This window comes from Burkholderia sp. BCC1640 (assembly GCF_902833125.1).
GTDB classification, from domain to species: domain Bacteria; phylum Pseudomonadota; class Gammaproteobacteria; order Burkholderiales; family Burkholderiaceae; genus Burkholderia; species Burkholderia diffusa.
The window spans coordinates 1-57,263 of sequence record NZ_CADFEF010000020.1 but is presented as its reverse complement, the minus strand read 5'-3'; the positions used below and the strand labels follow the sequence as shown (position 1 = coordinate 57,263).

52 protein-coding genes and 1 pseudogene (1 of these 53 running past the window's edge) are annotated in these 57,263 nt (G+C 67.2%); 19 read left to right on the top strand and 34 right to left on the bottom strand.

The window, feature by feature from the left end; all coding sequences use genetic code 11:
* From HWX25_RS21575 to HWX25_RS21515, 13 genes are all read right to left on the bottom strand, one after another.
* A protein-coding gene (locus tag HWX25_RS21575; RefSeq protein ID WP_175910393.1) for a CpaF family protein crosses the window boundary here: on the bottom strand, positions 1–787 show its 5' portion. The gene continues 581 nt to the left of window position 1, outside the view; 787 of the gene's 1,368 nt are visible here — the first part of the coding sequence; it begins with the start codon at positions 785–787; its stop codon lies off the left edge, out of view.
* Positions 788–806: 19 nt separating this feature from the next.
* Complete coding sequence (locus tag HWX25_RS21570) at positions 807–2,015, bottom strand: AAA family ATPase (protein ID WP_175910391.1); 1,209 nt, start codon at positions 2,013–2,015, stop codon at positions 807–809.
* Positions 2,016–2,037: 22 nt separating this feature from the next.
* Positions 2,038–2,481, bottom strand: coding sequence for a TadE/TadG family type IV pilus assembly protein (locus tag HWX25_RS21565; protein ID WP_059536043.1), 444 nt, complete (start codon positions 2,479–2,481; stop codon positions 2,038–2,040).
* Positions 2,478–3,011: a TadE/TadG family type IV pilus assembly protein gene (locus tag HWX25_RS21560; RefSeq protein WP_175910389.1), complete on the bottom strand. Its 534-nt coding sequence runs from the start codon at positions 3,009–3,011 to the stop codon at positions 2,478–2,480. Before HWX25_RS21560 ends, HWX25_RS21565 begins: the two co-directional genes overlap by 4 nt.
* A 13-nt stretch (positions 3,012–3,024) precedes the next feature.
* Positions 3,025–4,296, bottom strand: a complete 1,272-nt coding sequence (locus HWX25_RS21555) for a TadE/TadG family type IV pilus assembly protein (RefSeq protein ID WP_175910387.1) — start codon at positions 4,294–4,296, stop codon at positions 3,025–3,027.
* A 25-nt stretch (positions 4,297–4,321) separates the two neighbouring features.
* Positions 4,322–4,621, bottom strand: coding sequence for a hypothetical protein (locus tag HWX25_RS21550; protein WP_059594593.1), 300 nt, complete (start codon positions 4,619–4,621; stop codon positions 4,322–4,324).
* A gap of 20 nt (positions 4,622–4,641) precedes the next feature.
* On the bottom strand, positions 4,642–6,597 hold the full coding sequence (locus tag HWX25_RS21545; RefSeq protein WP_175910385.1) for a type II and III secretion system protein family protein: 1,956 nt from the start codon (positions 6,595–6,597) through the stop codon (positions 4,642–4,644).
* 115 nt (positions 6,598–6,712) lie between these two features.
* On the bottom strand, positions 6,713–7,549 hold the full coding sequence (gene cpaB, locus HWX25_RS21540) for a Flp pilus assembly protein CpaB (protein ID WP_175910383.1): 837 nt from the start codon (positions 7,547–7,549) through the stop codon (positions 6,713–6,715).
* Between the two features lie 35 nt (positions 7,550–7,584).
* Entirely contained in the window at positions 7,585–8,985 is a 1,401-nt protein-coding gene (locus HWX25_RS21535) for an ATP-binding protein (RefSeq protein WP_175910381.1), read from the bottom strand.
* Between the two features lie 32 nt (positions 8,986–9,017).
* Positions 9,018–9,557 (bottom strand): prepilin peptidase, encoded by a 540-nt coding sequence (locus HWX25_RS21530; protein WP_175910379.1) that lies wholly within the window; start codon positions 9,555–9,557, stop codon positions 9,018–9,020.
* A 31-nt stretch (positions 9,558–9,588) separates the two neighbouring features.
* A complete protein-coding gene (locus tag HWX25_RS21525) occupies positions 9,589–9,795 on the bottom strand; it encodes a Flp family type IVb pilin (RefSeq protein ID WP_175910377.1) in 207 nt (68 codons plus the stop codon).
* A gap of 168 nt (positions 9,796–9,963) precedes the next feature.
* Positions 9,964–10,146 carry a Flp family type IVb pilin gene (locus HWX25_RS21520; protein ID WP_059451855.1) on the bottom strand — a complete coding sequence of 61 codons (183 nt, stop codon included), beginning with the start codon at positions 10,144–10,146 and terminating at the stop codon, positions 9,964–9,966.
* A 99-nt stretch (positions 10,147–10,245) separates the two neighbouring features.
* Positions 10,246–10,473 (bottom strand): hypothetical protein, encoded by a 228-nt coding sequence (locus tag HWX25_RS21515; protein WP_175910375.1) that lies wholly within the window; start codon positions 10,471–10,473, stop codon positions 10,246–10,248.
* Positions 10,474–11,183: 710 nt separating this feature from the next.
* On the opposite strand from HWX25_RS21515, the gene HWX25_RS21510 reads away from it, so the two are divergent.
* From HWX25_RS21510 to HWX25_RS21490, 5 genes are all read left to right on the top strand, one after another.
* A complete protein-coding gene (locus HWX25_RS21510) occupies positions 11,184–12,422 on the top strand; it encodes a glycosyltransferase family 87 protein (RefSeq protein WP_175910493.1) in 1,239 nt (412 codons plus the stop codon).
* Positions 12,419–13,798: a glycosyltransferase family 87 protein gene (locus tag HWX25_RS21505; RefSeq protein WP_175910373.1), complete on the top strand. Its 1,380-nt coding sequence runs from the start codon at positions 12,419–12,421 to the stop codon at positions 13,796–13,798. The genes HWX25_RS21510 and HWX25_RS21505 overlap by 4 nt, the downstream gene beginning before the upstream one ends.
* A gap of 28 nt (positions 13,799–13,826) precedes the next feature.
* The gene (locus HWX25_RS21500; protein ID WP_175910371.1) at positions 13,827–14,870 is read left to right on the top strand and encodes a glycosyltransferase family 2 protein; all 1,044 of its coding nucleotides are present in this window, start codon (positions 13,827–13,829) and stop codon (positions 14,868–14,870) included.
* 15 nt (positions 14,871–14,885) lie between these two features.
* A complete protein-coding gene (locus HWX25_RS21495) occupies positions 14,886–15,269 on the top strand; it encodes a GtrA family protein (RefSeq protein ID WP_175910369.1) in 384 nt (127 codons plus the stop codon).
* A gap of 291 nt (positions 15,270–15,560) precedes the next feature.
* Complete coding sequence (locus HWX25_RS21490; protein WP_175910368.1) at positions 15,561–16,640, top strand: PHB depolymerase family esterase; 1,080 nt, start codon at positions 15,561–15,563, stop codon at positions 16,638–16,640.
* A gap of 18 nt (positions 16,641–16,658) precedes the next feature.
* Here HWX25_RS21490 and HWX25_RS21485 read toward each other — a convergent pair whose 3' ends face one another.
* Complete coding sequence (locus HWX25_RS21485; protein ID WP_175910366.1) at positions 16,659–18,431, bottom strand: histidine kinase; 1,773 nt, start codon at positions 18,429–18,431, stop codon at positions 16,659–16,661.
* A gap of 82 nt (positions 18,432–18,513) precedes the next feature.
* Complete coding sequence (locus tag HWX25_RS21480; protein WP_175910364.1) at positions 18,514–19,920, bottom strand: HD domain-containing phosphohydrolase; 1,407 nt, start codon at positions 19,918–19,920, stop codon at positions 18,514–18,516.
* Positions 19,921–20,149: 229 nt separating this feature from the next.
* On the opposite strand from HWX25_RS21480, the gene HWX25_RS21475 reads away from it, so the two are divergent.
* Both HWX25_RS21475 and HWX25_RS21470 read left to right on the top strand, forming a co-directional pair.
* Entirely contained in the window at positions 20,150–20,443 is a 294-nt protein-coding gene (locus tag HWX25_RS21475; protein WP_175910362.1) for an antibiotic biosynthesis monooxygenase family protein, read from the top strand.
* A gap of 110 nt (positions 20,444–20,553) precedes the next feature.
* Positions 20,554–21,288, top strand: a complete 735-nt coding sequence (locus HWX25_RS21470) for an ABC transporter substrate-binding protein (RefSeq protein ID WP_175910360.1) — start codon at positions 20,554–20,556, stop codon at positions 21,286–21,288.
* A 172-nt stretch (positions 21,289–21,460) separates the two neighbouring features.
* Here the strand turns inward: HWX25_RS21470 and HWX25_RS21465 are convergent, their stop codons facing one another.
* The 14 genes from HWX25_RS21465 to HWX25_RS21400 all read right to left on the bottom strand — a co-directional run bounded on the left by HWX25_RS21465 (position 21,461) and on the right by HWX25_RS21400 (position 39,997).
* A complete protein-coding gene (locus HWX25_RS21465; protein WP_175910358.1) occupies positions 21,461–22,927 on the bottom strand; it encodes a hypothetical protein in 1,467 nt (488 codons plus the stop codon).
* 113 nt (positions 22,928–23,040) lie between these two features.
* On the bottom strand, positions 23,041–24,036 hold the full coding sequence (locus HWX25_RS21460) for a hypothetical protein (RefSeq protein WP_175910356.1): 996 nt from the start codon (positions 24,034–24,036) through the stop codon (positions 23,041–23,043).
* 3 nt (positions 24,037–24,039) lie between these two features.
* Positions 24,040–25,347 (bottom strand): hypothetical protein, encoded by a 1,308-nt coding sequence (locus tag HWX25_RS21455; RefSeq protein WP_175910354.1) that lies wholly within the window; start codon positions 25,345–25,347, stop codon positions 24,040–24,042.
* 3 nt (positions 25,348–25,350) lie between these two features.
* Positions 25,351–26,745, bottom strand: a complete 1,395-nt coding sequence (locus HWX25_RS21450; protein ID WP_175910352.1) for a hypothetical protein — start codon at positions 26,743–26,745, stop codon at positions 25,351–25,353.
* A gap of 33 nt (positions 26,746–26,778) precedes the next feature.
* The gene (locus HWX25_RS21445; RefSeq protein WP_244135248.1) at positions 26,779–27,825 is read right to left on the bottom strand and encodes a hypothetical protein; all 1,047 of its coding nucleotides are present in this window, start codon (positions 27,823–27,825) and stop codon (positions 26,779–26,781) included.
* Between the two features lie 56 nt (positions 27,826–27,881).
* The gene (locus HWX25_RS21440) at positions 27,882–29,684 is read right to left on the bottom strand and encodes a hypothetical protein (RefSeq protein WP_107938238.1); all 1,803 of its coding nucleotides are present in this window, start codon (positions 29,682–29,684) and stop codon (positions 27,882–27,884) included.
* A gap of 58 nt (positions 29,685–29,742) precedes the next feature.
* Complete coding sequence (locus HWX25_RS21435; protein ID WP_175910347.1) at positions 29,743–31,215, bottom strand: S8 family serine peptidase; 1,473 nt, start codon at positions 31,213–31,215, stop codon at positions 29,743–29,745.
* Positions 31,212–31,988 carry a hypothetical protein gene (locus HWX25_RS21430; RefSeq protein WP_244135247.1) on the bottom strand — a complete coding sequence of 259 codons (777 nt, stop codon included), beginning with the start codon at positions 31,986–31,988 and terminating at the stop codon, positions 31,212–31,214. Before HWX25_RS21430 ends, HWX25_RS21435 begins: the two co-directional genes overlap by 4 nt.
* 41 nt (positions 31,989–32,029) lie before the next feature.
* Positions 32,030–32,293 carry a hypothetical protein gene (locus HWX25_RS21425; protein WP_175910342.1) on the bottom strand — a complete coding sequence of 88 codons (264 nt, stop codon included), beginning with the start codon at positions 32,291–32,293 and terminating at the stop codon, positions 32,030–32,032.
* The gene (locus HWX25_RS21420) at positions 32,290–33,408 is read right to left on the bottom strand and encodes a hypothetical protein (RefSeq protein ID WP_175910340.1); all 1,119 of its coding nucleotides are present in this window, start codon (positions 33,406–33,408) and stop codon (positions 32,290–32,292) included. Before HWX25_RS21420 ends, HWX25_RS21425 begins: the two co-directional genes overlap by 4 nt.
* A gap of 70 nt (positions 33,409–33,478) precedes the next feature.
* Positions 33,479–37,249, bottom strand: a complete 3,771-nt coding sequence (locus HWX25_RS21415; RefSeq protein ID WP_244138787.1) for an N-acetylmuramoyl-L-alanine amidase — start codon at positions 37,247–37,249, stop codon at positions 33,479–33,481.
* A 9-nt stretch (positions 37,250–37,258) separates the two neighbouring features.
* Positions 37,259–37,657 carry a DUF3467 domain-containing protein gene (locus tag HWX25_RS21410; RefSeq protein WP_059820025.1) on the bottom strand — a complete coding sequence of 133 codons (399 nt, stop codon included), beginning with the start codon at positions 37,655–37,657 and terminating at the stop codon, positions 37,259–37,261.
* A gap of 161 nt (positions 37,658–37,818) precedes the next feature.
* Positions 37,819–38,781 (bottom strand): sigma-54 dependent transcriptional regulator, encoded by a 963-nt coding sequence (locus HWX25_RS21405; RefSeq protein WP_059535964.1) that lies wholly within the window; start codon positions 38,779–38,781, stop codon positions 37,819–37,821.
* Between the two features lie 478 nt (positions 38,782–39,259).
* On the bottom strand, positions 39,260–39,997 hold the full coding sequence (locus HWX25_RS21400; protein ID WP_175910338.1) for a LysR family transcriptional regulator: 738 nt from the start codon (positions 39,995–39,997) through the stop codon (positions 39,260–39,262).
* Between the two features lie 142 nt (positions 39,998–40,139).
* Between HWX25_RS21400 and HWX25_RS21395 the strand changes: the two genes are divergently transcribed.
* The 10 genes from HWX25_RS21395 to HWX25_RS21350 all read left to right on the top strand — a co-directional run bounded on the left by HWX25_RS21395 (position 40,140) and on the right by HWX25_RS21350 (position 49,518).
* Positions 40,140–40,985 carry a MaoC family dehydratase N-terminal domain-containing protein gene (locus tag HWX25_RS21395; RefSeq protein WP_244135245.1) on the top strand — a complete coding sequence of 282 codons (846 nt, stop codon included), beginning with the start codon at positions 40,140–40,142 and terminating at the stop codon, positions 40,983–40,985.
* Positions 40,986–41,003: 18 nt separating this feature from the next.
* Positions 41,004–42,161, top strand: coding sequence for an acyl-CoA dehydrogenase family protein (locus HWX25_RS21390; protein WP_059690462.1), 1,158 nt, complete (start codon positions 41,004–41,006; stop codon positions 42,159–42,161).
* A gap of 13 nt (positions 42,162–42,174) precedes the next feature.
* Positions 42,175–43,353 (top strand): CaiB/BaiF CoA-transferase family protein, encoded by a 1,179-nt coding sequence (locus HWX25_RS21385; protein ID WP_175910334.1) that lies wholly within the window; start codon positions 42,175–42,177, stop codon positions 43,351–43,353.
* A gap of 175 nt (positions 43,354–43,528) precedes the next feature.
* Entirely contained in the window at positions 43,529–44,038 is a 510-nt protein-coding gene (locus HWX25_RS21380; protein ID WP_059535954.1) for a hypothetical protein, read from the top strand.
* A 56-nt stretch (positions 44,039–44,094) separates the two neighbouring features.
* Positions 44,095–44,607, top strand: coding sequence for a hypothetical protein (locus HWX25_RS21375; protein ID WP_059535952.1), 513 nt, complete (start codon positions 44,095–44,097; stop codon positions 44,605–44,607).
* Positions 44,608–44,924: 317 nt separating this feature from the next.
* Entirely contained in the window at positions 44,925–46,079 is a 1,155-nt protein-coding gene (locus HWX25_RS21370) for a c-type cytochrome (RefSeq protein WP_175910332.1), read from the top strand.
* A 13-nt stretch (positions 46,080–46,092) separates the two neighbouring features.
* Positions 46,093–47,853, top strand: a complete 1,761-nt coding sequence (ctaD, locus tag HWX25_RS21365; protein ID WP_175910330.1) for a cytochrome c oxidase subunit I — start codon at positions 46,093–46,095, stop codon at positions 47,851–47,853.
* A complete protein-coding gene (locus tag HWX25_RS21360; RefSeq protein ID WP_175910328.1) occupies positions 47,850–48,464 on the top strand; it encodes a cytochrome c oxidase subunit 3 in 615 nt (204 codons plus the stop codon). Before ctaD ends, HWX25_RS21360 begins: the two co-directional genes overlap by 4 nt.
* On the top strand, positions 48,461–49,168 hold the full coding sequence (locus HWX25_RS21355) for a heme-copper oxidase subunit III family protein (RefSeq protein ID WP_059690457.1): 708 nt from the start codon (positions 48,461–48,463) through the stop codon (positions 49,166–49,168). Before HWX25_RS21360 ends, HWX25_RS21355 begins: the two co-directional genes overlap by 4 nt.
* Before the next feature lie 8 nt (positions 49,169–49,176).
* A complete protein-coding gene (locus HWX25_RS21350; RefSeq protein ID WP_059535940.1) occupies positions 49,177–49,518 on the top strand; it encodes a cytochrome C oxidase subunit IV family protein in 342 nt (113 codons plus the stop codon).
* Positions 49,519–49,678: 160 nt separating this feature from the next.
* Here the strand turns inward: HWX25_RS21350 and HWX25_RS21345 are convergent.
* Positions 49,679–50,470: pseudogene (locus HWX25_RS21345) on the bottom strand (SDR family oxidoreductase).
* 81 nt (positions 50,471–50,551) lie between these two features.
* On the bottom strand, positions 50,552–51,316 hold the full coding sequence (locus tag HWX25_RS21340; RefSeq protein ID WP_059820015.1) for an SDR family oxidoreductase: 765 nt from the start codon (positions 51,314–51,316) through the stop codon (positions 50,552–50,554).
* Between the two features lie 136 nt (positions 51,317–51,452).
* On the opposite strand from HWX25_RS21340, the gene HWX25_RS21335 reads away from it, so the two are divergent.
* The gene (locus HWX25_RS21335) at positions 51,453–52,370 is read left to right on the top strand and encodes a LysR family transcriptional regulator (RefSeq protein ID WP_175910326.1); all 918 of its coding nucleotides are present in this window, start codon (positions 51,453–51,455) and stop codon (positions 52,368–52,370) included.
* A gap of 135 nt (positions 52,371–52,505) precedes the next feature.
* On the opposite strand, the gene HWX25_RS21330 is transcribed toward HWX25_RS21335, so the two are convergent.
* From HWX25_RS21330 to HWX25_RS21320, 3 genes are all read right to left on the bottom strand, one after another.
* Positions 52,506–53,945: a DEAD/DEAH box helicase gene (locus tag HWX25_RS21330; protein WP_175910324.1), complete on the bottom strand. Its 1,440-nt coding sequence runs from the start codon at positions 53,943–53,945 to the stop codon at positions 52,506–52,508.
* Positions 53,946–54,074: 129 nt separating this feature from the next.
* Positions 54,075–55,130 carry an aldo/keto reductase gene (locus tag HWX25_RS21325; RefSeq protein WP_175910322.1) on the bottom strand — a complete coding sequence of 352 codons (1,056 nt, stop codon included), beginning with the start codon at positions 55,128–55,130 and terminating at the stop codon, positions 54,075–54,077.
* 71 nt (positions 55,131–55,201) lie between these two features.
* Entirely contained in the window at positions 55,202–55,792 is a 591-nt protein-coding gene (locus tag HWX25_RS21320) for a flavodoxin family protein (RefSeq protein ID WP_175910489.1), read from the bottom strand.
* Positions 55,793–55,910: 118 nt separating this feature from the next.
* Between HWX25_RS21320 and HWX25_RS21315 the strand changes: the two genes are divergently transcribed.
* Positions 55,911–56,816: a LysR family transcriptional regulator gene (locus HWX25_RS21315; protein WP_175910320.1), complete on the top strand. Its 906-nt coding sequence runs from the start codon at positions 55,911–55,913 to the stop codon at positions 56,814–56,816.
* Positions 56,817–57,263 lie beyond the last annotated feature (447 nt).

Sequence of the window (57,263 nt, the reverse complement as noted above, 5' to 3'; positions counted from 1 at the left end):
CGGCCGCATCCTCGATCGTCACGATCCGCTCCGATCGCGGGATGAAGCCCGACAGGATGTTGAGCAGCGTCGTCTTGCCGCTGCCCGTCCCCCCCGACACGAGCACGTTCACTTTCGCCCTGGCCAGCGCATCGAGCAGTTCCGCCATCGGCGGCGTGAGGCTCTGGTAACTCACGAGGTCGTCCATCTTCAGCGGGTTGACCGCGAAACGCCGGATCGACATCAGCGGCCCGTCGATCGCCGACGGCGGAATGATCGCGTTCACGCGCGAGCCGTCCGGCAAACGCGCATCGACCATCGGGGTCGATTCGTCGATGCGACGCCCGACCCGCGACACGATCTTCTCGATCACCTTCATCAGGTGCGCGTCGTCGTAGAACGTCACGTCGGTCAGCTCGAGCTGGCCGGCGCGCTCGACGTACACCTGGCGGTACGTGTTCACGAGGATGTCGGAGATGCCTGGGTCGCGCAGCAGCGCCTCCAGCGGGCCGAAACCGAACATCTCGTCGTACACGTCGATCGCAAGCTGGCGCCGCTCGATGTCGTTCGCGGGCATGCGCTCCTCGTCGAGGATGCGCGAGATCAGCGCCGAGATTTCCTGACGGACCTGTTCCTGCGGCAGGCGTGACAGACGCTCCAGCTCGACCCGTTCAAGAACCGCCAGGTGAATTTCACGGCGCAGCTTCTGGTACGCGTCGCGTACCGACGAATGCGTCGCACCTGCCGGTTCGGTGCCCGCCGCCTGCGGCTGCGTCCGATACAAGGACATCTGTTCGCGCAATGACATGATGGTTTCCCCGAAAGATTCACATGGACTTGAGCTTCGGCGTGGCCTTGCGGCCGAACAGCCGTGACATCAACGGTTCGCTGCTGGACGTGTCGTGCCGGGTGCGCACGTCCCCTTCGACGATCTGCTTCGCACAGGCCTGCAACGCACGCGTCACCGCGGCGCTGCGTGCGACGCGCGAGACCGGATGCCCCTGGTCGAGCGCCTCGCGCACGGTGTCGGCATCGTCGGGTATCGTGCTGCTCGCGTGCAGACCCAGCACTTCCTCGAGCGCGGTGCGGGACCGTTCGCTCGCGCGCGTCATCCGGTTCACCACCAGCCGCATCTGGTCGGTCGGGTAGCCGAGCGACACGAGAATCTCCAGCAGCCGGCGGCCCGCGCGCACGTGCGGCATCGCCGGCTGCAGCACGAGCTGGATCTGGTCGCTGCGATCCAGTGCGATCATCGACAGCGGATTGATGCTCACGCCGATGTCGAAGATCACGAAGTCGTAGCGCGGCGCCGCGACGCCGAGAATCCATTCGAGCGCATCCTCGCGTATCTCCGCGGCCTTGACCGGGTCGCCGGCACCAGCGAGCACGTGGAAGTTCTGCGTCACGTGCGCGACGCTCGCGTCGAGAAACGCGCCGTCGAGCCGCTCGATCTGCGCGCACAGCTGCGGCAGCGTCGACGGCGGCGTCTCGTCGCTGACGAGGAACGCGGCATCCGCGAACTGCTGGTTCAGATCGACCAGCAGCACGCGGCGCTTGTGGATTTCGGCGATCTCGTACGCGACGTTGCTCGCGGCGAAGCTCGTGCCCGCGCCACCCTTGCACGACATGAACGACACGAAGCGCGTATCGTCGCCGTCGCGCCGCGTGCTTTGCGCGGCGGCACGCTCGAGCGCACGGGCCAGCGCCGCGGGATCGAGCGGCCACTGCAGCACGTCGCGCGCGCCGGCGCGCATCGCGTCCAGCAGCACGTTCGGCGCCGCATCGGCCGTCACCAGGATGCAGGTCAGGCCCGGGTGCAGCCGGCAGATCCGTTCGAGCGCCGACAGCTCAGCCGCCTCGGTCGTCGCGCCGTCCATCAGCAGGATGTCGAATGAATCGAGCCCGTCCGTTCGATGCTCGATCTGGGACGGCCGACCGTGCGCGCGTGTCACGCGATAGTGTCCGCTGTCGGTGACCAGGCGCGCGGTCTGCGTGAGCCGGGCGGTATCGTCGGCAGCTACGAGGATATTGATCATGACTGTGCCTCGTCGGTTTCGATTATTGACAGGCGCTACCGCCCGTCGAGGAGTTCAGGCTTTCCCGCGACATCGTCGTGGTGAACGGCGGCATCGTGATCGCGACGTTCGCGATCGGAATCATCGTCCTGACCGTGACGTTGGTGATGCTGACGGTCACGAACGAGCAGGAGCTCACGTCGCAACCTGACGGCGTGTAGCTCACCGACACGTTCGCGTTCGACAACATCGGCATCAGCGACTTCACGCGCTTCACGACGCCGGCGGCGTTCACGTCGCAGACGATCGCCGTGCGTGCGCCGAGCCGGATGGCCTCGGTCGCGGTGTTCCAGTAAAACAGCACGCGCCCGAATTCGAAGATACCGATCAGCAGCATGATCAGGATCGATGCGATCAGCGCGAACTCGACGATCGTCGCGCCGCGTTGGCCGCGACGGCGCGACAGCGGGAAGGGGCGCGCGTTCATGACACTTGCCTCATCACGGTGACGATGTTGCCGAAGGTGATCGACGACAGCCCCGGGTAGGCCGGAATCGGCTGGTACTGGTAGCCCTTCACCTTCACCTCGACGACGTTGATGCTGCCGGTCGCCGTGCCGCTCGCCGCGTTGTTGGTCGAGTCGTACGTCGGCAGGTTCGCGAACTGCGGCGGGTCGGATGCGTCGGCGCAATCGGTCGAATGCGCGGCGTCGCACACGATCACCATCGATGTCGTGAGCCCCGGCACCAGCTCGGTGCCGGCAGACCCGCACGTCGTGTTGCCGTAGACGACCAGGCACTGCGCCGCCGCGAGCGGATACGCGCTGTCGGCCGGCAGATAGACCGACAGGTAGCGCGCCGCGTCGCGCGTCGCCTTGGTGAGCGTCTCGTACTGATAGATGGCGCGGCCGAACTCGGCCACACCGGTCGCGAGCACGATCATCGGCATCAGCACGAGCGCGAACTCGACCGCGGCGACACCGCGCATGCGCGACCGGCGAATCGGGGGCCTGTTCATGATCGTGTCTCCTCTATTGAACGAGCATCGGCACCTTGAGGCCGACTGAGCTGCCGCTGCCCGGCAAACCGTGCGTCGCGCAAGGCGTGCTGCCGGATGACGCCGAGCCGAGATATTCGAGATGCGCGACGACCCCGCCGGCGCCCGGGCTGAACGGCAGCGGATCGAGCATCAGCACGCAGTCCCACTGCGTGACGGTCAGCTGGTTGCTTGACCCCTTCAGCGTCGAGCAGTCGCCCTCGGGGGCAAGCGCGACGCGGCGGTCGCCGCCGAACGTCTGATAGTTGCTTGCCGTGGCGGTCCCTTTGGTCGCGATGCCGCTGCCGGCCGGCGGTGCACCGTCGCCCTGGTAGGACTTGAAGCTTGCGCGATCGAGCACGAACTGCGTGTACGCGTCGCCGACGATGCCGGCGGTTCCCGGCGGCCCGTAGTTGGGGCCGACGTATGCGTAGCCGGTGAAGTCCGGCTGGCCGCTCGAGCCGTTGGCGCCGTTCGTATAGATGCCGAAGCGGGTATTCCAGGCGCGCAGCGATGCGGACTTCAGGCCCGTCGAACCGAGGGTGGGCGGCGACGAGATGTTGCAGGTATTGCCGGACAGTTCACTGGCGATCGTCGTTTCGTTCGTCGATCCGTCGAGCGCGGCCCAGCCGAAGTTGCCCGGCCCGTACGTCGACGACGAGCCGGAAGGCGACGAAATCCAGTCACCCACCTTGTACGGCGCGGCGGCCGCCGCGCGGCACACGAACACCGGGATCGCACAGGTGGTCTGCCCGGCGCCGACGGTCGCGATCGCACTCGCCGAGACCTGCGCCGCGTTCGCCACCTGCACGCCGGGAATCGTGTTGAGCACCTCGATGAACCAGTGCGCGATGTTGGTCAGCTGCGCGGTGCACTTCACGTACTTGATGTTCGCGGGCGTGGCGACCGCCGTCTTCGTCAGGAACGGATTGGTCAGAGAATCGCTGAACGTGACGTTCGAATCCGTCTGCATCTGCACCGCGTTCTGCTGAAAGAACGCGAAATTCGAATGGCCGGCGGCGATGCCGTCCGCTTCCGCGACCTGCAGGCTGATGGCCGACGTGAGGTCGCGCGCAGCGGACAGCGCGCATGAGTCGGCGCTGTTCTGAAGTTCGCTGCGCGTGACGTACAGCTTGCCAAGGTCCAGCGCGAGACCGACGAACCCGATCATCACCGCCAGTGCGAGACCGACGATGATCGCGACGGCGCCTTGCTGGCGACGCATACCGCGACGCGTGAGTTTCGGATGACGAGCTGCGCTGGACATGGCGTTCTCCCTGAGCGTGCCTGTGTTATTGCCCCGACGACTTGCCGATCCCGATCACGAATGCATTGGCTTTCGGCTCGGGCTGCTTGAACGACTTGTCGTAGTTGTCGAGCGCGGACGCGGCGGCGCTGCCGTCGACCCCCTGCCGCGAGGCCGCGTGTTCGGCGGCATGCGGATCGATGATCTGGGCTTGCGTGACGGCGCGGACCGAGTCGCCGAAGCGGCTGTCCCACACCGGCGTGGATGACATGCAGCCGGCAAGCGCGAACGCGAGCGGGACGGCGAGCGCCGCACGGCGCACGAATACGAGGTAGGCGGATTTCATGAGCTTCCCCTTGGATGGCTTCAACGATCGTTGGACGCGGGTTCCGCATTCGCCCGCGCGATCTGCGCGTGGGCGGCGGCCGGCAGACTCTGCTTCGAACGCGGCGCCGGTTTTGCCGGCGTGTCGGAGCCGGCCGCCGCGAGACGCGCGGCAGCGGCTTCGATGCGCGCGATCCGCGCCGCGCTGGCCGCGTCGGCCTGCGGTTGCGGCCGCAACGGCACGGCAGGCACCGGTTCGACGTTCACCGCCCCCGCCGCGGCGGCCGCTGCAGCCGCCGGCTTCTCGGGCTGCGCCGGCACCGGTGCCGGTGCTTCGGCAGGTTGAGGCGCACGCGGTGCGGGCAGCGCGGCGGCCGGTGCGGCCGGTGCGGCCGATTGCGGCGCGGGAGCCGGTGCCGGCGTCTGCGGTGCATTCATCGCGCCGCTCGCCGGTTGCGCGCCCGCCTTGCGGACACCCTTGCGGCCTTCCATGTTGCCGGTCGCATACACGTCGGCTTCGTTGGGCTTCGAGAAGCTGTCGGTCGGCAGCGGCAGGTCGGCGGTCTGCAGCGGCCTCACCAGGTGCGGCGTGATCACGAAGATCAGCTCGGTGCGGTCCTGCTGGAACGACGTGCTGCGGAACAGCGCACCGAGCACCGGCACCTCGCCGACGCCGGGAATCGCCTTCAGCGCGCCGCTCGCGTTGTCCTTGATCAGCCCGCCGATCGCGAACGATTCGCCGTCGCCCATCTGGACCGTCGTCGACGCGCGCCGGGTCGTGATCAGCGGCAGGATCGACGTGCCGCCGATGTTGGTCGCGCTCAGCGTGACGCCCGTCTGCGACAGTTCCGACACTTCCGGCGCGACCTTCAGGCTGATCCGGCCGTTGCCCAGCACCGTCGGCGTGAACTTCAGCGCGACGCCGAACTCCTCTTCCTGCAGCGTGATCGACGACGTGCCCGTCCCGCTGCTCTGCGGTACCGGGATGAAGATCTTGCCGCCGGCGAGGAACGTCGCCTCCTGGCCGCTGATCGTCACGAGGTTCGGCTCCGCGAGGATCTTGACGAGGTTGTCGGTGTTCTGCGCATCGGCCGCGATGCTGAACGGCTTGTTGTTCGCCTTGTTGAAGACCGCGGCGCTTGCGACACCCGCGAGCAGCTGGCTGACGAGCGCGCCGCTCCAGGAGCCGAAGCCGCCCTGGATGTTGAATGCGCTGCCCATCTGGTTGATCAGCGTCTTCGACACTTCGGCGACCTTCACCTCGAGCATCACCTGCTGCGGCGACGTGACGGCCAGCATGTTCAGCACGCCGGCGCCCTTGCCGCTGCCGTCACCGGCGCTTTCGCTGTACGCGCGGGCGATCTGCACCGCCTGCTGCGCGGCTTGCGAGTTCGACACGTTGCCCGCCAGCACGATCGTGCCGGCGGCGGTCGAGACGTGAATGTCGCGCTCGTTCGGCATCAGCTGCATCAGCGACGCCTGCAGGCCGCCGGCGTCCGCGCCGACCGCCACGTCGATCACGCGGCATGCACCGCTGCGGCCCTGCACGATCATGTTGGTCGTGCCGACCGTCAGCCCGAGGATGTACAGCGTCTGCGGCGACACCATCGTCGCCTGCGCGACGGCCGGGTTGCCGATGGTCCGGTTGCGGACCGGCTCCGGCATCGGCACCAGCAGCGACTTGCCGAGCGGCACGCTGACGCTGGTCGACTCGCGCACCGCGCCCACGCAATTCGGTCCGCGCAGCGGGCCTGCCGACGCGGCCGGCGCGGCGGCAACCGCCGGCGCCATGCTGATCGTCATCTGCATCGGCCCCTTGGCGACGGCAGCCGGCGCGCTCGCGCCGCCCTTCATCAGCGCAGCCGATTCCGCGCCTTCCTGGGCCAGCGCGCTGTATACCGTCAGCCACCCCGTACACAGGATCGCGGCCATCATCGTGCCCCGTGCGATGCGTGTGCGCACCGGGCCGGTACCTGAATGTTGCGGATTGATCTTCATTTCGTCTGATCCCCCGAGTGACCGGCGAGCCGCCGGTTGTCGACTTCCAAGGCCGCCGTGCCCTGACGGCGGCCGATCTGGTTAATCTGTTTATCTGGATGTGTGTTCTATGGCTTCAGAAACATTCGACGCTGCCCCGTACCCCGGTCAGCACGCCGACACAATCGCGGCGTGCTGCCGGTGCCGCGTGCGATGCGACACGCACGCGCACGGTCTTCACCTGTACGGGCGCGGGCGCGTCGGGCACCGGGGCCTTGCCGAGCAGCGTCAGCTTGGTCGCGCCGTCGGTCGTCAGCGTCTTCTGGTCGACCTGGTTGCGCAGCACGAGCGACAACGTGCCGACGCTGCGCGCGAGGTCGAGGCGTTCGGCCTGGTCGGGCGTGACTTCGAGCGTCACCGCATTGACCACCTTCGGTGCGGTGTCGTCGCGGCTGACCTGCTGCGCGACGGCCAGCACCAGGATGTGCTCGAGCACGATCTTGGAGATGCTCTGCCCGTCGGTCTTGCCCTGCTGTTCCTGCGTGTTGACGATCACGTCGACGTAGTTGCCCGGCAGCGCGAAGCCCGCGACGCCGACCACGTCGTTCACGCGCACGGTGATCGCGCGGCTGCCGTCGGCGATCACGGCGGAAAGCCCGCCCTTCGTGCCGACCGGCGCGAGCTTCGACTCGATCACCGGCTCGCCGCGCGCGAGGCTCGTGCGCACGACGCGCCCTTCGAGTTCCTTCGTGTCGGTGAACGCGCCGGTCGGCACGCTGCCCGACGGCCAGCTCACCATGCGGATCTGGTTCGGCCCGAGCGGCTCGCCCAGGTTCAGGTCCGTGGTCGCCACCGCGACCGACGTGACCGAGCTGCTGGATGTATTCATCAACCAGCGGGACGCGAACACGACCGCGGCAAGCCCCGCGACCATCGCGACAATCAGCATCATGAGCGCTCGACTGTTTTTCATGGCAATGCTCCTCAACGAATCGTGAAAGAAACGGCTCAACCGGTTATGACTGTGTGACCGCCGTGCTCGGCAGGCGGCAGATATACGCCGTCGCGCTCGGGCGCCGTGCCGAAATAGCTGGCCCATGCGTCGTGCAACGCGTCGTGCGTCACTTCGAGCGGATCGCCGCGATACCGCGCGCCGGCGGCAACCAGGCGCAGCAGATCCATCGGGAAGCATGCGAGATATGCCTTGCCGGTCGGCAGGTGCAGCCGGTGCAGCAGATAGTCGAAGGCGTCCTGCGTCGACACCAGTCCGAGCGACTCGCATGCGGCGTCGAACACCGCGCGGTAGTGGTCGATCGACAGCGCGCCGACGTGAAGCTTGGAACCGAGCCGGCGCAGGAATGCGTCGTCGGCGAACTGCTCCGGCGCCAGGTTGCTCGAGAACACCGGCCAGACGTCGAACGGCAGCACGAATCGATTGCCGGACTCGAGCGTCAGGAAGTCGACGCCGCGATCGAGCGGACGCAGCCAGCGGTTGAGCAGGTCACGCGGCTCGACACGCTGGCGGCCGAGATCGTCGATGATGTACATGCCCATGTTCGCCTTCATGTGCGGCGGCGCCTGGTAGAAGCCCGCCGCTTCGTCGCGGCGCAGGTCGAGCTCGTCGAGCGTCAATTCGCCGCCGGACATCACGACCGGCCGCTCGCACAGGCGCCAGCGGCGATCGACCGACTGGCCCTCCGTTTGCGACGGCGCGTCGACATGCACGAGCGGATCGTAGATCTGGATCACTTCCCCGGCCGCATAGATCGCATACGGCACCGGTACATGGCCGCCCATCAACGCGCCGAGCCGCTCGGCGAGGAAGGTCTTGCCGCTGCCGGCGGGGCCGTAGATCAGCAGCGGACGGCCGGAGTTCAGCGCGGCGGCCGCCGAGTCGAGTACCGACGTGTCCATCACGATGCCTTCGAACACGGCCCACACGTCGTTCTGGGCCACACGCAGCTTGCGCACCGAATGGGTGGACACGCAGTCGAGATACGCGTCGAGCGTCACCGGCGCCGGCCCGCTGTACGTGCTGCGCGCGCACTCTTCGAGCGCGGCCACGCGGCCCGCGTCGGTCAGGCGGAACGTCACGTCGAGATCGGTCTTGCCGCGATGGGTGAGTTCGACCAGATGCTCGCGTACCAGGAACGCGAAGACGTCGTCGAGCACCGCGAGCGGCAGGCAATGGCGTTCGATCAGGTCGCCGTAGGACGGGCGGCCGAGCACCAGCGTCGACTTCAGCACGAGCCCTGCGACGAACGCCTGGCTCAGTCCGGTTTCCTCGAGTGAGCGCGGCGCGGCGGGCAACTGCGTGCCGGGCCTCGCATGTGCCTCCCGCAACGGCGACGGTTGCGGCAGGTGTGCAACCTGCGCGTCGCGCTTCGGTTCGGTGGGGATCGTGTTCATGTGCGTTTCATCCTCGTTGCGGGTTCGTCGCGCTAGACGCACGAAACGAACAGCATGCCCAGCGTGCCGGCGGCAATCGCCACGCCATACGGCAACGCGCCGACCGACGCGACTTCCACGGGGTCGTCGGTTGCCCCTGCATACGCGCGGATCGAGCGATGCGCGATCAGCGCCCGGACGTTCGCCCACATCTGGCGCATCCGCCCGCGCACCAGCACCAGGCCGATCGCGCCGATCCCGCCGGCCAGAAAGGTGGCCAGCACGATGTAGAACGTCATCTGCGCGCCGACCCATGCGCCGATCGCCAGCATCAGCTTCACGTCGCCTGCAGCCATCCCGCGCAGCAGATAGAACGGCAGCAGCATGCCGAAGCCGGTCGCCGCGCCGCCGAGCCACGCGAGTGCGCCGGCCTGGACCCCGTGCAGCGCGCACTGGGCGATCAGCGCACCGGCCAGCCCGATCGCGACGAGCCGGTTCGGGATGCGTCGGCTCGTGATGTCCGTGCTGGCCGCGACGACGACAAGCACCGTCACGCACAACGGAACCGGGTAAGGCAGTGCGGCAGGCAACATGGCGAACCTCGATTGGCTGTAATAGTCGGAATCACTGACCCAGTGCGGTATTGACCGCCGAGGTCACGATCGACGCGATCATGTTGTACGCGTCTTCAACCGAACCTTTCAGTACGACCACGCTTCCCAGCACGATGGTGGCGAACACTGCCGCGATCAACGCGTACTCGATCGACGTCACCCCCTGCTCGTCGCCGATCCATCGCGATACCGCTACCGCACGTCCGCTGGTCCGCATGACAGCCTCCGATTCGGTTGATCAAGAGAGCGGAGGAGACTCGAGCAGTGCACCGGCCGAGTCATCCGCCGTTCGGTCAATTCGACATCTGTTGGTGAAGTGTCCGGCCCTGCTCGCGCGGGGGGATGGCGACGAACGGGCCGGACCCGCCGTTCGCCGCCCCGCCATTCAGATCGCCGCGTTGAGATCGTCTGCAATCGTGTTGAAGACGGTCTTGAGATCGTTGCCGACCAGCGTCAGTGCTGCAACGAGGCCGACTGCGATCAGTGCGGCAATCAGGCCGTATTCGATGGCCGTCACGCCTTGTTCGTCTTGAACGAAACCGCGGATTTTCTGGATGAACGTGGACATGGCTATTCTCCTTACGCACTACTATGAAAATCCCGTTGTCGGGGATCGACGCGGGGAGCGGGGTACTACCGGAACAACACAAGGATTCGGATGCTGTGCTCAGCGACGCACACGGCAGGGTACGAGCCGTGCCTGGCGAACGATGGTCGGTGAGCTGATGCGTGCGATATCCATGCGCGCTGCGATCTGGCGAATGACGCGATCGAGCAGAACGGCGAAACGACCGTTCCGGGCATGAATACGGATTGAGCGGATGACGCTAATGCGTCGATGCGACTGCGGGTCTTCTTCGCGGCATGCGAGCCGCGGCGTGCTCTGGTCTTTCATTTTTATTCCCCAATGCTGTCATGTGATTCTTTTTGCGCGGACGATGCCGTCGCCTATTCGCCCAGTCGACGTTTCCGGCGGTTTTCAAGGCCTGGGCGGCGTATTCCCCGACGCGCCCTGGATCCGTTGCTTTCCGCAGGTGATTGAATCCGGTCTTGTCAGCCTGTTGCTTCAACCGGTCGTTCATCACGTCGTCGACTGTCGTGCGGACCTTGACGCAAAGAGCAGGCCAGCCGGAGGGAAAACGAGGTGCATCAAGGGTTCCGGCGATTCACCCGTCGACCGGGTTTCGGCGCACTGCACAAAATGTTTCAGATTTGATATACGCATGCCGGCCGGCGCCGCGTGCCGGCAGCGCGCCGCCGCGCTGTGCAAGGGCGCCAAAAAATTTTCTCGGGATTTTCCCGAATCCGGATCACCCGTCGCCCAACGCGCATTCCGCATACCGCCGGACCGGTGAAAAACACGGAATGTTTCAAGCGAGAAACATCATTTGCGCCGGTACGGTTTTCTCAGACATGAAAACCCGCTTTTCAGCCATGTCGCCGTCGAATCGCGATTTCACGATTCAGCCCGCGGTTTGCGTCACACGATTTTTTCTCCAACAATGCATTCACCGGACAGCGCCATCGAGCGCGATTCGATCCGGATACACGACAACACAAAAAGGCTGCGGAAGATCAGGCAGCCTTCACTGCAAACGGGGCATCATGTACACAGCCAATCGTGGAGTGCGCTATCGCGCCAAACGCTGTGCTCAATGGTTGACGGCTGACCGGATCGTTCCGTACAGCTGCGTCATGCTGCTGCTGTGCGTGACCTTTCTGATCGTCTGGGGCGTCGTAACGGACGCCTTCACGTCGCAGTCGACTGCCCGACCGGGTGTCGACTTCTCCGTCTTCTGGACCGCGTCGCAACTCGTGCTGCAAGGCCACGCCGCAGCGATCTACGATCCGGTCTTCTTCTCTCATGCCGAGGTCGCGCGGTTCGGTGCCTATATCGGTCACCAATCGCTGCCCTGGCTCTATCCGCCGACGATGCTGCTGTTCATCGCGCCGGTTGCCCTCGTGCCTTTCCTGCCCGCGTATTTCCTCTTTTTTGCGGGCAGTCTTTTATGCTATGCGTATGCCGCCCTGAGACTGTCGGGCCTGCGTGCGCACCTGCCCGTTCCGCGCGCCGCGGCGCTCGTGGTGCTCGCCTATTCGGGCGTGTTCGCGTCCATCCTGTACGGGCAGAACAGCATCCTGACCGCCGGCATCGCCGCGCTCGCGCTGCATTTCCTCGGCCGACGCCCGATCGTCGCCGGCATGCTGATCGGGTTGCTCGCCATCAAGCCGCAGATGGCGATGGTGTTTCCGTTCGTGCTGATCGCGACGCGCTCGTGGCGAGCCTTCATGTCGGCGGCGATCACGACCGTGCTGTTCACCGTGGCCGGCATTGCACTGACCGGCACGGGCTCCCTGAGCGGCCTGGCCCATGCGATGTCGATCGTACGCGGCATGCACTTCACCCTTCCCGCCTACTGGTTCGTTTCGCCGACGACGTTCTCGGCGCTCCGCCTCGCGGGTGCATCGATTCCGGTCTCGCTCGCCGCGCAAGCCGCCGTGGGATTGCTCGCCATCACCGCCGCCGTTCAGGTCTGGCGTCGCACGGACGACATGCGGCTGCGCGGCGCGGCGCTGGTGGTCGCCACGCTGTTGTCGACGCCCTATCTGTGGCATTACGAACTGGCCTGGCTGGGCATCGCGGTCTTCTGCCTGATCGCCCACGGGCTCGATGAAGGCTGGTTGCCGGGAGATCAGATCGTGATCGTGCTCGCGTGGCTGTTGCCGGTATTCGAGGTGTTCAACCGGATCACGCGGCTGCCGCAGATCGGCCCGGTCGTGCTGCTCGCCGTCCTGTTCGTCGTCGTGCGTCGCTCGACCCTCGCGTCGCGGAATGCGCAATGAAAACGCCACTCTCCCTTCTGCACGTCGATTCGGCCCTCGACGCCCATCCGGAACTGCCGATCGCCGGCCCGCGCCGTTTCCCGCATTGGCTCAATCGCAATCGGGTGCGCCTCTATGCGGCGGCGGTACTGTTCACCGAGTTGCTGTTCATCTGCATCTATCTCGCACGCGTGCATGGGTCGCATACCGCCGTTCCCGAACCGCTCGCGCAGGATTTCGCACCGATCTGGAGCGCCGCGCGGCTCGCGGCGCTCGGGCGCGCGGTGGACGCATGGCAGTTCTCCTCGCTCTTCGCGATCGAGAAACTCGCGATCCCGACGCTGAACGCCGCGGACGGATCGCTGCCGTGGCTCTATCCGCCGACCATGCTGCTGTTGGTGCTGCCGCTCGGCTGGATGCCGTACCTGCTCGCGCTGGTGCTGTGGCTCGGCGGGACCTACATGCTGTTCGCGGTGACGATCCGCGCCACCGTGCAGCGCGATGCCGCGCTGCTCTGCGCGCTCGCGTTCCCCGGCGCGTTCCTCACGGTGATCGTCGGGCAGACGAGCCTGCTGACCGCGACGCTCGCCGGCCTCGGGCTGCTGACGCTGAATCGCCGCCCCGTCATCGCCGGCATCTGCTTCGGTCTGCTGACGATGAAGCCGCAGATGGCGGTCCTGTTTCCGCTCGCGCTGCTTTGCGCCGGACAATGGCGCGCACTGGCCGCATGGGCCGCGACGATCGCCGCCGGCGTCGTACTGACGACACTCGCGTTCGGGATCGGGTCGTGGATCGCGTTCGCGCACGGCATCAACGACGCGTATCAGACGGTCAACGCGGGCCACGTCAAGCTCGCGCGCATGCCGACCGTGTTCGCGCTCGCCACCCTCGCCGGCTGGCCCGCCTACATCGCGCGCGGCCTGCAGCTGCTGTCGGCCGCGGCCGCCGCGATCGCCGTCGTGTACGCGTGGCGCGGCGCGTGTTCGTACGCGCTGCGCGCCGCCACGCTCGCCTGCGCATGCCTGATCGTCAGCCCGTACCTGTACGACTACGACCTGACCTGGTACGGGCTCGTGATCGCGTGGTATGCGCGCTATGCGTGGACGCACGGCTGGCGCCGCTTCGATCGCGAATGGCTGATGCTGATGTGGGCGACGCCGCTCGCCGGTCTCGCGATCGTCACGCATCTGCCGTTCCAGTTCATGCCGCTCGTCACGCTGGCATCGCTGGCGCTGCTCGTCAGCCGGATTGCACAAGAAAGGCACGACGTGCCGTCGATGCCCGACGCACGCGACAACTCGACCGAGACCGGCTTCCCGCATCCGGTCCGCTCACACCACCGCCCGGCGCACGGACTGCGCCGCACCGGCCGCCCGACATTCGGTGCCGGCCGCTGACACGCACGTCATTACAGGGGAACCCATCATGCGCGAACCACTCTACACACCGCTCGTCTCGCTGGTCGTACCGTTCTACAACGAAGGCGAGGCCGTCGAACGCTTCTTCGACGTCGTGATTCCGCTGATGGCCGAACTCGATTCGATCCGCTTCGAAATCGTCTGCGTAAACGACGGCAGCCGCGACGACACCCTCGAACGCCTGATCCGGGTCAGCATGACCGACCGTCGCGTGCGCGTCATCGATCTCACCCGCAACTTCGGCAAGGAAGCGGCGCTGACGGCCGGCCTCGACGAAGCGGCCGGCGACGCGGTGATTCCGCTCGACGCCGACCTGCAGGATCCGCCGAGCCTGATTCCCGTGATGCTCGAACACTGGCGCGACGGCGCGGAAGTCGTCGCCGCGAAGCGCAGCAGCCGCGCATGCGATTCGTTCGCGAAGCGCACCGCCGCCGCGATCTACTACCGCGTGCACAACATGCTGTCGGACGTGAAGCTGCCCGAGAACGTCGGCGACTTCCGGCTGATGGACCGCAAGGTCGTGAACGCGCTGCGCAACCTGCCCGAGCGCCATCGCTTCATGAAGGGGCTGTTCGCGTGGGTCGGCTACCAGACCGTGATCATCGAATATCAGCGTGAAGCGCGCAGCGCCGGGCACTCGAAATTCTCCGGCTGGAAGCTGTGGAACTTCGCGCTCGAGGGAATCACGAGCTTCAGCACCGTGCCGCTGCGCAGCTGGACCTACATCGGCCTCAGCATCGCCGCACTCGCATTCCTGTACGGCGCGTTCATCGTGGGCCGCACGCTGCTGTTCGGCAATCCGGTGCTCGGCTATGCGTCGCTGCTGTCGGTGACGCTGTTCATCGGCGGGATCGAGCTCGTCGGCATCGGCGTGGTCGGCGAGTACATCGGACGCATCTACGACGAGTCGAAGCAACGCCCGGTCTATCTGATTCGCCGCCGCTACCAGACGCACGCCAAGGTGATCGAACTGCCGGTCGCGCGCGATACGCGGCGCCCGAACGCACGCCGCCGCGCGCAGCCGGCCCGCGTGCGGGTGGGCGAGCGCTGAGCAGCGGAGGCAACGATGTTCGACCTGCTTTATGCCGAGCGCGTGCGGCTGGCGCGCTTCGGCCTGTCCGGACTCGGCTCGACCGCGCTCCACTTGCTGGTCGCATCCGCGATGTATGCGCTGTTCGACGCGACTCAGGTGACCGCCAACGCCGTCGCGTTCGTCTGCGCGACGGCGTTCTCGTATCTCGCGAATACGCTGTGGAGCTTCTCGTCGACCGTGCATTCGCGCAGCTTGCTGCGCTATCTGACCGTCGCGCTGGCCGGCTTCGCCGAAACGATGCTGCTCGCGCGCACCGCCGAGCTGTTCGATGTACCGCGCGGCTGGGCAATCGTCGCGATCGCGCTGCTGATCCCGCCGACGATGTTCGTGACGCACCGGTTGTGGACGTATCGATAACCGCAGGCAGTGGGGTCGAAGCATTCACCGATTGGTCACGGAACCATCGCACCCGAGGCGAGCGACGCCTGCTAGCATGATGCGTGGCCAGCCCGAATCGGGGCGCTGCCGGATGGATGTCGCGGGGCGTCGTGTTCCGTCGATCGTCGCTCGCCGTATCGGCCGTGCCGGAGCACCTCGACGCGGATGCGTCCCGCGGCACGCATTGTGCGCTGCCCCCGCATTCGCCCTCCATCCGGCGGCCGGCTTCGCCGCATGCTGTCGCACGCCCCGCCGGCACGAGATCCGTCCATGCCCAGGAAAAAATCCAGCCTCTGGCTACGCCCGTTCGATCTGTTTTCCGCCGCGACGAGCACGCGCCCCAAAAGGAAGACGACCAAACCGGCGGCAACGGCCAAGCGCACCGCCAACATACGGCCCCCGCGTCGCCCGGGGTCGACGACCGCCGCGCGGACATCGCCGCACCAGGCACCCGGCACGTGGCTGCGCTCGTTTCATTCCGCACGCCCGGCCGCCGGCCGCCTCGTCAACCATCTCGCCTACGCGCTGTACCTGCCCGCCGCCTCGGCGCCGAGCGACGGCATGCCCGTCGTCGTGATGCTGCACGGCTGCAAGCAGACGGCCGAGTCGTTCGCCGCCGGCACGCGCATCTGCCGCATCGCCGAGCGCGCCGGGTTTGCCGTGCTGTTTCCCGAACAGGCGAAGACCGCCCATTCGCATCGCTGCTGGAACTGGCATGGCGATGCGTCGCAGTCGGAGGCCCCGGCGATCGCGTCGCTGATCGATGCGATCGTGCAGGCGCGCGGGTTTGACCGCGACCGAATCTACCTGGCCGGCATGTCGGCCGGCGCAGGGCTCGCGGCACGGCTGGCGATCGAATCTCCCGACCTGTTCGCGGCCGTCGGCCTGCACTCCGGTCCGGCCATCGCGCCACCGTTGTCGACGATGGCCGCGATGAGCCTGATGCGCCGCGGCCTGCATGACGATCCGATAGGCGTCGTCGACGCCTGCGTCGACGTACGCGCTTATCCGGGCATGCCCGCGCTCGTCGTGCATGGCGGACTCGATACGGTCGTCGCCGAGCAAAACGCGCGGCAGCTCGGCGTCGCGTTCGCGCGGATCAATCGGCTCGTCGACGAGCACGGTGAACTGCGTGTCGGCGAGCAACATACGTACGCGCACGACGACGCGGATTACACCGACTATCTGCGCGGCGGCCGGCTGATCGTCCGCGTCTGCATCGTGCGCCGTCTGGCGCACGCGTGGAGCGGCGGCGACCCGCGCGAAGCGTTCCACTCCGCGACGGGGCCGGACGCGACCGCGATGTTCTGGAATTTCTTTCGCAGGCGGCGGCGCAAGCGGGCGCGGTGACGACGCGTCACCTGTCGCTCACGCCCGTTGCTCGACGGCTGCCGCCGCATCCGCGCGGACATCCGCGCGCCGGATCGGCAGTCGAACGCAGAACGTTGTGCCGCGCCCCGGCTCGCTCGTCACGTCGATCGTTCCGCGATGGCGCTCGACGATGCCGTGCGACACCGACAATCCCAGCCCCGTACCCTGCCCGACCGGCTTCGTCGTGAAGAACGGATCGAAGATCCGCCGAACGACGTCGGGCGTCATGCCGGTTCCGGTATCGCTGATCGCGATCGACACCTGCTCGCCGTCGCTCGACGTGCGGATCGTGATCACGCCGCGCGTCGGAATCGCATGTGCGGCGTTGACGAGCAGGTTCATGAATACCTGGTTCAACTGCGACGGAAGGCATTCGACATGCGGCACGTCGCCGTACTCGCGGACGATGTCGGCCTTGTACTTGAGTTCGTTGTGGACGACGTTGAGCGTGCTCTCGAGGCCCGCGTGAATATCCACCACGCTCCACTCGCCGCTGCCCGGCCGCGAGAAATCGCGCAGGTCCTGCACGATGCGCCGCACCCGCACCGCACCGTCGATCGATTCATCGATCAGCGTCACGATCTCGTCGCGCACGTAGTCCAGATCGGCCGCGACGCGCATCGACGTCAGCGTCTCGCGCGTCGCCGGTTCCAACTGCATCAGCGCGGCGTCATGCGCGGCAACGACGTCGAGCAGGCTTCGCACCCACGTCCTCAGCGTATTGAGGTTCGCGCTGATGAAGCCGATCGGATTGTTGATCTCGTGCGCGACGCCGGCCGCGAGCTGGCCGATCGACGCGAGTTTTTCCGATTGCAGCAACTGCACGTGGGTTTCCTCGAGCGCCCGCAGCAGGCGCCGCTGTTCGTCCTTCTCCTGTTCGAGCCGACTCTGCGCCGCCCGGCGTTCGTCGATCTCGGTCGCCATGTTCTCGCGCGTGCGCTGCAGCATCGCCGTCGTCTGCTCGTAACGCTGCAACGCCGCTTCGAGTTCCGCGGTCCGCAATCGCACCAGCCGTTCGAGCGTGTCCGTCATGCCGCGCAGAAAGGTCGTGCGCGCATCGAAGCGGCAGACGAGCAGCGTGACGATCAGCGTCGCCATCGTGAACAGCGCGATGGTCGTCGCGAGCCACGGCGCGTCGATGCCGTTCGCGGCGCCGCAGCGTGCGTCCGGCGCGAAATGCGCGGCCGCCATCGCCGTGTAGTGCATGCCCGTGATCGCGATGCCCATGATCAGCGCGGCGCCGATGCGTTGCGCGGTCGCATGGCGAGCCTGTTGCGCACGCAACGTCTGCGCCATCCAAAGCGCGACGGTCGACGCGATCACCGCGACGCCGATCGACGCCGCGAACAGCGCGGGATCGTAGCGAATGCCCGGCGCCATGTGCATCGCGGCCATGCCCGTGTAATGCATTCCGACGATCCCGGCGCCCATCAGCATGCCGCCCGCCAGCAAGCGCCGCCGGCCCAACCGCGCGCGCGTGACGACATTCAGAGCGAAATACGACACGAGCACCGCGATCGCCAGCGACGCGCCGGTATCCGGCAGCGCATAGCCGAGCGGAATCGGCAGCGACAGCGCCAGCATGCCGACGAAATGCATCGACCAGATTCCGGTGCCCATCGCGGCCGCGCCGCCGGCCAGCCACGCGCGCTTGAGCGTCGGGTTGTCGAGCAGCGAAATGAATGCGGCCAGATCGAGCGCCGTATAGGAGGCCAGCGTCGCGATGACGAGCGACAGCAGGACAAGCAGCAGGTCGTAGGTGCCATGCATGATCGAGCGCCCCGGTCGAAATGAACGCGTTGCCGCGACGCACGGCCGATCGCGCGCCACGGCCGAGCCGTCCCGCGCAACGTCAGGCAGGCGGCGTGCCGGCCGGTGCCTGCGTCGACGCGGCGGCGCCGGTCAGCACGAGAATGTCGAACGTCGTGCCTTCGCGTGCCTCGAAACGGCGCACGAGCTCGATCTGATGCGCCGACATCACGCTGCCCTTCGTCATCAACAGCACCCCGCGATGCGTGCGCAGATCGTCGGCGAGCTGCATTCCCTCGCGCAGCTGCTCGGAGCGGATCTCCGCGACGGACGCCGCGATGCGCAGGCTCGCCGGATCCCGCATCAGGTCGATGAAGCGCGCGACGAGCAGCGGGTCGTAACGCACGCCGGCCTGCGAGTGCAGTACGTCGATCGCCTGCTCGACCGAATGCGGCGAACCGATCTCGCCGTTGCGCAACCCTTCGAAATCGCGCGCGATCGCGACGATCCGCGAGCCGAGCGGAATCGCGTCGCCCGCGAGCCCGTCCGGCGTGCCGCGTCCATTGAATCGCTCGTACTGGTGCAGCACGATCGACGCGACCTTGTGCAGTTGCGCGACCGGCGTGAGCACCATCTGCGCGCGCAGCGGGTGTTGCTGGAACAGGCTGTGTTCGTCCGTGGTCATCTTCACGAGCGGCTTGTGCAACAGCTCGTCGGGCAGCGACAGCTTGCCGATGCCGTGCAGCAATCCCGCGAAATACACGTCCTGCGCGTGCAGGCTGCTCATCCCCGCCGACAGCGCGAGACGGCGCGCGATCTCGCCGACGCGCATCGCATGCCCGCTCGCCGACCCGCAGCGCATCTCGATCATGCTCGCGCAGACCTGCACCATCGCGGTGAAACTGCTTTTCAGGTCATGCTGCGCCGCTTCGAGAAACATCACGGTTTGCCCGAGTTCCTCGGTGCGCGCGCGAACCTGCGTTTCGAGTTCCGTATTGAAGCGGCGCAGCGTTTCGTTCTGCGCTTCGGTCAGCGCGGCCAGCCGCGCGGCCTCGCCCCGCAGGCGCCGCTGTTCGAGCGCCTGCTCGATGGTCATCAGCAGGTCGTGATCGTCCCACGGCTTGTTCAGGTAGCGATACACGCCGCCTTCGTTGACGGCCTCCACGATCGACGCGATGTCGGAATAGCCGGTCAGCAGGATGCGCATCGTGTCCGGGTACAGCGACCGTGCGCGGGCGAGAAACGCCGCGCCGCTCAGGTTCGGCATGCGCATGTCCGACACGATCAGGTCGACTTCGGTCGCAGCCAGAATGTCGAGCGCGGCTTCCCCGCTTTCGGCGGTCAGGATGTCGTAGCGCGCGGGCCGCAACACCCGCTTGAGCGCGGACAGCACGCTCGGTTCATCGTCGACCAGCAGGATCGACGGAGCAGTGACGGGGTTGTCGGATACGGCTTCGGCGATCGTTTCGGGTGGTGCATCATTCGTTCCGTTTATCGCGGATGTGGTCATGGCTGTCCTCGGATTGTTTATCTTCACCACCTCTGTAACATCGGCGCGTGGCGCGTATTCCATATTGGGGAAAACGCTAATTCGTATGAGCCGTTCGGCGGCATCCCTCGCGCGATCGGCCGCGCGCGAGCCGGTCATCCGGAACGCGTGACGCCGACTTCCGGTATCGTTGCGGGACGCGTCGATCATGGCGCGCCCCGTCGCATCATTCACCCCGCATGGAGCATTCATGATTCTGGAAATGGCATCGCTCGAAATCGATCCGTCGCACGCCGAGCAATTCGAAGCGGCGGTCCGCCAGGCACTTCCGCTGTTTGCCCGCGCGCGCGGCTGCGGCGGCGCCGAACTGCACCGCGTGATCGAGCGCAGCGGCGGCTATCTGCTCGTCGTCAAATGGGAGACCGTCGACGATCACATGGTCCATTTCCGGCAATCGGACGACTTCCAGGCGTGGCGGCAACTGGCCGGGCCGTTCTTCAAGAGCCCGCCGCAAGTCGTGCATACGGAAGTCGCAGTGAAGTAATCGCGGCGAAGCCACCGCCGCGACGCGCCACCCGATCCGTCGCGGATGACGCCGCCTCGGCGCCCAGGCCGTTCACCGTTCCGGCCCATCCGATTCCTTACGAGCCTTTCATGACCGTCGATCCCTCCGTCCGCTCCGCATTCATCCCGACCGGCAAGCTGCGCGCGTCGATCAATCTCGGCAATCCGATCCTCGCGAACCGCGACCCGGCCACGGGCGAGCCGTTCGGCGTATCGGTCGACCTGGCGCGCGCGTTTGCCGAGCGGTTGTCGGCCGAGCTCGAACTCGTCGTGTTCGACACCGCCGGCAAGTCGGTGCAGGCGCTGACCGAAGAACGCGCCGATTTCGGCTTCTTCGCGGTCGATCCGCTGCGCGGCGAAACGGTCGCGTTCACCGAGCCGTACGTGCTGATCGAAGGCTTCTATCTGGTGCGCGACGATTCGCCGATCCGCGGCAATGCCGACGTCGACCAGCCGCACAACCGCGTGACCGTCGGCAAGGGCAGCGCGTACGACCTGTTCCTCACGCGCGAGTTGAAAGCCGCGCAGATCGTGCGCGCGCCGTCGTCGCAGGCCGTCGTGTCGACCTTCGTCGAGCAGCAGCTCGAAGTCGCGGCGGGCGTGAAGCAGCAACTCGAGGCCGACGCGGCGAAAACGACGGGCCTGCGGCTGCTCGACGAGCGCTTCATGGTGATCCGCCAGGCGATGGGCGTGCCGAAGAGCCGCGGCGAAGCGGCCGCCGCGTTGCTCGGCGCGTTCGTCGAGGAGATGAAGGCGTCGGGCTTCGTCGCGGATTCGCTGCGGCGGCATGGCATCGTCGGTGCGTCCGTTGCACCGCGCGCCTGATCGACGCATACGTCAAGTCATCCTCACGATGTCGTCGCGCCAGATCGGCGCTGCCCGTCGACGCCCCAGCGCCACCTCGTACCCGACACGTCGCTCGCGCGGCTGAACGTCGTCATCGACGCGCTTCGGCACGGCACGGGATGTCGCCATCGGCTGCCGGCGTGCACGTTCATCACGCTGCGCGATGTCCCGCCGCCGTTGCGCCGGCCGGCGATCGAGGCGCGGCCGTCGCGGGGTGCGCGGGCGACGGGGACGCTGCGGCGCCCGGCCTGGCCGGCGGCTGCGGCGCGGGCGCGGAAGCAGACGCCGAATTCGGCGACGAAGCCGAAGAGGAGGAAGAGCCCGAAGGGGCCGACGAGCCCGGCTGGCTCGCATGCGCGCCCCCTGCGGAACCCGACGCCGCGGGGCCGACGGGCGGCGGCGCGCGCAGTCCGCTGTCCAGCGAAGTCCGGCGAGCGGCCATGTCGGCCTGTTCGGCGCTGCGCTGCGCGGTGCGATCGGCGGACAGGCGGGCAGCTTCGGCATCCGGATTGATCGTGTTGACACGGATGCGTTCGATGTCGCCCACGCCCGCCAGCCGGTTCAACGGCACGTAGTCGGTGCGAAACACCAGTTCGACGCCGCTGCTCAGGTTGACGTCGGCGTGCGAACTCTCGGTCGTCTGGGTTCGGTCGGTCGACACGTAGCCGATCGTGCTCTGCACGTTGGCCTCCGCGCCCCAAGGCCCGAAGCGTGCGCCCCCGCTCACCCCCACCGTGTTGCGCGTGTCGAATTGCGAGCCGCGGTCGTTGGCGGCGGCGCTGCTCGCGTCGATATGAAAATTCATCGCGGCGTTGAGGCGCCCGCTCTCGATGACGATGCGCTGCAGACCCATCTGCACCATCGTCGCGAGCAACTGCTGGCGGTTGCGGGCCAGCACCTGCTGGGCCAGCGGCACCAGACGCTCGGGATCGGAGGCCGGAACCGCATCGCCCGGCCCCAATCCGAGCGCGCTGCGCAGCGCGGCTTCGGCCGGCGGAGTCGCGCCCGGGCGCAACGCCAAACGGGTCGCGGCATCGCGCTCGGCCTGCAGCTCCTGCTGGCGCTGGCGGCGCTCGTCCGGCGGCAGGCCCGCCAGTTCGTCGGCGTCGTCCGCGGCCTCGTCGTCGCCGGTGACCTCGTAGGCGGTGGGGAAATGCTCGGCCAGCCATTGCCGCGCGCCGGCGATGCCCACGTTGCTGTCCGCAAAGCCTTCGGTGGTCTGCGCGACATTGCGGATCAGGTCGACGAACGCAGTCAGCTGTTGCTGGTTCGAATCGTTCATCGCCTTGAAGACACCCGTGATCAGCTCGGTCACGAAGCGCGGGAACGACACCGCGTTGAGCACCGCCCGGGTGGTGCCGGCCATCCGGTCGATGGCGGTGCCCGAATACTCCGAACCCGCGTTCTGCGCAACGGCCAGTGCCGTGCCGGGGCGCGCCGCGAGTTCGTGGTGGTCGAGCGCGATCGAACCGATCCGTGCCAGTCCTGACGCGAGATCGCGGCGCATGGCCGGATCGAGCGCGCCGAAACCCTGCTGCGCGGACAGCAGTTCGCGGACATGGTGTCGAACGTCGGGCCGCGGCACCGGCGAACGCGCAAGAGGTGCGCTTGCCGCCATTTCAACCGCTCCGCCGCATGGCGTGCGGCCGCGATGGCGACGGCACGCCTGCCGCCGTCGGTTCCCGGATTGCGCCGCCCGTGTCACGACGGCCTGAGCAGCGCGGTTTCATGTCAGGTTCCGAGTGCCGCCCACGAGTTTGCCGGCGCCGCCGGGCGCGCAGTCTGCGGCACGGCGCGGCCGTCGTCTGGAGCGGAACGCGCCGGGCCGTCGGGCTTCTCGCCGAGACTGAGCGTCGCCTCGATCCAGTCGGCGGCGGAGGCGATCACCGGATTGTCCGTGCTCAGCAGCGGCGACGCGGCGCCCAGCTCATCCGCGACGTCCGCCAGCCACGCGATCACGGTCATCCCCGCCTTGCCGCGCCGCACATAGGCGGCGGGCGAGCGCGACGGCTGGCGCGAGAGCCGGTCGATGCCGGCGACCACGCCCCAGATGTCGCGCGCGGCGAAGCCTTGACGCAGATCGGCATGGCCGAGGATCGCGAACGCGTCCCTGAGCATGCCGACGATCTCGCCGGCCATGAATGCGGTCACGCCGGTGCAGGCGGCGCCGAGGTTCTGCGCGAGGGCGCGGGCGGCATTGCGGACCCGCGCCTGCTGCCCGAGATCCCCGCGCGGGTCGGCGCCTGGCGTCTCGTCGAGCTTGTAGAGCGCCTCGCAAAGCTCGAGCATGCACTCCTCGAACGGGACGTTGCGTTCGGCATCCGCCGCGGCCGGGCCGTACGCAGTGCCAAACAATCGCGAATAGAACGCCGCGCGTTCGCCGGCCGCCAGCTTCTCGGCGCGGTGGCGCCACCAGTTGACGACCAGCGGCGCCGCGCCGCCAAGGTCGACGCCGACGGCACCGCTCGCGGACAAACCGGCGAGCGCCTCGACTGCGGGGATCACTCCCGCTGACTCGAGGTCGGCCGCCAGATAGAGCGACGCGAGCGCCCGCAGCTGCGCCTTGTCCACGCGTGCGGCGACGGGATCGGGGATCGCGATGTCGCCGAGTTCGTCGAGCGCGAACGCGAGGCCGTGCGCGGTCGCACGCTCGACGAGCCGCTCCCCCGACCGGATGGCCGCCGCGAGTCCGGCATCCGCCGGCGGGGCGATGAGCATGCGCGCCATGATTCAGTGCTGCCCGGCGGGCAAACCGGCGGCGGGGGCCGGCTTGTTGGGGTTGTACGGCGTCGAGTTGCCCTGGATCACCGACATCATCTCGGGCGTCGCCATCTTCTCGAGCGGCAGGTAGTCGCTCTTGAAGTTGACGCGCACCTCGCCCGAGAGCTTCGCTTTCACCTCGGCCTTCGATTCGCTCGTGTCGTCGAGCGCCGACCCGACGGTCGCCACGTGTTCCTGCTGCCCCTCGAACGCGGCGTCGGCCGAATACGGCGTGTACCAGCTGCCGTAATGGGCGTTGAGCGATTCCTTGTATTTCTGGCTTTCGCGGTCGTGCATCGACGCGGTGTAGGTGCGTTTCGCGGTGTCGCTCGCGCGCATGTCGAATACCACCTTGGCGTTGATCGACCCGTCGGTGACGACGATGCGATTGATGCCGAGCATGACCATCGACGACAGCAGCTGCTGCCGCTGCTTCGCCATCTGCAGGCGCGCCGCCGTGACGAGGCGCAGCTCGGATTTGTCGTCGGACAGGTCGGTCACCGGCGGATCGAGGTTGTAGTTCCGGCTGATCTCGGCAAGCCGCTGCTGCGCGTTGTCGCCCTGCGCCACCAGCCGCGTCGGGGCCGCCGCCGCGGCCGCGCCGGCGCTGTCCGCGTCGAACGCGTCGGCGCCTTCCTGCGCCTGCACCGACAGCACGTCCGGGAACGAATCGGCGAGATAGTCGCGGCCGGCGCCCTCGCTGATGTTGTCGCTCATGAACTGCGCGGTGGTCTTGGCGACGTTGGCGATCAACTCGCCATACGCGCGCATCTGCTCGATCGAGCTTTCGACGATCGCCTGGAACACGTTCTTGATCAGACCTCCTACGAATTTCGGGAAATCGACCTTCTGCACCATCTGGCCGAACTGCTCGACGCCCTGCTTCACCGCACCGGCCTGGAAGTCCTTGCCGGCGAAGCCGGGATCCTGCGCGAGCTGGCGCTTGGTCGCGGTGACGGGATCGTCGGCCAGCGTCGCGGCGGCCGGCGCCGGCTGCGGGTGCGGCTGCGCGATCGGGTGCGCGAGGCCGGTGGGCGGCAGTTCGCCGTTCGCCTCGCGCTCGGCGATCTCGGCATGCACGCCGTTCGGATCCGCCAGGTAAGCGAGCACCCGCACCGTATCCGCGGCGATGCGGCGGCGCTCGTCGTCGGGCAGGTCGAGGAACGACGGAATCGCGGTCAGCAGCCGGCGTACCTCGGGCCGCGTCGCGTCGAACGCGGCGGCGCTCGTGGGCGGCCGCACCGGGTGAAGCGCGTCGGGGGAAGCGGGCGGGCGCATGGCTCAGTTTCCCTTGGCCGGCGCCGGCGCCTGAGCCGCCGCCGCTGCCGGGGCAGGAGCCGCAGCGGGTGCGGCCGCGGCCGGCGGCGTTTTCGGACTGGGCAGCACGTTGGGATCGGCCGGCGTCGCGTTGCCGGTGATGGTGGCGATCATCTGCGGCGTCGCCATCTTGTCGAGCGGCAGGTAGTCGCTCTTGAAGTTGACGTCGACCGCGCCGGACATCTGGATCTTGGTCTGCATCGCCGCGTTGCTGGTTTCGGACGCGGCAGTCGACGCGGTGACGATCGGCTTGTTCTCGTATTCGTAGTCGCCCTTCGCGTAGTAGTCGGCGCTGTACTGGCGGCCGTTGTCCTTGTCGTTGCTGGAGTCGTACTTGCCGCCGCGATCGTAAGTGCCCTTGCCCGCGTAGGTCGACTGGACGTTGCCGTCCTTGTCGCGGGCGAGGTCGACCGCGCTGGCGCTGCGCTGCTTGGTGAGCGTGTCCTGCGCGCGCACGTCGTAGATGATCTTCGCCGAGATCTTGCCGTCGGTGACGACGATGCGGTTGATGCCCATCAGCACGATCGAGGCCAGCATCTGCTGGCGCTGCTTGGCGAGCTGCATCTTGAAGCGGTTGACGATGGCCAGCTCGGAGGCCTCGTCCGACAGGTCGAAGGTGTCGCCGTCACCCATCTGCAGGCGGGCACGCACCGTCTTCGACGCCTCGTCGGGGTCGACCCCGTCGCGCACCTGCACGCGCGGGCTCGGCGTATCGCCGCTGTCGTCCATGCCGATCTCGAACAGGTCGGGAAACTGACCGACCATATGATCGCGCGCCTGGTTCTCGGTCACATGTTCATCGGCGAACTGGCCGAGCGATTTCGCCACCTGCGCGATCATTTCCTGATACGCCTTCATCTGCTCGATCGAGCTGTGCGTGATCGACTGGAACACGCCGCTGATCAGGCTGGCGACGAAGGTCGGAAACTTGACCTGGTTCAGCAGCTCGCCCGCGACCGCCGCGCCCTCGCGCGCGGCCGACGCGGTGAACTTGGACTTGCCGATGTCCTCGACGGCCTTGTTGTGGACGTTGAAATCCTGCTCGTGCGCCGAATGATCCGTGTTGTCGTCGAGCGCGCGCGCCGTGGCGGTGCCCAGCCCGCCCGGGATTTCATTGCCGGCGAACCCCTCGGGCCGGGCCAGATAGTCGGCGATCAATGCGGTGTTGCGCGCGATGTCGCGGCGATCGGCGTCGGGCATCGCGTTGAATGCCTGCGACCGGGTCAGCATCTGCGCGACGCCGTGGCGCACTTCGTCGGCCGGCACCGGTGCCGGCGCCGGCGGCATATGGCGCGGGGTGGCCGCGGCGGCGCTGGGCGGTGGCGCGATCGGCGTGGAACGGGCGGCTTGCGGGAACATGGCGACCTCGCGGGAAACGCGTGACGAAGCGATTCAGTTGGCCTGGGCAGGCGCGTCCACAGGCAGTTCGAACTCGATGGGGCGCAGGTAGAGACTCACCCGTGCCGGGCAGGCCGCGTCCGTGCGCAAGCTGATGATCGAGAAGCGGCCCGGCCAGTGCGCGTCCTCCGGCGTGAACGCGCCCATCCATCGCTCGAGCGCCTGCAGCCCGCGCGGACGCTCGGCGAGCCCCATCGTCAGCAGGCTGAGGAACGCCGGCGGCACGTCGGGGATCGCCGAGAGCAGCACGTAGAGCTCGAAATCCGGCCCGTCCGGTCCGAGCCCGAACGCGAGCAGCGCGCCATGCGGCGGCAGGTCGAACCGCCCGCCGAGCACCAGCCCCAGAAGCTGCATGATGCCGGGAAGCCGATGGCCGATGCCGAGCGCGTCCATGACCGGCTGCAGATCGGCGAGCCGCAGCGCCCGGGTGCACGCGAACGTGAGCCGCTGGCCGCCGAGATCGCGCTGGGCCGCCATCGTGGTAAAGAGCGGCTTGAGCCCGGGCACCATCCGCAGCGCGGCCTGGACGATGCCGGCCAGGTCGCGGGGCAGGTTCTCGATCGTGCCGGCGTCGCCGGGCAGCTCGTAGTACACCTTGGACGCATAGAGCCCGTCGCGGTCGTAGCTGGAGCCGAAGAACGCGCCGTAGTCGAGGTTGCCGCCCGGCCGCGCGAAGCCGCGGAACGGCTCGCTCGCCTGGTCGAACCAGTGCAGCGCTTCGCGGCCGATGAAGTCCCGGATCAGCTTGCGCATTTCGCGGGTCGACTCGTCGCGCCGGTCGATCGCGGACGCCTCCGGCGGCAGCGGCTCGATCGTGAAGCGCAGCTTGCCCGGCTGGCTTTCCGAGAAACTGGGCTCGAACGGTACCGCCATCGGCATCAGCGCGTTGTCGCGAAACCGCAGATCGTCGGCGCCGTCGCCGAACGTGCGCAGGAACAGGTCGCGCGACGGCGCGAATGGATCGGCGGTGCCAAGGCTTCGCGCGGCGCTTTTCAGGCGTCGCTCGACCCGGGCGACGACCGGTTCGCGGGATGTGGTCATGGGCATGGCTCGGCTCCGGCAGGGTTCGGGAATGGCGCAGCGCACGCAACGCCGGTTCAGTGCGGACGGTTCGCGTAATAGCTCGCCCCGTTGTGCGTGCCGACGCCGTAGCCCGCCTTCACCGGCACGCCCGCCCCCAGGCCGATGCCGGCGCCGATATCGCCGACGCCGTCCAGCATCTCGCGCGCCATCGCCGGGATCGGCACGGGCTTCGACGTCATCTGCGGCGCCTCGCGCGGCTGCGAGAACTGCTCGATCTGCGTATCGGTGGTCGCGGTATCGGCCAGCCACAGCTCGCACGCGTTGACCAGGTCGTAATCGGTCGGGTCGACGGTCGACTTGTGGTTCGACGAGACGTCGGGGTTGGCGATCTGGTCGATGCTGAGCAGCGGGCCGGTCGCCTTGTTGACGCGATCGACGTTGTTGGCCAGCCACGCGGTGATGATCGTGCCGCAGGTCGCCAGCGTGCGATAGCGCGAGCTGGTGCGCGCGCCACCCAGATCGTAGGTCGCGACCTGGTCGATCACCTGCCACATGTCCTTGGCGCCGTAGCAGCCGCGGATCTCGGGGTCCTGCAGCAGGTCGATCATGAACTTGACCTGCGACTGGATCTCGCGCGCGGCGTAATGCGCCATGCCGTAGCCGTGCAGCGACAGGTTGCCGGCGAGATCGCGGGCGGCCTTGCGCACCTGCTGGTGGTTGATCGGGTTCGGCACGCTCGCGCGCAGCAGCGAGTCGACTTCGGTCTGGCGCACGAACGATGAAACCGACGACACGAAGCGGATCCACAAGTCGTTGAATTCGCGGTTGCCGGCTGTATTCGGATCGCCGCCCGGCACGCCGAGCGTGATGGCCGCGAAGTTCTTGCGCTCCTGCTCGGAGATGCGGTTCGGCGTTTCGCGCCAGTAGCGATAGAGCAGCTTGCCGGCATTGCCCGGGCCGATCGGCAGCGTGCCGTGCTGGAACTGCTCGACGATGCGGTCGACCACCTGGAACACCTTGAGTTCGTCGAACATCGCGGCGACGATCATCGGGCCCATCACGCGCACGTTGTCGGCGACGATGTTCGCGTCCTCCAGATCCTCGAGGTTCGGCAGGTCGATGCCGAGATCGGCGATCGCGTCCTCGCCGCCGATGTTCTGGACGGTGTTCAGCTCCTCGTTGATGCGGCGACGCAACTGCGGCTCGTCGGCCTGGATCTTGCGCGCCTGCAGGCCGCGCATCACGCGCGCGAATTCGGTGGTGACCACCCCCGGCTGCTCGCCGCCGCGGCCGTCGGGATCGCCCTCGATGCACAGCAGCGCCAGCACCCGCTGCGCCAGCGCGCCATACGAATTGGCCTCGCCCACCGCCGCGAAAAACTGGCGGGTAAAGGTGTTCATCAGCACGTTGTCGTCGTCCGGCACGGTCTTGCCGCCGTCGACCTTCACGGGCGGCGGCGTGGCTCCGTCCACCGAGAGGATGCCCAGCACCAGTGCGACGAGCGTGATCGACACGGCCTCCGGGTCCGAGCCGTTCGCGCCATTGGCGCCATTGGCGCCGCTCACGTCGCCCGCGTCGAACACCAGCTGGCCGTTGACCTCGGAGAGCAGCGGCGGGTTGACCAGCGACTTGCTGGCCAGCAGTTCGCGGGTGGCGACGAACAGCGGATCGCACACTTCCGGAACGCCGTCGGACGGCTTCGTGTCGTAGACGACCGCGAGGATGGCCTTGCACAGCGCGAGCTGCTCCCGCTCGGCGGCGACCGGCGGCCGCTTCAGCGACTCGAGCCGGTTGACGATATCGACCAGCCCGTCGCGTGCCCGGGTCTCGAGGTCGACGAGGTCGAGGAAGCGGACTTGATTGTTGACATGAAACATTTAACTTCTCCTTGAAATCCGGTCGGTTCGGGGGAGTGAACGGGATCCGGCGCGCAAGTCAGCCGTCGTCGGCACGGCCCTCCTTGCCCGTGCAACCGTCGTCGCCCGCCGCGTCATAGGCGTCGATGCGGCCGGACAGCCCCTGCAGCGCCGCCGCCGCGTCGAGAATGCCGGCGCCGCAGCCGTCGGCCGCGCCGGGCGCGAACGGGCGCGCGGCGGCAACGAGCAGATCGCGCACCGTCGCGCCGTCGAGCGGATAGGCGCGACGCTGCGCGTATGCGACGAGCAGCGCCGCGGCGCCCGCGACGAACGGCGCGGCGAAACTGGTGCCGGTCGCAAGCTGATAAGCCTCGATCGCGGTCGTCAGCACCTGTTCGCCGGGTGCGCACAGCGCGACGTGCGGGCCGCGCGTCGAGAACGGGGCCGGCCGGCCGTCGTCGCCCACGGCGCCGACCGCGATCACCTGCGGGTAGGCGGCGGGCCAGTAGCGGCTCACGCTGCCGTTGTTGCCGCTCGCGGCAACGAGGATGCAGCCGCGCGCGGCGGCGTACGCGATCGTGTCGGCGTGCGGTTTCGGGCGGTTGGCGGCGATCGTCGCATCGTCGGTGCCGAAGCTCATGTTGATGATCTTCGCGCCGAGGTCGACCGCGAGCTTGAGCGCGCGATCGAGATCGGCGATCGCGCCGAGCCCGATCGCGTGCGCCTTGCCCGGCAAACGGGCAGCGGCCAGCGCGCGCATCGGCAGGATGCGGCAGTCGCCGCCGAGCCCGCGCGGCATCGCCACGCCCTCCGCCGCGATGATGCCCGCGCAGCCCATGCCGTGACCGACGAAGCGGTCTTCGGGAAAATCGCCGCGATGGCCGTGACCGCTCAGCAGTTGCACGCCCGGCGACAGATCGCCAGGCTCCAGCCGCACGGTATCGGCGCCGGCGCGGAATGCGTGGGCGAATTCGGGATGCTGGCGGGCGATGCCGCTGTCGATGAGACCGACCGTGACGCCGCTGTCGCCTGGCTCGATCGCGTGCGCGTCGGCCATGCGCACCAGCGCGCGCGCATCCTGCGCCACCCGCGCGGCCGGCGGCACGGGCGCCAGGCGGCCGGGCGCGTCCATCGGGACCGTCGCCACGTAGTTGGGCGTCACGCTTTCCACGGTCGCGAGCTGGGCGAGCGCGTCGCAGAGTTCGCTGATCGGCGTGCCGGCCGGCACGCGCAACAGCAGCGTGCGGGCCATGCCTGTCATCTGTTCGATCGCGTCATATCCGAGGTGCGCGTGCCCGGGCACCCAGCGTCCGGCTGCCGCGCTGAACGGGCGCACCGCGAGAAAGCGGCCGGCGAACGCGGCCACGATGCGGTCGACCGGGCCGCCGTCGATGCATTGCGCGGCGGCCAGCGCGCCGCGCGTCACGTCGCGGATCGATGGCACGTGCTCGGGCGCTTCGCCGAGCGCCAGCTTGACGAGCAGGCTGGTCGGCAGGCTGAACTGACGCTCGCCGGGCGATGCCCACGGCGTGCCAAGTGCATGGATCGTCATGGCCGCGCCTCCTCCTGACCGGGAACGGCCGCCAGCGTCATGGGCCTGGCCGCGGGCGTCGGCGGCGGCGCGAATGCGCTCAGGTCGAACGCCAGCGCGGCCGCATGCCGGCTCGTCGGCGAGACGGCGAGTTCGCCCGCCCACTGGTCGCGACCGGGCGCGAGCAGCAGCTCGTCGTCCGTCGATTGCAACACCGCGACCGGGCGATTGCCGATCCGCACCAGCGGCGCGTGCGTGCCGTTGACGAGGTTGCGCCCGATCACGCGCAGCAGCGGCGACGCGTCGGGCTGCGCATCGGTGGCGGGCGCCACGGGCTCGACCCGCTCGACGCTCGGCGCGGACGCCCGGTCGAGCGCCCGGCGCAGCCGGTCCACGGACAGGTTGGTGACGCGGCCGATCGCATGCACCATGTCGCGCTGTTCGGCCTGCCGGAATTGCCGGACCGTGCGCACGCCGGCCCATTCCAGCCGTTTGCGGTCCTCGGCCGAGAGCTCGTCGCCCAGCGCGTCGAGCGGCTGGTCCTTGCTGTCCTCGGACAGCGCGATCGCGTTCTCCTCGATCGCCGGCCGCGTGATAGTCGTGAAGACGAGATGGAACGTGCTGCTGTCGGTGTCGCCCGGTCCGGCGGGGCGAATCCAGACCTCGCTTTCGACGAATTCGACATGGGCGCGCAAGTCGAGGTTGACGTCCTTGATCGCGAAGGTCAGCGGCAGGTTGAGGTTGCGCGCCTTGATCGCCATCGCCGCCTGCGCGTTGTCGAGCTGGCTCTGCACGGCCTGGATGAAATCCTCGAGGCGCAGGCTGGCGTTGCTGTTCATTTCCCCGCTCCGTCGATCGGCACGGCTTCGAGAACGATCGCGAGCCGCGCCGGCTCCGGATCGAAGGCCGTGCGGGTCAGGAACTGCGGCAGGTCGCCGACCAGCTCGATGCCGTCGGCGCTGTGCGCGACGCGCAGGTCGAGCGGCAGCTCCATGGCCACCGAGCACACCCGCAACCCCTGCGCCGCGCCCGCGGTCAGCTGTTCGGCAACGTCGGCGAACGCGCCCAGCGTCTCGCCCAGCGGCCGCGGCGAAATCATGTCGGTTCTCCCCGGGCGGATGCGGGCCGCATGGCGGGAGCGGCCGGTGCGCCAGGCACGGCGGGCGTCGCGGACGCGGCCGGCAATGCCGGCGCGGCGGCCGGCGCCGGTGTCACCGCAGGCGCGAGTGCGGGCGCCGCCGCCGGTGCCGCAGGCGGGGTGCCCGTCGCCGCCGGCGGCGCGATCCGCGCCGCGGGCCGGCTGTGGCGCTCCAGCAGATTGCGCGACGCCTCATCGACGAAACGGTCGAGCGGCAGCGTCTCCGAGGCGAAATTGATGCTCACCTTCCCGGTCAGCGTCGCCTTGAGATCGGTGTCGGTCTGCGCATTGACCGCGACGGTCGAGACCGTGGTGACGACATCGCCCGACGTGCCGCGTCCGCCCCAGGTCGTCTGGCCCGACGAAGGGTCGTTCGACGTCGCGTACTGCACGGCGGCCCGGTCGCGCGCCTTGGCCTGGAAATTGAGGCTGGCCGCGATCGTGCCGTCCTTGACCACGACCCGCTGCATGCCCAGCAGCACCATCGTCGACAGCGTCGACAGCCGATGCTGCGCGACGCGCTCGCGGGCGTGAGGCAGCACCACCGATTCGAGCGTCTGGGTGTCGAACGCGCCGTCGGCCGCGCCGAAATCGGCGAGCCACGCGGGCGCGGGCGTCGTGTCGTCGTCGCCGGGCCGGGCCACCGGCGCGAGGCGGTATTCGCCGCCGTCCTGCACCAGCGTCACGTCGTGCGGATACTGCTCGACCAGCCATGCGCGCGCCTGTCCGTCGGTCACGTTCTCCTGCGTGAACTGGTCCAGCGGCTTGGCCACCGCGCCGACCAGGTCGGCGAAACTCTCCACTTGCTTGATCGAGCTGTCGACGATCGCGTCGTACGTGCCATGCACCAGGCTCGCGACGAAGGTCGGAAAGTCGATCGCATCGGCCAGTGCCGCCGCACGCCGGCCGATGGCGTCCGTCGCCTTCTCCTTGGGCGGCGCCGACGCGCCCGGCGCGCCGGACACCCCGCCGCCGGCCGGCGCCGCTTGCGGCAGCACGCCGTCCTGCCTGCCCGGGTCGCTCGATCCGGAGCCGTCGACGATCTCGCGGCCGAATGCGTCGCGAGCAAGTGCCACCGCGGGCGTTACCGCGCCGCGTGGTGGCGGAGGGGGGATGAGGCGGGCCATCGCGCATGTCCCTCGAGGGTCAGGCAGGTTGCGGTTCGCGCGGCGCGGGCTGCGTGCCGCTTACCGGAAGCGGCGGCGCGCCGTCGGCGCCGTGCACGGTCTGGAAGCGGCCGTCGCCGTTCAGCACCACCTCCGTCACCCCGACCTGCTCCTCCTCGCCGGCATGCCGGAACGTGGTGGTGATGCGCAGCGTGACACTCGCCCGCTCGGGGGTTCCCGACCCACGGCCGATATCAGCGCGCACGAACGCGGTCCAGCCGTCGAGCATCTGCCCTTGGGCTGCGGCAATCGTCACGTCGCCGACCGCTCCGCCCTGCCACGCCCAGTCGATCGACACCGGCGCCGACGTGCGGCCGCTCGGCCCGTCGATGTATGGCCAGTCGTCGAGCGTGATGCGCTGACCCGGCATGCGCGGCTGCCCCGCGCCGCCCGCCAGCGCGTTGGCGGGCTGGACCAGTCCCGCCAGCTGCGCGAGATCGTAGCTGCGCCCGTCGCGGCTCTCGGTGCGCCGGGTCGGGGTCACGCCGAGGCCGAATTCGCCGCCTGCGGACGGCGGCTCGATGCCGAGTGCGTAACCCGCGCCCGCCGCGCTGCCGCGATTGATCGTGTGGCCGAACGCGCCGCCCGAATGCATGAGCTGGATCACGCCGATGCCGGCCGCCGCCTCGAATTCCGACACGAAATCCTCGTAGGTCATGATGTAGCGGCTGCCGGTCGCGTGGGTCGGCGGCAGCGTCCGCGCGCCGGGATGGCCCGGCGTGCCGACCACGCGGTCGAGCGGATCGGTGATCCGCACGAAATACGCGTCGCCGCTGCGATACATGCCCGTCACCACCACCGCATGGAAGAAGTTGACCGGCGCACGCACGACTTCGGCGACCCAGATCGGCCCGTTCGCCTCCAGCAGCCGCCGAAAGCCTTCCGGCGCGAAGCACGCGTTGGGCTCGACGGTGAGGGTCGACGCAGCGGCGAACCCCGCCACTTCGGCCGGTGCCAGGCCGTCCCGCATCTGGCGCTCGAGGCTGATGCAGCGCGCCAGCAGCGTCGGATCGACACTCTGGTTGTCGCGCCAGCCGAGCACCATCGACGCGGCCGTCGCCCAGCACCCCATGTCGGTGGGCTGCGGAGTCATCTGCACGTCGTCCCAGTTCACCGTCCAGTCGTCGGCCCCCAGCGCGCGCGCGGCGCCCGGCGCGACCGCCAGCGCCTGGCTCATGCCGAAGAAGCCGCGGCTCGGGATCGGCGCCTTCAGATGGCCGACGTATGCAAGCGTTCCAGGGGCCATCGTGCCGGTCGACAGGCTGGCGAGATCGCCCGGCGGCACCCAGTGAGGCGGCACGGTGACGATCGGCCTGCCTGCGTCCTGGAATGACTGGGCGACCAGTTGCGAGCAGAAGAAGTTGTCGGTGTCGGCGCCGTCTCCGAGTTCGATGCGGCCGACGAAGCGGCGGCAGCGCTCGGCCGCATCGCCCGACAGCAGGTCGCACGCGCGACGGTCGATCAGATAGCTGCCGCAGCGGACCAGCCCGACGTAGTTGAAACCGCGATCGAGATAGCGCGCGGCGGCATCGGCGACCTGCCGCTGCTGCGTATCGGTCAGGCCCGGCACCCGAAACGCGACCGCGAGGCGCGCATCGGCCAGCGCATCCGCGAGCGGACGCAGTTGAACACCGCCGGGAATCGCCTCGATCACCTGCCCGCCCTGGCCGACATAGAGCATCGCGTGGCTGACCTCGGCGCCGGAGCCGGCGCGAATGACGCCGGAGCCCGGATTGCCGGTGGTGCTGAGAATGATGTCGCCGATCTCCAGTGCGTCGGTGCCGATCGACAGCCCGCCGACGCCGGGGTCGAGCGGAATGTCGTCGCCGAGGCCTCGGGCGGCGAGCCCCAGCGCCTGGCCGGCCGCTTGCGGCTGGCAGGTGCGGCTGTTGACCAGCCGCATGAAATAGTCCCAGTCCCAGTTGCCGTCAGGGCACGCGGTATGGCCGGTCGAGGTGTCGGCCTCGCGATGGCCCATGATCGTCGTGCGATTGATCGGCAGTTGATACTTGTCGCACAGCGACGCGACCAGCGCGGCCGAGGTTTCGTACTGAAGCTGGGTCGGCGCCAGCGCGTCGAAATGCTGGACGGTGCCGTTGCGACGCGGGTAGTCGGCGCCGCCGCGCTTCACCGCGATGTGTTCGATGCCGATGCTGCGCTGGTTCGAGCCCTTGCAGTGCCACGCCGTGTCGGCCTCGGAGACGAACTGGACGACTTCGCCCTCCTGCCCGACCAGATAATGCGAACTCACCTTGGAGGTGGCATTGGTGAAGGTATTCACCACGCGCTGGACGGTGGGTACGTCGGCGATGTGGATGATGATGCGGTCGATCGTCTTGCTGCCGCGCCCCTCGTCGAAATTCGGGCTGGCCGCGGTGCGCGTGACGAGGCTGTTCTCGCGCGCGCCCAGCGCCAGCGCGCTGGCCGTCGCGGGCGGCTCGGCGCCCGCATCGTCGTCGCTGTACGGCGGCGTATCGATGCCGTAGGCCTCCGGGTCGTCGCTCAGGGCGCGCGACCACGCGAGCGCCGACGACGTGGCAATCGTGCCCGCCGCGGCGCGCGAAACACCGACGAAGATGCTCACCGGGCTGCCGACGCTGACGCCGGCCGACAACGTGACGCCGACGAATTCGCCGCGTGCGTTGAACAGCGCCGAGATGCCGCCGGCCGCGCTTTCGCCGACCATCACGCCGGCGGTCGTGCCGGTGCCCGAGAAGTCGTCGATATGGCCGCGCAGCAGGCTGATCTGGCCGGTGAGGCTCGCCGACACGATGTAGCCGAAGTCGAGCTCGCCCGACACGAACACGCCGATGTCGTCGCCATTGGCGTCGAAGATGACGCCGACCGCGCCCGAGGCCCCGGATTCCATTCCGGCGCCCGCGCCCGCGCCGATCGAGACCGACAGGCCGTTGCGCATCGCGACGGGCAGCAGCAGCATCAGCGACGCGGTGGCCGGATTCGCGCTCAGGATCGCGCGCAGCGCGGCCCGCTCGACGGTCGACAGCTTGCGCGGCCGCGGCCAGGTAAAACTGCGTCGGTCGCCGGCGATGCGGAACTCGGCATCGTCGCTCATCCCTTGCGAGACGGGCGCCGGGTGCCCGGCCGGCGCCGGCGCCGGTACCGGTGCCTGCGGCTTCGCCTCGACGGGCGTTGCGGCGTTCAGCGGCGGAAGCGGACCGAACCCGTCGTCGTAGTGAACATCGTGGTGCGGCGCAACGGGTTCGACGGCCGGCCGCGGCGCGGCGGAAGCAGCGCCCGGCGCGGCAGGCGCCGGTACGGCGGTCGCGCCCGGCCGCGTGCCGTCGCCCGCCCAGTTCAACAGCGGACTCCTGGCGGCGGCGCCACCGCGCGTCGGGAACACGCGGACCCTGCGCAACCCGCGATCGCTGAGCCCCGACAGCGACACGTACGGGCTGTCGGCATTCGGCAGCACGTCGATCGTCCACGCGTCGGCATCGGGCGAAGCGGCCGTGGCGAGACCGAACCACAGGCGGCCCGCGCCCACGAAGCGCGCCAGCACCGCCGGCGGCACCATGTACACCGCTTCGCCGCGCGGAATCGCCAGCAGGCCGTCCTCGCGGCTGGTGTAGAACGTCGACGACGTGCGCCCGTCCTTGCGCGTGAACAGCGCGGGATCGGTGGCGATCACCAGTTCCGCGACGCACGGCGCGTGGCCGACGCGAATCGTGAAGCCCAGCATCGGGAAACGGTCGGTCAGGACCATGCGGTTGGGATGGAGTTGCGCTGCCATGTCGTGTCCTCAGCTCTGGTTTTGATCGGGCTCGTCGCGACGGCCGCCGAGCATCGGCTTGCTGCGCGCATCGATCGCGCGCCGCTCGAATTCCTGCGGGGGAAGAATCGCCAGATCCGTTTCCGGTTCGCCGATGTCGGGGATGGCGTGGTGGGTCGCCTCGAACTGGGCGATCGCGCTCGCCAGCAATTGCGCGAGCAGCTTGGCGTGCACCGGGCTGACCGCGACGCGGCTCATCAACTGGACGTTGCCGGACTGCGGCTCGACCTGCCCGGCATCGATCAGGAACTCGAACGCGTTGTGCCCGACCTCGAAATAATTTGCATAGCTGGCGAGCAGCGGCCGTGGCTGGCCGGCCGGCTGCGCCGGTTCCGGCGGGGCGTCCTGGAGCGGCTCGATGACGTGCACGACGGCCTCCTTGCATGGCGACGGGCGGTCTGTCCGTTCTGCTTCGCAAGGAGCGGGCCAATGCGTGTGCGTCGGCACAAGCGCTTGATTTGTCGTGGGATTTCCCGACTGGAGCGGTCTTCGCGAAAGCCGCCGGGCTGTACCATGTGACAGCCGCGCTGTCACACCGAGGCAGTGTTGCCGGCGTCCAGGTTGTACTTGGCCAGCTTGCGGTACAGCGTCATGCGCGACCAGTTCATCTGGCGCGCCGCCTCCATCTTGTTCCAGTTGGTCTGGCGCAGTACCGAGACCAGCCGCTCGCGCTCGTGCTCGCCGGCCGAGAAATCCTGCAGGAACAGGCGGCGGAATGCCGGCGGCAGGTCGCCCAGCCCGAACGGACGCCCTTCCGGCGCATCGACGAACAACGCCTCGACCAGATTGCGCAGCTCACGCACGTTGCCCGGCCACCGGTAGTGCCGCATGCACTCGAGCAGCGCCGGATCGGGCCGCCCCACCCGCATCGCGCGCCGCTGGTTGTGTTCGGCGACGAAGTGATCGACGATCGACGCGATGTCCTCCGGCCGCTCCCGCAGCGGCGGGATCTCGATGCGCGCGACGTTCAGGCGATAGAACAGGTCGGCGCGGAAACGGCGTTCCGCGACCAGGTCCTCCAGACTTTCGTTGCTGGCGGCCACGATCCGGACATCGACCGGGCGCCGGCGCAGCGAGCCGACCGGCATCACCGTGCGGTCCTCGAGCAGGCGCAGCAGCTTGGCCTGAACGGCGGGCGGCATCTCGCTGACTTCGTCGAGGAACAGCGTGCCGCCGTCGGCCTCGACGAAGCGGCCGGGAAACGCGTTCTGGGCGCTCGTGAAGGCGCCGCGCTCGTGACCGAACATCTCGGACTCGAACAGGCTGTCGGGCACCGCGGCGCAGTTCACAGCGATGAACGGTTTGTCGGTTCGCGGGCTGAGGCGGTGGACGGCGGTGGCGACGCGCTCCTTGCCGGTGCCGGTTTCACCGGTCACGAGCACCGTCGTATCGGTCTGCGCGACCTTCGCCAGATAGCGGCGCAGGTCGGCCATCGCCGGGCTCGAGCCGTGCAGCCCGAGTGACGTCGCGTGAATGCCTGCGGTCGTGTTCATGCGCGCGCCGTTCGGCTAACAAACCGCTGACGGATGACGCGCAGCCCCGATTTTCATCGCCACTTCCCCCGGTGGATGTTGAGGAACAAGGCAAGCATCCTCTATGGCGATTGTCGGCACGCGTTTAATTAGTACTGTGATGCGTGTTGAATGGATGAGCCGCGTGTCTCGGCGCCGGCCGATAATCAGTGTAGTTTCAATATCGCGCTTCGTACAACCTGCCGACGGCCGATGTTTGCGCGCGAACGGCCGACCGCCGGTGCGCGGGCGGTCCGATCGACTCGGGCATGCTCGGCGCGATGGCGAATGTGTGATGTATGTGTCGTGTCACGCATGTTCATCGATCCGTCCGCAATCAGCATGCCGAACGAAATGCCGATCGCGGCATTGGAGAATGCGTATCGTTCACGCGGCGCGCGCGGAGACTTCGCACACCGCATCCGCGGCGGCGGTCCGCGCATTCCGCTCACCCCGCCCGTCACGACGGCGCGGATTCGCCCTCGCGCAACGTGATGCCCGTCCACGCGCCGCTCGCGGCCAGTTCGCCGATCAGCTCGACGATCGTTTGCCGCACGGCGAGCGCGGCGGAATTGACCGGAGACGTGTTCGACCAGCACAGGCTGGCAGGCCGGCGAATTTCCGGCTCGACGATCCGGCGCATCCTCGGCCGGCTGGACGGCTCGCGCGACGACACCGCGCCGCCCGGCTCGCCGAGCAGATGCAGCACCTCGTCGAACAGCGGCATCGCGGTGATGCCGGTGGTGTTGGATTCGCGGAACAGGATCGCGAGGTCGAGCCGCCCGTTCGCCAGCAATTCGTTGATGAAGCCGCTCATGCTCTCGAGGTACTGCAGCCGGATACCCGGATAGCCCGCCCTCACCCGTTCGAACAGCGGCACGGCGAGGCTCGCGGTCATCGTGGTGGGAAAACCCACCGCGACGGTGCCCGACTCGCTGCCCGCGCCTTCCCGCACTTCCTGGCGCAGTTGCTCCATCTGCCGAAGCACGAGCCGCGCATGGCGATACAGCGCCTGCCCGGCCGCGGTCGGCTTCACGCCCTGCGGGCTGCGCACCAGCAGCGTGACGCCGATGTCGCCCTCCAGCTTCGCGATCTGCTGGCTCAGCGACGGCTGCGCGACGAACAGTTTTTCGGCCGCTTTCCCGAGGCTCCCGTATTCAACGATGCTGACGAAGTAACGGAGCTGGCGGATGTCCATGGCGTGTCGGTCGATGCGAGAAAGTCATAGGGTACCCCTATGACCGGCACATTCAAACGGTATTTCCGCCGCGCGCAAGCTTCACCTAAAGTCACTTCATGCCAAGTCGAAACCGCCGGCCTGCCCGGCGATGGAGGTGACAGTGAACGCTCCCCGGTCGCATGCCAGCGACGATGTCCAACAGGTCGCGACCGACCTGATCAGTGCCGAACGGGCAATCGCCCTCGCGGCGACGCTCGACCATCCGACCGTTCCCGCGACCGGCGATGCGTTGCTGCCCGCCTGGCACTGGCTGTATTTCTGGTCGATCGCGCAGCAGGCCGAACTCGGCCCGGACGGTCATCCGCGCAAGGGCGGCTTCCTGCCGGACCTGGGACTGCCGCGGCGCATGTGGGCCGGCGGCCGCCTGACGTTCGAACAAGCGCTGACGATCGGCGCGATCGCGACGCGCACGTCGCGCGTGCTGTCGGTCGAACGCAAGGAAGGCCGCAGCGGCACGCTCGGCTTCGTCACCGTCGAGCACGTGATCGAATCCGGGGGCGAAGTCGCGATCCGCGAGGAACACGACATCGTCTATCGCGGCCCGGCCGCGCCCGGCGCCGCCGCGCCCCCACCGAAGGCCGCACCCGACGATGCGCAATGGCAGCGCGACATCACGCCGGATGAAGTCATGTTGTTCCGCTATTCCGCGCTGACCTTCAACGGCCTTCGCATTCACTACGACCGCACCTACGTGCGCGAGGTCGAAGGCTATCCGGACCTCGTCGTGCACGGCCCGCTGATCTCGACGCTGCTGCTCGACCTCGTCACGCGCTCGCTGCCCGGTGCGACGATCGGCGAATACGCGTATCGCGCGGTACGGCCGACTTTCCTCGGCAACACCTTCAGCGTGTGCGGCCGCCTCGCCGACGACGGCAAGACCGTCGATCTCTGGGCCAGGGATCACGACGGCTGGCTGACCATGTCCGCGCGCGCGATCCTCGCCTGACATTCCCCGATACGAAACATGAATCCTGCCGACGCGCACCAAGCCATTCGCGAAGCCGTTCGCGACCTGTGCGGCGAATTCCCCGCCGAATATTTCCGCAAGATCGACGCGGAACGCGGCTATCCCGACGCGTTCGTCGACGCGCTGACGAAAGCCGGCTGGCTCGCCGCACTGATTCCGCAGGAATACGGCGGCTCGGGCCTCGGCCTGACCGAGGCGTCGGTGATCATGGAGGAAATCAATCGCGCGGGCGGCAATTCCGGCGCGTGTCACGGCCAGATGTACAACATGGGCACGCTGCTGCGCCATGGTTCGGCCGAGCAGAAACAGCGCTATCTGCCGAAGATCGCGAGCGGCGCGCTGCGTCTGCAGTCAATGGGCGTGACCGAACCGACCACCGGCACCGACACGACGAAGATCAGGACAACCGCGGTACGCAAGGGCGACCGCTACGTGATCAACGGGCAGAAGGTGTGGATCTCGCGCGTGCAGCACTCGGACCTGATGATCCTGCTCGCGCGCACGACGCCGCTTTCGGACGTTAAGAAGAAATCCGAAGGAATGTCGATTTTCATCGTCGACCTGCATCACGCGATCGGCAACGGGATGACGGTGCGCCCGATCCCGAACATGGTGAACCACGAGACGAACGAGCTGTTCTTCGACAACCTCGAAATCCCCGCGGAAAACCTGATCGGCGAGGAAGGCCAGGGCTTCCGGTACATCCTCGACGGATTGAATGCGGAGCGCACGCTGATCGCAGCCGAATGCATCGGCGACGGCTACTGGTTCGTCGACAAGGTGTCGCGGTACGTGAAGGATCGCGTCGTGTTCGGCCGCCCGATCGGCCAGAACCAGGGCGTGCAGTTTCCGATCGCCCGCGCGTTCGTCAACGTCGAGGCGGCGAGCCTGATGCGCTTCGAGGCCGCGCGCCGGTTCGACGCGCACGAGCCGTGCGGCGCGCAGGCGAACATGGCGAAGCTGCTCGCCGCCGATGCGTCGTGGGAAGCCGCGAATGCGTGCCTGCAGTTCCATGGCGGCTTCGGCTTCGCGTGCGAATACGACGTCGAGCGCAAGTTCCGCGAGACGCGCCTGTATCAGGTCGCGCCGATCTCGACGAACCTGATCCTGTCGTACGTCGCCGAGCATATCCTCGGCCTGCCGCGTTCGTTCTGACGGAGCGATGAGCATGCGCCCACTGGAAGGCATCAAGGTCGTCACGTTCGAGCATGCGATCGCCGCGCCGTTCTGCACGCGCCAGCTCGCGGATCTCGGCGCGCGCGTGATCAAGGTCGAACGGCCGGGCGTCGGCGATTTCGCGCGGGGCTACGACGAACGCGTGTCGGGGCTCGCGTCCCACTTCGTGTGGACCAACCGCTCGAAGGAAAGCATCACGCTCGACGTCAAGCAGCCCGCGGCGCTCGACGTCGTGCACAGGCTGCTCGCCGATGCCGACGTGTTCGTGCAGAACCTCGCACCCGGCGCGACGCAGCGCCTGGGGTTCGACTACGACACGCTGCGAGAGCGCTATCCGCGGCTGATCGTCTGCGACATTTCCGGCTACGGGCTCGACGGACCGTTTCGCGACAAGAAGGCGTACGACCTGCTGATCCAGAGTGAATCCGGATTCCTCAGCATTACCGGCTCCGACGGCGAGCCGGCCAAGGCCGGTTGCTCGATCGCCGACATCGCGGCAGGCATGTATGCGTATACGAACATCCTCGCCGCGCTGATCGAGCGCGGCCGCACCGGACACGGCCGGCACATCGACGTGTCGATGCTCGAAAGCATGGTCGAGTGGATGAGCTATCCGCTCTACTACGCGATCGACGGACAGTCACCGCCGCCGCCAGCCGGCGCATCGCACGCGACGATCTTTCCGTACGGTCCGTTCAAGACCGGCGACGGGAAGACCGTGATGCTCGGGCTGCAGAACGAGCGCGAATGGAAACGCTTCTGCGAGACCGTGATCCGCATGCCCGGGTTGGCGACCGACGAGCGTTTCGGGTCGAACAGCCGCCGCGTCGCGAATCGTGACGAACTCGCGTCCGTCATCGTCCGCGCGTTCTCGACGCTGACGTCCGCCGACGTGATCGACCGGCTCGAGCAAGCCGGCATCGCGAACGCGCGGATGAACGACATGCACGGCGTCTTGGCGCACGAACAGCTCGCCGCGCGACATCGCTGGACCCGCGTCGATACGCCGGCTGGCGAGATCCCTGCCCTGCTGCCGCCCGGCGTCGCACCGAGCGACGAGCCGCGCATGGATCCGGTGCCGGCGCTTGGCCAGCATACCGATGCCGTGCTGCGCGAACTCGGCTATGCCGATGAACAGATTCATACGTTGCACGCATCCGGCGCGGTCTGACCGGGCCTTTCCGCGTTGAGCGAAGCGCGCGAAGGGTTCGATAAAAAGGGTTCCGTGCGAATTTCCGCCGCGCACTGAAGCGTGATCGCGTGTAACCCCGTACGCGCGAGCAGGCACCACGCTGCCGATGGTGACATAAAATAGAACGTACTCCAGACTGAAAAAGGGGGCCGACATGAGGCGCCTCTATTTCCTCGTACCCGACACGCAGATGGCCAAGGCGATCGTGGATGACCTGCTCCGCGCGCGCATCATCTGGCGCCATATCCACGTCCTCGCCGATCACAGCGTCACCCTTGAAGAATTGCCCGAAGCATCTTTGCTGCAAAGCAGCGATGTCGTTCACGCGCTCGAGCGTGGTGTCGCACTCGGCGGCGCGACGGGGGCGCTCATCGGTCTCGTCGCGCTCGTGTTTCCCCCTGCCGAGCTCGTGATCGCGGGCGGCGCCGTCGTTGCATTGACGGTGGTGGGCGCGGGCTTCGGCGCGTGGACGGCCGGGATGATCGGCATCGCCGAGCCGAATGCGCGACTCGAGCGATTTCGTGACGCGATCAAGGAAGGCCAGATTCTGATCATGGCCGACGTGCCGGCATTGCGAGAGCAGGAAATCGAGCAGATGATCGCCCGACATTTTCCGCAAGCGGATCTGGAAGGCGGCGAGCCTACGTCACCGGTTTTCCCCTGACACGCGGAAACCGGCCTGCCTGAGTGCTGAGGTCGATCCTTCAGCAAGGAGGTCCTATGGAACTGCACATTCAGTCACACCATTGGCAACGGCGCATGCCGGACTGGCTCGCCGCTGCCGTGGCCGGTCTCGCGGGTGGCGCCCTGGTGATCGTGCTCGAATTCTTCTGGTCAACCATGGTGCTCGATGAAAGCCCGTGGCAACCGACCCACAAGATCGCGGCGATGGTGATGGGCCGTGGCGCGCTTGAACAGATGTCGGTGTTCAGCTTCAGCATCGTGGGAGTGGCGCTGCTGTTGCACTACGTGCTCGGTGCCATCATGGGGATGATCCTCGCCGCGATCATGGCCCCGTTCCGCTTCGATTCGAGCGTCGGCATGGAAGCCGTCATCGGCCTGGCGTTCGGGATCGTCGCGTATGTCTGGAACTTCTACGTGATGACCGCCGTATTCCCCTGGTTCATCTCGGAGCGCGGCTCCGGACCGTTGTTGGCCAACCTGCTGTTCGGGGTGGTCACCGCCGTCGTCTACGGCATGCTCGAACGGCGCAAGCAGAACGCGACGCCCTGACACGCCGTTGCTTCGCGCCGCGCAGGACGGCTGCCTCGACGATCCACGCCGGCGGCGGCCGTTTTGCTGGTCGTCGCAGGGAGATTGAACCATCAGTTGTGCGATGCATGCGGGTATGGGAGCGTGCTTCCTTCCTTGCGCTGCCTTGCACGATGCAAAGGAGCAGACTACCTTTTCTTTAGAGCCGCCGACGACGCTTGGCGAATCGGTCTTGGTGGACTGCCGGCAACATGTAATACGAAATCCGGCAAGGCGGCACGACGATGCCAGGAGCGCGGGTTGGCGGCTCCGGCGTGTGACGCGCGGCGAGGCGGCCCATGGCGCTTGCGATTGCCCTGATCGTGATCATCGCATTGGCGGTGGGGTTTCACTTTGCCAGTCCCTGGTGGATCACGCCGATCGCGTCGAACTGGGTGCGCATGGACGACATGCTGACGATCACGCTCGTCATCACCGGCGCATTCTTCATCGCGATCAACCTGTTCATCGCGATCGCACTGATGCGCTACCGCCACCGCGGCGGGCATCGCGCAGCCTACGAGCCGCACAACCGGCGGCTGGAATGGTGGCTGATCGGCTTGACCGCCGTCGGCGTCGCGGCGTTGCTGGCACCCGGTCTGTTCGTCTACGCGGACTACATTCGGCCGCCGAGCAACGTGCTGCAGATGGAGGTGCTCGGCCGTCAATGGCAATGGCGCTTCCGCTTCGCCGGCCCCGGCGGCAAGCTGGGCACGACGGACGTGCGCTACGTCAGCAACGACAACCCGTTCGGCCTGAATCCCGGCGACCCCAACGGCCGCGACAACTACCTGATCGAGACGCCCGAGGTCCATCTGCCGCTGAACCGGCCGGTCCAGGTCCTGACACGGTCGCTCGACGTGCTGCACGACTTTTACGTGCCGCCGTTCCGTGCGCGCATGAACATGGTGCCCGGCATGGTGACGACCTTCTGGTTCACGCCGACCAAGGCGGGACGTTACGACATCCTGTGCGCGCAGCTTTGCGGTCTCGGACACGCCAGCATGCGCGGCGTGGTGGTGGTGGAAGACGAAGCATCGTTCTCGCGCTGGCTGGCGCAGCAGACCACCTTCGCGCAGCGGCAACAGGCCGGCGTGCAGGCCGCTGCCGCCACGGCAGGCGGCAGCGCCCAGGCGCTTGCCGACCAGGGCAAGGCGCTCGCGGCAGCCAAGGGCTGTTTCGCGTGCCATACCGTGGACGGCAGTCCGCGCGTGGGCCCGACCTGGAAGGGCCTGTACGGCAAGACCGAAACGATGGCCGACGGCAGCACCGCGAAGGTGGACGAAGCCTATCTGCGCGCGTTCATCCGCAACCCGACGGCCCGCGTCGTGAAGGGGTACGCACCGATCATGCCGCATTTCGACCTGAGCGAGCAGGAGCTGACCGCGCTCGTGACCTACATCGAATCGCAAAGCGGCCCGGCTGCCAGCACCGCGGCCAACCGCCAGCCCTAGCGGAGCAGACGCAATGCCCTACGCGCACACCGATCACGTCCCGAAAAGCTTCTGGACTCGCTATGTCTGGAGCCAGGACCACAAGGTCATCGCCGTGCAGTATTCGCTGACGGCCATCGCCATCGGCCTGGTCGGCCTCGTCCTGTCGGACTTGATGCGATTGCAACTCGGCTTTCCCGGCAAGTTCAGCTTCATCGACGCCAACCACTATTACCAGTTCGTCACCATGCACGGGATGATCATGGTGATCTACCTGCTGACCGCGCTGTTCCTGGGCGGCTTCGGCAACTATCTGATCCCGCTGATGCTGGGCGCGCGCGACATGGTGTTCCCGTTTCTCAACATGCTGAGCTACTGGGTCTACCTGCTGGCCGTGCTGGTGCTGGTGACGAGCTTCTTCGTGCCGGGCGGGCCGACCGGCGCGGGCTGGACGCTGTATCCGCCTCAGGCCATCCTGCCCGGCACGCCGGGCGTCGAATGGGGCATCGTGCTGATGCTCGTGTCGCTCGCGATCTTCATCGTCGCGGCAACCATGGGCGGTCTCAATTACGTGACCACCACGCTGCAGGCGCGCACCCGCGGCATGACGCTCATGCGCATGCCGCTCACGGTGTGGGGTATCTTCACCGCGACGATCATGGCGCTGCTCGCGTTTCCGGCGCTGTTCGTGTCGGCGGTGATGATGCTGCTCGACCGGACACTCGGCACCAGTTTCTTCATACCGGCCGTGGTGTCGATGGGGCAATCGCTCAAGCATGCCGGCGGCAGCCCGCTGCTGTTCCAGCACCTGTTCTGGTTCTTCGGGCATCCGGAGGTCTACATCGTCGCGCTGCCGGCCTTCGGCATCGCGTCGGACCTCATCAGCACGCACGCGCGCAAGAGCATCTTCGGCTACCGGATGATGGTGTGGGCGATCGTCATCATCGGCGCACTGAGCTTCGTGGTCTGGGCGCACCACATGTTCATCGCCGGCATGGATCCGTACTTCGGCTTCTTCTTCGCGACCACCACGCTCATCATCGCCATCCCGACCGCCCTCAAGGTCTACAACTGGGTGCTGACGCTGTGGCGTGGCGATATCCACCTGACCGTGCCAATGCTGTTCGCCATCGGCTTCATCAGCACCTTCGTGCTGGGCGGGCTGACCGGGCTCTATCTCGGCAACGTGAGCGTGGACATTCCGCTGTCGAACACGTACTTCGTGGTGGCACACTTCCATATGGTGATGGCCGTGTCGCCGATCCTGGTGGTGTTCGGCGGCATCTACCACTGGTATCCGAAGGTGACGGGCCGCATGCTCGACGACACGCTCGGGCGCGCGCACTTCTGGGCCACCTTCGTCGGCACCTACGCGATCTACTTCCCGATGCACTATCTCGGCATCCTCGGCATGCCGCGGCGGTATTACGCGTACGAGGGCTACAGCTTCATTCCGCATTCGGCGCAGACGCTCAACACGTTCATCACCGTCGTCGCGCTGATCGTGGCGGTGGCGCAGTTGCTGTTCCTGTACAACCTGGCGTGGAGCCTCGTGCGCGGCAAGCGTGCCGACGGCAATCCGTGGCGGGCCACCACGCTGGAATGGCAGACGCCGCAAACGCCGCCGGCGCACGGCAACTGGGGGGCCGCACTGCCCGTCGTCTACCGTTGGGCGTACGAATACAGCCCGCCGGGACAAGCGGAAGACTTCGTCCCGCAAAACCAGCCGCCCGCGACGGCACCGGAACCGGAACCGGCCCGCTCGACGCTTCAACCCGGCGAGGCACGCAAATGACCACGCTGCCGCGCACCTTCGTTCCCGACACGCCGCCGCCCGTCTTGCCGAATGCGAGCCGCGTCGGCCTGATCGTGTTCATGGCCGTGGCAACGGCGTTGTTTTCACTGCTTCTGCTCGCGTACGGCATGCGCATGCGCGAACCCGACTGGCAGCCGATCCCGCATCCCGCGCTGCTGTGGTGGAACACCGGCGTGCTCGCGCTGGCCAGCGTCGCCATGCAGCGGGCCCGGCAGCTGACCGTGCACCGCGTGGCGTGGCTGGTGTGCGGCGGCGTGCTGGCCGCCGTGTTCGTGATCGGGCAACTGATCGCGTGGCGCATGTTGTCGGCAGCCGGGCAGACCGTCATCGCGAATCCTTCCAATAGCTTCCTCTACCTGCTCACCGGCCTGCACGGATTGCACGTGCTCGGCGGGCTGGCGGCCTGGGCCGTGACGATCGCGCAACGCCGGCATGTGGACCCGTTCCGGGCTCAACGCGCCATTTCGCTGTGCGCCCTCTATTGGCATTTCCTGCTGGCGGTCTGGCTCGTGCTGCTGGCGGCGATGTGGTGGCTCACCCCCGCGGTTGTCGCCGCCATCTGCGGGCCGCTGTATGGAGCCGCGCCATGACCTCGCCCACGCTCCCGCCAGAATCCGCTGCCACCCCGCCCGCCGACGCCGGGCCTGACGGCTGGCGCGGCATCGTCACGGACTGGTCGGCCGACCGCGAAGCCTTCAAGGTGCCGTGGGGCAAGGCGATGATGTGGATCTTCCTGCTGTCGGACACCTTCGTCTTCAGCAGCTTCCTGATCGGCTACATGACGGTGCGCATGTCGACCACGGCGCCGTGGCCCGACACGTCCAAGGTGTTCGGCCTCACCGTAGCGGGCGTCGACGTGCCGCTGCTGCTGATCGCCATCATGACGTTCACGCTGATCACCAGCAGCGGCACCATGGCGATGGCCGTCAATTTCGGTTACCGGCGCAATGCACGGCGCGCTGCCGCATTGCTGCTGGCGACCGCGCTGCTCGGCGTGACCTTCGTGTCGATGCAGGCCTTCGAATGGACCAAGCTGATCGTCCACGAAGGCATTCGCCCGTGGGGCAACCCGCTGGGCGCCACGCAGTTCGGCGCGTGTTTCTTCATGATCACCGGGTTCCACGGCTTTCACGTGACCTGCGGCGTGATCTACCTGCTGCTGATCGCGCGCAAGATCCTGCAGCCGGGATTCACCGAGCACGGCAACTTCCAGATCGTCGAGATCGCCGGCCTGTACTGGCACTTCGTCGACCTGGTGTGGGTGTTCATCTTCGCGCTGTTCTATTTGTGGTGAGGCCGTCCATGGACCACTCCGATCCCGCCGATCGCCCCGACGCCGCGCACGGCCAGCAGCATCCGATCGGCATCTACCTGAAGATCTGGGGCCTGCTGTTCGTCCTGAGCACGTTGTCGTATCTGGTGGATTATTTCCATGTGCAGGGCCTGATGCGCTGGGTGCTGATCGTCGTGCTGATGATCGCCAAGGCCGGGCTGATCGTATCGATCTTCATGCACATGATGTGGGAGCGGCTGGCGCTGGTGTACGCGATCCTGATACCGCCGCTGTGCCTGCTGGTGCTCATGGTGCTGATGGCCGCCGAAGCGCATCACACCTTCGGGATGCGGGAACTCTTCTTTCGCTGATCGCTTTTCGCGTTCGTTCGTCGGATGAAGGATGATTCGGATCACGTACGATCCGGCGCGCCGGCGTGCGAACGGCTGGCTTTGCCCGGCAATCGACCGATCGCATCGGAACACTGAACGAGCACAATCCGGACTGGCCGAAGCCAGTCCGGCCCGGGAGCTAGAAGGCGCTCTTTATCACGCCCCCGTCGGCTCGCAATGCGGCGCCGGTCGTGGCCGACGCAAGCGGGCTGGCGATATAGGCCACGAGGGACGCAATTTCCTGCGGCGAGCCGAATCGCTTGATGAGCGAAGTCGGCCGGACCTTCTCGAAGAACTCCTTCTCGAACGCCTCGAACGATTTGCCGTCGGCCTTCGCGAGCGTCTCGACGAATTCGCCCACGCCGCGCGATTTCGTCGGCCCCGGCAGGATGCTGTTGACCGTAATGCCCGTGCCGGCCACGGCCTCGGCCAACCCGCGCGCGACCGCGATCTGCGCGGTTTTCGTCACCCCGTAGTGGATCATCTCGGCCGGAATCTGCACGCCGCTTTCGCTCGAAATGAAAATGATGCGCCCCCAGTCGGCCTGCTTCATCGCCGGCAGGAACAGGCGGGCAAGGCGTACGCCGCTCAGGACGTTGACGTCGAAGAAACGCGTCCAGTCCGCGTCGGGGATTTCTTCAAACGGCTTGGGCTCGAAGATGCCGAGGTTATTGATCAGAATTTCCACGCCCGGATAGCGTTGCGCCAGTTCGTCGGCTGCTTGGGCCGTACTCAGGTCGCCCGCAAATCCAACCACATCGCCGCCGGTGTCCGCCTTCAGTTGCTCGACCACTTCATCCACCGATGATTAGGCGCGGCCATTGACTATTACGCGAGCGCCTTCCTGTGCCAGTGTGCGGGCGATGGCCAGACCGATGCCGGCGGTGCTGCCGCTGACGAGCGCGAGTTTGCCTTTCAGATTGAGGTCCATGAGTGATTTCCTTTTCCTTTTCCTTGAACGAAGTGGAAATGACGATATCGAGTCTTGATCGATCGGATATTGCAAGCGTGCTCAGGTACGGGTGATCGACGCGCCGCCATCGACCAGCGATGCGGTGCCGGTCACGAAAGACGAATCGTCCGACGCAAGATAGAGCACCGAGCGCGCGAGCTCTTCTGGCTTCGCGACGCGCTTGAGCGCATGCAGCCCGGTCACGAACTGCTGCGACTCGTCGGTGTCGTTCATGCCGCGATACATCTCCGTGTCCACCGCGCCCGGCAGTACCGCGTTGACGCGCACACCCTGCGCGCCATACTCGGCGGCCAGTGCCTGCGTCAAGCCGATCAGGCCAGCCTTGCTCGCCGCATAGGCTGCGGTGCCGGGAAACGCGAACGAGTAACCGACGAACGTCGACGTGAAGATGATCGAGCCACCGCCTTGCTTCACGATTTCGGGAATCTGATGCTTCGCGCCCAGGAAGGCACTGGTCAGATTGGTCGCCAGCGCGGCGTTCCAGCCTGTTTCGGAAATACCAGTGCTCGGCCCCATCTCGCCCAGCGTACCGGCATTGTTGTAGGCGATGTCCAGGCGACCGAAGCGGCTCACGGCGAGCGCGACCAGCGCCTTCGCGAAGTCCTCCGATTGCACGTCGCCCGCCAGATACGCGGCTTCGCCACCTTCGCTCGCGATCTCTGCCGCGAGTGTTTCAAGTTCTCCCGCGCGGCGCGCCGCGATCACGACCTTGGCGCCTTCCTTCGCGAACAGCTTCGCCGTTGCCCGGCCAATTCCCGCGCTGGCACCCGTCACGATGGCAACCTTTCCTGTCAAACGTTGCATTTTCCATCTCCTGATGTACTGCGTTGGCCAGTGCCCCATGCCTCGGCCGTGAGAGCACTATAGGATTCAACTTTGATTGAAGAAAGGCATAAAACGTGGTTGTATCATTAAGTTTTTATGAATGATCGGAGGGGGCATGGACCGCCTGCGCGCGTTTGAGGTCTTCGTGACGGTGGTGAGCCGGGGTGGTTTTGCGCGCGCGGCGGATGCGCTCGGCACCTCGCCTGCCAACGTCACCCGCTATGTGCACGAGCTGGAGGCGCACCTCGGCACGCGCCTGATGAATCGCACGTCACGCACACTGTCTCTCACCGAGGGTGGCGAGACCCTTTATGCGCGCTGCAAGACCATCCTCGACGATGTCGCGGAGACGGAAGGGCTCGTGTCATCCGCGTCGGTGGAACCCCGTGGGCGATTGCGCATCAATGCACCCGTGAGCTTTGGCATTCTGTATCTGGCGCCGCTGTGGCCCGGTTTCATGCAGAAATATCCGCAAATCGAACTCGATATCGGGCTCATTGACCGCGTCGTGGATATCGTCGACGAAGGCTACGATCTCGCCATTCGCATTTCACGCGCGGGCTCGATCAGCCATGCGGCCCGAAAACTCGCGACATCGCAAAACATCCTGTGTGCGTCGCCGGACTATCTGGCGCGCTTCGGACATCCGACCGTGCCGGAGGACCTGATCCGTCATCGCTGCATCGGGTATACCTATGCGGCCACCGGCGATGAGTGGGAACTGATCGACGGTGGCGGCAGGACCCATGGCGTGAGGTCCAACTTTCACATGCATACCAATAACGGCGACACGGCGCGCGCCGCCGCCCTCGCCGGGCAAGGGGTGATTTGGCAACCCACGTTCCTGATCGGCAACGATCTCCGCGCCGGCAAACTCGTTCAGGTGTTGCCTGGGTATCGTCTGCCCGACATCGACGTTCTCGCCGTCTACCCGAGCCGCCGACATTTGAGCGCCCGGGTGCGCGTCATGATCGATTTCCTGGCCGATGCGTTCGGCGGGGTGCCGCCGTGGGATCGCGAGGACGGAAGTTAGGCCGGCACCACGCCGGCGGCGGGCTGAAGGCGCATCCCGGACGCAAGCCCGCCATGTTCCGATATTCAGGTTCGGGCGCACGCGATCGACCGATGTTCGACTACACGGCGACAGTCCGCGCCGCACCGATCGGCATCAGCGCGTCCCGCGCCCGCCCGCGGGCTTGCCAGCCGGCTTGCGCGAACCCGCCGACGTCTTGCCGGCCGGTTTGCCGCGCGGCTTTTGCACGCTGAACGGGCTACCGCTCGACAGGCTTGCCCCCTTGCCCGCGGGCGCGGCGCGCTGCCCAGTGGGCTTGCGCTTGCCTTCCCCGCCTTGCGGTCGCGGCTTTTTGCCGGCCGCCGGCATGGCGCCCGCCCCCGCTTGCGGCACCTTGGGCTTCTTCGGCTTTTTTGGTTTCTTGATGATCTGCCCGGTCGCGCTGGTTTCCGGCACGCGGTGTTCGGCTTCGAAACCCGGCTCTTCCTCACGGCGCAGCGTTTGCCGGATCAGCGCCTCGATCGCGGCCAGTTGCGGTGCTTCGTCGGCACACACGAGCGACACCGCCACACCACTGGCGCCCGCGCGGCCGGTTCGGCCGATACGGTGCACGTAGTCTTGCGCGACGATGGGCAGATCGACGTTGATGACCAGCGGCAGGTCGTCGATATCCAGCCCGCGCGCGGCCACGTCGGTTGCGACCAGCATCTGCACTTCGCCCGTCTTGAAGCGCTCGAGCGCACGCAGGCGCGCGGGTTGCGGCTTGTCACCGTGGATCGTGTCGACCGCATAACCCGCATCGTTCATCATGGCCGCCAGGTAATCCACGCCATTGCGGGTCTTGACGAACACCAGCGCGTGGTCCCAGTTGTTCTCGGCCACCAGGTGCATGAAGAGGTCAGGCTTGTTCCGCTTGTCCACCGGCACCACCCACTGCTTGATCTTGCTGGCGGTGATGTTGGGCGGGCTGACGCTGATATTGACCGGACTGCGCAGAATGCTCGCCGCCATCGCACGGATGTCGTCAGTAAACGTCGCGGAAAACAGCAGCGTCTGACGCTGCACCGGCAATGCGGCAAAGACGGCGTTGAGTTCGCGCGCGAAGCCCAGATCCAGCATGCGGTCGGCTTCATCCAGCACCAGCGTCTGGACTTGATCGAACTGCACGGCGTTCTGGCGATTGAGGTCCAGCAGACGGCCCGGCGTGGCGACGAGCACATCCACGCCCTTGCGCAACTTCATCATCTGCGGGTTGATGCTCACGCCACCATAGGCGGCCAGAAACCGCAAGTCGAGGCCCTTGCCGTACTCGACGAAACTCTGCAGCACCTGTTCGGCCAGTTCGCGCGTGGGCACCAGCACCAGAACGCGCGCGCGGTTGCTCGACACCGCCGGCCCATGCTGCACCAGCCGCTGCAGCAGCGGCAGCGCGAAACCCGCCGTCTTGCCGGTGCCGGTCTGCGCCGCGGCCATGACGTCCTTGCCACCGAGCACCGCGGGAATCGCCTTGGCCTGCACCGGCGTGGGTGTCTGGTAATTAAGGTCCTGCAGATTACGCAGCAAGGGATCGATCAGGCCTAGCGAAGCAAAAGACATGGACGTGTTCCGGGCTAAAACCGCAATTCTAGCGGTTGCGGCGATGATCGCCGTGCGGATACCCGGTGCGGGGCGGCGTCCGGCGTCGGGCGATCCCGTCGAGCACGACAAGGATCGCCGTCGGCCGACCTATTTCGACACCGCACGCGTGAAAGGCGGCGGCACCCTGCCCGCCGCCTGACGATCGATCATCCAGCCGGGATAGTCGGGCGGCAACGCGCTCACGGCATCGAGCTGCGCAAGCTCGTCCCCGGTCAGCACGATATCGGCAGCACCGAGATTGTCTTCGAGCTGTTCGACGCGTTTGGCGCCGACGATGACGCTCGTGACATGCGGCTTGGCGAGCAGCCACGCGAGCGCGATCCGGGCGACCGACACGCGTCGCGCGTCCGCGATCGCGCGCATCGCTGCAACGCATGGCCAGGCGCGCTCGAGATCGACCGGCGGAAAATCGAAATGGCTGCGCCGCGAACCCGCTTCGGTCGGCGCGCCAGGGCCGAACTTTCCCGACAGCAGCCCGCCGGCGAGCGGCGACCAGACGAGGAGCGCCATCTGCTCGTCGATCGCGAGCGGCACCAGTTCGCGCTCCACGTCGCGTCCGGCGATCGAATAGTAGGCCTGAATGGTCTCGAAGCGCGTCGCATGGAGCGCTTCGCTGAGCCCGAGCGCCTTGCCGATCTTTCCGGCGCGCCAGTTCGAGACACCGACATGGCGAACCAGCCCCTGACGCGTCAGATCGTCGAGCGCCCGCAGCGTCTCTTCAATCGGTGTCACGGGATCGTTCGCGTGGATCTGGTAAAGGTCGATATGGTCGACCTGCAGCCGTTCCAGGCTTCGCTGCACGGAATCCATGATGTGGCCGCGCGACGCGCCCTGATCGTTGGGTTTCGTGCCCATCACGCCCGCTGTCTTCGTCGCCAGCACGATCTCGCTGCGTGCGACGCCGAGGTCCCGAAGTGCCTGTCCGACGAGACGTTCGGACTGACCGAAGGAGTAGATGTCGGCGGTATCGATGAAGTTGATTCCCTCGTCCAGTGCGCGGGAAATCAGTCGGGTCGCGTCGTCCTGGCCGACCGCGCCGATCGCGGCCCACATGCCGGCATCGGCATTGCCGCCCAGCGTCATCGTGCCGAGACACAGCTCGGAGACGTACAGGCCGGTGCGGCCCAGTTGCTTGTATTTCATGGCCGTTTCCTTCGAGGTCGGCGGGAAAAACTGCGGCGGCGTCCGTTCCGGGGCGCCCCGCACGCCAGGTTTCAGCTGATGCGAGCGTGTCCTGCCCGGAATTGTCCGGCGATCGTTGCGACCCGTGCGCCATAGCGGCGTGCCGTCTCGAGGTCCCCCGGCGACATTTCATCGGGCGACGCATCGGCCGGCGTCTGCGCCATCGGTGCGATATAGGAGCCCATGCGATTCAGGTCGTCACGCATCGACGCCTTCAGGTTCGCCGGCTTGATGTCCATGCTCACCCAGATGCCGCCGTGCTGCCCCGCAAGCAGAACGAAGTATTCGAGCGTATTGAGCTTGTCGCCGTTGATGCTTGCGCTGTTGGTGAAGCCGCCGAAGATCTTGTTGCGCCATGCGCCTTCGAACCATGCCTTCGACGATGTATCGGCGAACTTCTTGAACTGCCAGCTGGGACCGCCCATGTAGGTCGGCGAGCCAAACAGGATGACATCCGCGCCGGCAAGCGCGTCCCACGCGTCCGGTGCGATGTTGCCATCGGCGTCGATTGCGACGAGAACGCCGCCGGCCCCCTCCGCGACAGCCGTCGCCATGCGTTCGGTATGCCCGTAGCCGGAGTGATAGACGACGATCGTTTTAACCGGAGAGATGTGCTGTGTCATGGTTGTGCCCTTTCGTTCAGGTGGTCGTCGGGGGACGACATCGGAAAGCACTTTACTGAGTTGAAATTGAGTTATAAATGACGGCCGACTGAACGTTCTGTTACTCCCAGGGAGAACAATGCAAAACCTCGACGCGCTGTTGATCTTCGCCCGTGTCGCCGAAATGACGAGCTTCACGCGCGCGGCCGAAAGCCTGGGCATCCAGAAAGGACGGGTGTCGATGGTGATTCGCGCGCTCGAGCGCGACGTGGGCGTCGCGCTCCTGCATCGGACGACGCGCAGCGTGCAGCTGACCGAGGACGGACGCGCCTTTTACGCGCGCGCACGGGACCTGCTGGCCGACGTACAGGAGCTGCAGTCGATGTTTTCCGGCAATGGCACGCGGCTGCGCGGACGATTGCGCGTCGACATGCCCACCGAGCTCGCGCGCAGCGTCGTGGTTCCCGCGCTGCCGCAACTGATGGCGATGCATCCGGAGCTGGAACTGGAACTTTCGAGCACCGATCGGCGCGTCGATCTCGTCCAGGAAGGATTCGATTGCGTGATCCGTCTGGGGCCGATCGTGGACGAGACGCTGATTGCCCGGCCGTTGGGCCGCCTGCGCATGATCAATGCGGCGAGTCCCGGCTATCTGGCGCGGTATGGCGTGCCGCAAACGCTCGACGATCTCGTCGGTCAGGGACACCGGATGGTCCACTACGCGCTGACACTCGGCGCGCGGCACCCCGGGTGGGAATATCCGAGCGGCGACGGCTATGCAACGCTCGCATTGCCGAGCGCGATGCAGGTCAACAACGTGCAGACCTATCACGCAGCCGGGCTTGCGGGCATCGGGTTGATCCAGGCCGGGTATTCGGCGCTCGCGAATCACATCGAAAGCGGCGCGCTGGTCGAGGTGCTGCCCGATCTGCGTCCTGAGCCTCTCGCGGCGTCGCTCGTCGTCGCGCATCGGCGCAATCTGTCGCCGCGCGTTCGGGCGTTCATGGACTGGATCGAGGGGGTGTTGCAGCCTTATTTCGATTGAGGGCGGTATGTAGATGAATGCGCCCACCCGTCACGACCAATATGTCCTACGGCGATGCCGCTCTTGTTCTATCAGCGGATTTTGTGCCTTGATTTACTGACAACCGTGTTCATCGTCGACCGGCAGGGGCGCGCCATGAGACTGACCAAGGTTTCTTTCGTCTTTCTTGGCTTCATCTGGAGTGGGCCGCGGCGTTGATCAGCCCAATGCAGAAAGCGGCGGCCATCGTCCTGATTCTGGCGAGCATCGCGCTCTTGCAAATTGGACGTCAACGCGCGGCACGGGAAACGGGCCAAGCGGTTCGCGGTGCCGGCGTACGCCCCTAGGGAAACACTGATTAATAGGCGATCGCGCGAGGTGGTCGGCGATGTGGGCGGGGAATGGCCGGATACCGAAGCGAAGCGCCGCCCATTCGGAGAAGTTTGCCCCGAGGATGCACCTTATTTC

Bases quoted from the DNA above. Each gene is read 5' to 3' on its own strand.
- HWX25_RS21570 (WP_175910391.1), bottom strand. From the start codon at position 2,015: ATGATCAATATCCTCGTAGCTGCCGACGATACCGCCCGGCTCACGCAG.
- HWX25_RS21565 (WP_059536043.1), bottom strand. From the start codon at position 2,481: ATGAACGCGCGCCCCTTCCCGCTGTCGCGCCGTCGCGGCCAACGCGGC.
- HWX25_RS21560 (WP_175910389.1), bottom strand. From the start codon at position 3,011: ATGAACAGGCCCCCGATTCGCCGGTCGCGCATGCGCGGTGTCGCCGCG.
- HWX25_RS21555 (WP_175910387.1), bottom strand. From the start codon at position 4,296: ATGTCCAGCGCAGCTCGTCATCCGAAACTCACGCGTCGCGGTATGCGT.
- HWX25_RS21550 (WP_059594593.1), bottom strand. From the start codon at position 4,621: ATGAAATCCGCCTACCTCGTATTCGTGCGCCGTGCGGCGCTCGCCGTC.
- HWX25_RS21545 (WP_175910385.1), bottom strand. From the start codon at position 6,597: ATGAAGATCAATCCGCAACATTCAGGTACCGGCCCGGTGCGCACACGC.
- cpaB (WP_175910383.1), bottom strand. From the start codon at position 7,549: ATGAAAAACAGTCGAGCGCTCATGATGCTGATTGTCGCGATGGTCGCG.
- HWX25_RS21535 (WP_175910381.1), bottom strand. From the start codon at position 8,985: ATGAACACGATCCCCACCGAACCGAAGCGCGACGCGCAGGTTGCACAC.
- HWX25_RS21530 (WP_175910379.1), bottom strand. From the start codon at position 9,557: ATGTTGCCTGCCGCACTGCCTTACCCGGTTCCGTTGTGCGTGACGGTG.
- HWX25_RS21525 (WP_175910377.1), bottom strand. From the start codon at position 9,795: ATGCGGACCAGCGGACGTGCGGTAGCGGTATCGCGATGGATCGGCGAC.
- HWX25_RS21520 (WP_059451855.1), bottom strand. From the start codon at position 10,146: ATGTCCACGTTCATCCAGAAAATCCGCGGTTTCGTTCAAGACGAACAA.
- HWX25_RS21515 (WP_175910375.1), bottom strand. From the start codon at position 10,473: ATGAAAGACCAGAGCACGCCGCGGCTCGCATGCCGCGAAGAAGACCCG.
- HWX25_RS21510 (WP_175910493.1), top strand. From the start codon at position 11,184: ATGTACACAGCCAATCGTGGAGTGCGCTATCGCGCCAAACGCTGTGCT.
- HWX25_RS21505 (WP_175910373.1), top strand. From the start codon at position 12,419: ATGAAAACGCCACTCTCCCTTCTGCACGTCGATTCGGCCCTCGACGCC.
- HWX25_RS21500 (WP_175910371.1), top strand. From the start codon at position 13,827: ATGCGCGAACCACTCTACACACCGCTCGTCTCGCTGGTCGTACCGTTC.
- HWX25_RS21495 (WP_175910369.1), top strand. From the start codon at position 14,886: ATGTTCGACCTGCTTTATGCCGAGCGCGTGCGGCTGGCGCGCTTCGGC.
- HWX25_RS21490 (WP_175910368.1), top strand. From the start codon at position 15,561: ATGCCCAGGAAAAAATCCAGCCTCTGGCTACGCCCGTTCGATCTGTTT.
- HWX25_RS21485 (WP_175910366.1), bottom strand. From the start codon at position 18,431: ATGCATGGCACCTACGACCTGCTGCTTGTCCTGCTGTCGCTCGTCATC.
- HWX25_RS21480 (WP_175910364.1), bottom strand. From the start codon at position 19,920: ATGACCACATCCGCGATAAACGGAACGAATGATGCACCACCCGAAACG.
- HWX25_RS21475 (WP_175910362.1), top strand. From the start codon at position 20,150: ATGATTCTGGAAATGGCATCGCTCGAAATCGATCCGTCGCACGCCGAG.
- HWX25_RS21470 (WP_175910360.1), top strand. From the start codon at position 20,554: ATGACCGTCGATCCCTCCGTCCGCTCCGCATTCATCCCGACCGGCAAG.
- HWX25_RS21465 (WP_175910358.1), bottom strand. From the start codon at position 22,927: ATGGCGGCAAGCGCACCTCTTGCGCGTTCGCCGGTGCCGCGGCCCGAC.
- HWX25_RS21460 (WP_175910356.1), bottom strand. From the start codon at position 24,036: ATGGCGCGCATGCTCATCGCCCCGCCGGCGGATGCCGGACTCGCGGCG.
- HWX25_RS21455 (WP_175910354.1), bottom strand. From the start codon at position 25,347: ATGCGCCCGCCCGCTTCCCCCGACGCGCTTCACCCGGTGCGGCCGCCC.
- HWX25_RS21450 (WP_175910352.1), bottom strand. From the start codon at position 26,745: ATGTTCCCGCAAGCCGCCCGTTCCACGCCGATCGCGCCACCGCCCAGC.
- HWX25_RS21445 (WP_244135248.1), bottom strand. From the start codon at position 27,825: ATGACCACATCCCGCGAACCGGTCGTCGCCCGGGTCGAGCGACGCCTG.
- HWX25_RS21440 (WP_107938238.1), bottom strand. From the start codon at position 29,684: ATGTTTCATGTCAACAATCAAGTCCGCTTCCTCGACCTCGTCGACCTC.
- HWX25_RS21435 (WP_175910347.1), bottom strand. From the start codon at position 31,215: ATGACGATCCATGCACTTGGCACGCCGTGGGCATCGCCCGGCGAGCGT.
- HWX25_RS21425 (WP_175910342.1), bottom strand. From the start codon at position 32,293: ATGATTTCGCCGCGGCCGCTGGGCGAGACGCTGGGCGCGTTCGCCGAC.
- HWX25_RS21415 (WP_244138787.1), bottom strand. From the start codon at position 37,249: ATGGCAGCGCAACTCCATCCCAACCGCATGGTCCTGACCGACCGTTTC.
- HWX25_RS21405 (WP_059535964.1), bottom strand. From the start codon at position 38,781: ATGAACACGACCGCAGGCATTCACGCGACGTCACTCGGGCTGCACGGC.
- HWX25_RS21400 (WP_175910338.1), bottom strand. From the start codon at position 39,997: ATGGACATCCGCCAGCTCCGTTACTTCGTCAGCATCGTTGAATACGGG.
- HWX25_RS21390 (WP_059690462.1), top strand. From the start codon at position 41,004: ATGAATCCTGCCGACGCGCACCAAGCCATTCGCGAAGCCGTTCGCGAC.
- HWX25_RS21385 (WP_175910334.1), top strand. From the start codon at position 42,175: ATGCGCCCACTGGAAGGCATCAAGGTCGTCACGTTCGAGCATGCGATC.
- HWX25_RS21380 (WP_059535954.1), top strand. From the start codon at position 43,529: ATGAGGCGCCTCTATTTCCTCGTACCCGACACGCAGATGGCCAAGGCG.
- HWX25_RS21375 (WP_059535952.1), top strand. From the start codon at position 44,095: ATGGAACTGCACATTCAGTCACACCATTGGCAACGGCGCATGCCGGAC.
- HWX25_RS21370 (WP_175910332.1), top strand. From the start codon at position 44,925: ATGGCGCTTGCGATTGCCCTGATCGTGATCATCGCATTGGCGGTGGGG.
- ctaD (WP_175910330.1), top strand. From the start codon at position 46,093: ATGCCCTACGCGCACACCGATCACGTCCCGAAAAGCTTCTGGACTCGC.
- HWX25_RS21360 (WP_175910328.1), top strand. From the start codon at position 47,850: ATGACCACGCTGCCGCGCACCTTCGTTCCCGACACGCCGCCGCCCGTC.
- HWX25_RS21355 (WP_059690457.1), top strand. From the start codon at position 48,461: ATGACCTCGCCCACGCTCCCGCCAGAATCCGCTGCCACCCCGCCCGCC.
- HWX25_RS21350 (WP_059535940.1), top strand. From the start codon at position 49,177: ATGGACCACTCCGATCCCGCCGATCGCCCCGACGCCGCGCACGGCCAG.
- HWX25_RS21340 (WP_059820015.1), bottom strand. From the start codon at position 51,316: ATGCAACGTTTGACAGGAAAGGTTGCCATCGTGACGGGTGCCAGCGCG.
- HWX25_RS21335 (WP_175910326.1), top strand. From the start codon at position 51,453: ATGGACCGCCTGCGCGCGTTTGAGGTCTTCGTGACGGTGGTGAGCCGG.
- HWX25_RS21330 (WP_175910324.1), bottom strand. From the start codon at position 53,945: ATGTCTTTTGCTTCGCTAGGCCTGATCGATCCCTTGCTGCGTAATCTG.
- HWX25_RS21325 (WP_175910322.1), bottom strand. From the start codon at position 55,130: ATGAAATACAAGCAACTGGGCCGCACCGGCCTGTACGTCTCCGAGCTG.
- HWX25_RS21320 (WP_175910489.1), bottom strand. From the start codon at position 55,792: ATGACACAGCACATCTCTCCGGTTAAAACGATCGTCGTCTATCACTCC.
- HWX25_RS21315 (WP_175910320.1), top strand. From the start codon at position 55,911: ATGCAAAACCTCGACGCGCTGTTGATCTTCGCCCGTGTCGCCGAAATG.